42 protein-coding genes and 2 tRNA genes (1 of these 44 only partly in view) are annotated in these 49,565 nt (G+C 55.1%); 24 read left to right on the forward strand and 20 right to left on the reverse strand.

Features of this window, described 5'->3' with window-relative positions; translation table 11 throughout:
* A protein-coding gene (locus DPF_RS01920) for an LOG family protein (RefSeq protein WP_069857185.1) crosses the window boundary here: on the reverse strand, positions 1–815 show its 5' portion. 61 nt of this gene lie to the left of the window's left edge; 815 of the gene's 876 nt are visible here — the first part of the coding sequence; its start codon is at positions 813–815; the stop codon falls past the left edge of the window.
* 380 nt (positions 816–1,195) lie between these two features.
* Here DPF_RS01920 and DPF_RS01925 point away from each other — a divergent pair, with 380 nt between their 5' ends.
* The 12 genes from DPF_RS01925 to DPF_RS01975 all read left to right on the forward strand — a co-directional run bounded on the left by DPF_RS01925 (position 1,196) and on the right by DPF_RS01975 (position 13,612).
* Entirely contained in the window at positions 1,196–1,771 is a 576-nt protein-coding gene (locus DPF_RS01925) for a hypothetical protein (RefSeq protein ID WP_141721037.1), read from the forward strand.
* A gap of 26 nt (positions 1,772–1,797) precedes the next feature.
* Positions 1,798–2,484, forward strand: a complete 687-nt coding sequence (locus DPF_RS01930) for a YggS family pyridoxal phosphate-dependent enzyme (protein ID WP_069857187.1) — start codon at positions 1,798–1,800, stop codon at positions 2,482–2,484.
* Positions 2,485–2,640: 156 nt separating this feature from the next.
* Positions 2,641–3,699 carry a hemolysin family protein gene (locus tag DPF_RS01935; protein ID WP_069857188.1) on the forward strand — a complete coding sequence of 353 codons (1,059 nt, stop codon included), beginning with the start codon at positions 2,641–2,643 and terminating at the stop codon, positions 3,697–3,699.
* Between the two features lie 19 nt (positions 3,700–3,718).
* Complete coding sequence (locus DPF_RS01940) at positions 3,719–4,132, forward strand: cytochrome c maturation protein CcmE (RefSeq protein WP_069857189.1); 414 nt, start codon at positions 3,719–3,721, stop codon at positions 4,130–4,132.
* A 172-nt stretch (positions 4,133–4,304) separates the two neighbouring features.
* A complete protein-coding gene (locus DPF_RS01945) occupies positions 4,305–6,212 on the forward strand; it encodes a heme lyase CcmF/NrfE family subunit (RefSeq protein ID WP_069857190.1) in 1,908 nt (635 codons plus the stop codon).
* A gap of 154 nt (positions 6,213–6,366) precedes the next feature.
* Entirely contained in the window at positions 6,367–7,029 is a 663-nt protein-coding gene (locus tag DPF_RS01950; RefSeq protein WP_069857191.1) for an ABC transporter ATP-binding protein, read from the forward strand.
* A complete protein-coding gene (locus DPF_RS01955) occupies positions 7,016–7,693 on the forward strand; it encodes a heme exporter protein CcmB (RefSeq protein WP_369689576.1) in 678 nt (225 codons plus the stop codon). Before DPF_RS01950 ends, DPF_RS01955 begins: the two co-directional genes overlap by 14 nt.
* Before the next feature lie 40 nt (positions 7,694–7,733).
* A complete protein-coding gene (locus DPF_RS01960; protein ID WP_439951196.1) occupies positions 7,734–8,423 on the forward strand; it encodes a cytochrome c biogenesis protein in 690 nt (229 codons plus the stop codon).
* An 89-nt stretch (positions 8,424–8,512) separates the two neighbouring features.
* The gene (locus DPF_RS13650; protein WP_083254409.1) at positions 8,513–8,641 is read left to right on the forward strand and encodes a CcmD family protein; all 129 of its coding nucleotides are present in this window, start codon (positions 8,513–8,515) and stop codon (positions 8,639–8,641) included.
* A complete protein-coding gene (locus DPF_RS01965) occupies positions 8,631–9,227 on the forward strand; it encodes a tetratricopeptide repeat protein (RefSeq protein WP_069857192.1) in 597 nt (198 codons plus the stop codon). The genes DPF_RS13650 and DPF_RS01965 overlap by 11 nt, the downstream gene beginning before the upstream one ends.
* A 208-nt stretch (positions 9,228–9,435) precedes the next feature.
* Entirely contained in the window at positions 9,436–12,177 is a 2,742-nt protein-coding gene (locus tag DPF_RS01970; protein WP_069857193.1) for an HDOD domain-containing protein, read from the forward strand.
* Between the two features lie 13 nt (positions 12,178–12,190).
* A complete protein-coding gene (locus tag DPF_RS01975) occupies positions 12,191–13,612 on the forward strand; it encodes a MinD/ParA family protein (protein WP_069857194.1) in 1,422 nt (473 codons plus the stop codon).
* Positions 13,613–13,678: 66 nt separating this feature from the next.
* Here DPF_RS01975 and DPF_RS01980 read toward each other — a convergent pair whose 3' ends face one another.
* The 4 genes from DPF_RS01980 to DPF_RS01995 all read right to left on the reverse strand — a co-directional run bounded on the left by DPF_RS01980 (position 13,679) and on the right by DPF_RS01995 (position 18,683).
* Positions 13,679–15,217, reverse strand: a complete 1,539-nt coding sequence (locus DPF_RS01980; protein ID WP_069857226.1) for a sigma-54 interaction domain-containing protein — start codon at positions 15,215–15,217, stop codon at positions 13,679–13,681.
* A gap of 88 nt (positions 15,218–15,305) precedes the next feature.
* A complete protein-coding gene (locus DPF_RS01985) occupies positions 15,306–15,902 on the reverse strand; it encodes an indolepyruvate oxidoreductase subunit beta (RefSeq protein WP_069857195.1) in 597 nt (198 codons plus the stop codon).
* The gene (gene iorA, locus DPF_RS01990; RefSeq protein ID WP_069857196.1) at positions 15,902–17,755 is read right to left on the reverse strand and encodes an indolepyruvate ferredoxin oxidoreductase subunit alpha; all 1,854 of its coding nucleotides are present in this window, start codon (positions 17,753–17,755) and stop codon (positions 15,902–15,904) included. Before iorA ends, DPF_RS01985 begins: the two co-directional genes overlap by 1 nt.
* A gap of 259 nt (positions 17,756–18,014) precedes the next feature.
* The gene (locus DPF_RS01995; RefSeq protein WP_069857197.1) at positions 18,015–18,683 is read right to left on the reverse strand and encodes a tetratricopeptide repeat protein; all 669 of its coding nucleotides are present in this window, start codon (positions 18,681–18,683) and stop codon (positions 18,015–18,017) included.
* A gap of 277 nt (positions 18,684–18,960) precedes the next feature.
* Between DPF_RS01995 and DPF_RS02005 the strand changes: the two genes are divergently transcribed.
* The gene (locus DPF_RS02005; RefSeq protein ID WP_069857199.1) at positions 18,961–20,220 is read left to right on the forward strand and encodes a glutamate-5-semialdehyde dehydrogenase; all 1,260 of its coding nucleotides are present in this window, start codon (positions 18,961–18,963) and stop codon (positions 20,218–20,220) included.
* A 66-nt stretch (positions 20,221–20,286) separates the two neighbouring features.
* On the opposite strand, the gene DPF_RS02010 is transcribed toward DPF_RS02005, so the two are convergent.
* The 8 genes from DPF_RS02010 to DPF_RS02045 form a co-directional block, all read right to left on the reverse strand.
* Positions 20,287–20,877 carry a MarC family protein gene (locus DPF_RS02010; protein ID WP_069857200.1) on the reverse strand — a complete coding sequence of 197 codons (591 nt, stop codon included), beginning with the start codon at positions 20,875–20,877 and terminating at the stop codon, positions 20,287–20,289.
* A gap of 177 nt (positions 20,878–21,054) precedes the next feature.
* Positions 21,055–22,767: a long-chain-fatty-acid--CoA ligase gene (locus DPF_RS02015; RefSeq protein ID WP_069857201.1), complete on the reverse strand. Its 1,713-nt coding sequence runs from the start codon at positions 22,765–22,767 to the stop codon at positions 21,055–21,057.
* Between the two features lie 143 nt (positions 22,768–22,910).
* Entirely contained in the window at positions 22,911–24,077 is a 1,167-nt protein-coding gene (locus tag DPF_RS02020) for a class I SAM-dependent RNA methyltransferase (RefSeq protein ID WP_069857202.1), read from the reverse strand.
* Positions 24,078–24,086: 9 nt separating this feature from the next.
* Positions 24,087–25,214 (reverse strand): deoxyhypusine synthase family protein, encoded by a 1,128-nt coding sequence (locus DPF_RS02025; protein WP_069857227.1) that lies wholly within the window; start codon positions 25,212–25,214, stop codon positions 24,087–24,089.
* A gap of 87 nt (positions 25,215–25,301) precedes the next feature.
* Positions 25,302–26,207 carry an agmatinase gene (speB, locus tag DPF_RS02030; RefSeq protein WP_231702109.1) on the reverse strand — a complete coding sequence of 302 codons (906 nt, stop codon included), beginning with the start codon at positions 26,205–26,207 and terminating at the stop codon, positions 25,302–25,304.
* Positions 26,208–26,273: 66 nt separating this feature from the next.
* Positions 26,274–26,861, reverse strand: a complete 588-nt coding sequence (locus tag DPF_RS02035) for an SPOR domain-containing protein (RefSeq protein WP_069857204.1) — start codon at positions 26,859–26,861, stop codon at positions 26,274–26,276.
* A 50-nt stretch (positions 26,862–26,911) separates the two neighbouring features.
* Positions 26,912–28,567 (reverse strand): arginine--tRNA ligase, encoded by a 1,656-nt coding sequence (gene argS / locus DPF_RS02040; protein WP_069857205.1) that lies wholly within the window; start codon positions 28,565–28,567, stop codon positions 26,912–26,914.
* Between the two features lie 37 nt (positions 28,568–28,604).
* A complete protein-coding gene (locus tag DPF_RS02045) occupies positions 28,605–29,546 on the reverse strand; it encodes an ACP S-malonyltransferase (RefSeq protein WP_069857206.1) in 942 nt (313 codons plus the stop codon).
* Between the two features lie 257 nt (positions 29,547–29,803).
* Between DPF_RS02045 and DPF_RS02050 the strand changes: the two genes are divergently transcribed.
* Positions 29,804–30,439, forward strand: a complete 636-nt coding sequence (locus DPF_RS02050; RefSeq protein ID WP_069857207.1) for a 16S rRNA (guanine(527)-N(7))-methyltransferase RsmG — start codon at positions 29,804–29,806, stop codon at positions 30,437–30,439.
* A 10-nt stretch (positions 30,440–30,449) separates the two neighbouring features.
* Here DPF_RS02050 and DPF_RS02055 read toward each other — a convergent pair whose 3' ends face one another.
* The 5 genes from DPF_RS02055 to DPF_RS02075 form a co-directional block, all read right to left on the reverse strand.
* Positions 30,450–30,665: a hypothetical protein gene (locus tag DPF_RS02055; protein ID WP_069857228.1), complete on the reverse strand. Its 216-nt coding sequence runs from the start codon at positions 30,663–30,665 to the stop codon at positions 30,450–30,452.
* A 239-nt stretch (positions 30,666–30,904) separates the two neighbouring features.
* A tRNA-Met gene (locus DPF_RS02060) sits at positions 30,905–30,981 on the reverse strand.
* Between the two features lie 246 nt (positions 30,982–31,227).
* Positions 31,228–31,548: a hypothetical protein gene (locus tag DPF_RS02065; protein WP_069857208.1), complete on the reverse strand. Its 321-nt coding sequence runs from the start codon at positions 31,546–31,548 to the stop codon at positions 31,228–31,230.
* Positions 31,549–31,985: 437 nt separating this feature from the next.
* Positions 31,986–32,705, reverse strand: coding sequence for a M48 family metallopeptidase (locus tag DPF_RS02070; protein ID WP_069857209.1), 720 nt, complete (start codon positions 32,703–32,705; stop codon positions 31,986–31,988).
* Positions 32,706–32,794: 89 nt separating this feature from the next.
* A tRNA-Sec gene (locus tag DPF_RS02075) sits at positions 32,795–32,888 on the reverse strand.
* A 364-nt stretch (positions 32,889–33,252) separates the two neighbouring features.
* Between DPF_RS02075 and ftsH the strand changes: the two genes are divergently transcribed.
* From ftsH to DPF_RS02125, 10 genes are all read left to right on the forward strand, one after another.
* Positions 33,253–35,148, forward strand: coding sequence for an ATP-dependent zinc metalloprotease FtsH (gene ftsH / locus DPF_RS02080; protein ID WP_069857210.1), 1,896 nt, complete (start codon positions 33,253–33,255; stop codon positions 35,146–35,148).
* 2 nt (positions 35,149–35,150) lie between these two features.
* The gene (gene folP / locus DPF_RS02085; RefSeq protein WP_069857211.1) at positions 35,151–36,002 is read left to right on the forward strand and encodes a dihydropteroate synthase; all 852 of its coding nucleotides are present in this window, start codon (positions 35,151–35,153) and stop codon (positions 36,000–36,002) included.
* 36 nt (positions 36,003–36,038) lie between these two features.
* Entirely contained in the window at positions 36,039–36,797 is a 759-nt protein-coding gene (gene cdaA / locus DPF_RS02090) for a diadenylate cyclase CdaA (RefSeq protein ID WP_069857212.1), read from the forward strand.
* A gap of 25 nt (positions 36,798–36,822) precedes the next feature.
* Complete coding sequence (locus DPF_RS02095) at positions 36,823–37,719, forward strand: CdaR family protein (protein WP_141721038.1); 897 nt, start codon at positions 36,823–36,825, stop codon at positions 37,717–37,719.
* Positions 37,716–39,068 (forward strand): phosphoglucosamine mutase, encoded by a 1,353-nt coding sequence (gene glmM / locus DPF_RS02100; protein WP_069857214.1) that lies wholly within the window; start codon positions 37,716–37,718, stop codon positions 39,066–39,068. The genes DPF_RS02095 and glmM overlap by 4 nt, the downstream gene beginning before the upstream one ends.
* 76 nt (positions 39,069–39,144) lie before the next feature.
* On the forward strand, positions 39,145–40,014 hold the full coding sequence (gene galU, locus DPF_RS02105; protein ID WP_069857215.1) for a UTP--glucose-1-phosphate uridylyltransferase GalU: 870 nt from the start codon (positions 39,145–39,147) through the stop codon (positions 40,012–40,014).
* Between the two features lie 93 nt (positions 40,015–40,107).
* Positions 40,108–40,887, forward strand: coding sequence for a hypothetical protein (locus DPF_RS02110; RefSeq protein WP_069857216.1), 780 nt, complete (start codon positions 40,108–40,110; stop codon positions 40,885–40,887).
* 8 nt (positions 40,888–40,895) lie between these two features.
* Positions 40,896–43,229 carry a replication restart helicase PriA gene (gene priA / locus DPF_RS02115; RefSeq protein ID WP_069857229.1) on the forward strand — a complete coding sequence of 778 codons (2,334 nt, stop codon included), beginning with the start codon at positions 40,896–40,898 and terminating at the stop codon, positions 43,227–43,229.
* A gap of 267 nt (positions 43,230–43,496) precedes the next feature.
* Positions 43,497–44,882 carry an asparagine--tRNA ligase gene (gene asnS / locus DPF_RS02120; protein WP_069857217.1) on the forward strand — a complete coding sequence of 462 codons (1,386 nt, stop codon included), beginning with the start codon at positions 43,497–43,499 and terminating at the stop codon, positions 44,880–44,882.
* A 145-nt stretch (positions 44,883–45,027) separates the two neighbouring features.
* On the forward strand, positions 45,028–45,942 hold the full coding sequence (locus DPF_RS02125) for a hypothetical protein (protein WP_069857218.1): 915 nt from the start codon (positions 45,028–45,030) through the stop codon (positions 45,940–45,942).
* A gap of 262 nt (positions 45,943–46,204) precedes the next feature.
* Here DPF_RS02125 and DPF_RS02130 read toward each other — a convergent pair whose 3' ends face one another.
* Complete coding sequence (locus DPF_RS02130; protein ID WP_069857219.1) at positions 46,205–47,617, reverse strand: GTPase/DUF3482 domain-containing protein; 1,413 nt, start codon at positions 47,615–47,617, stop codon at positions 46,205–46,207.
* Positions 47,607–49,190, reverse strand: coding sequence for a DUF2868 domain-containing protein (locus DPF_RS02135; protein WP_069857220.1), 1,584 nt, complete (start codon positions 49,188–49,190; stop codon positions 47,607–47,609). Before DPF_RS02135 ends, DPF_RS02130 begins: the two co-directional genes overlap by 11 nt.
* Positions 49,191–49,565 lie beyond the last annotated feature (375 nt).

Raw genomic sequence — 49,565 nt, forward strand, 5'->3', positions numbered from 1 at the left:
AAGATGTCCAGATCCTTTTCGGAAATGGTTCCCGCTTCAACCAATGCCTCGAAATTGATGACCGAGTCCCAGAATTCCCGACCAAACAAAAGGACCGGAAAGGGCTTGATCTTGCCGGTCTGGATGAGGGTCAGACTTTCAAAGAGCTCGTCCATGGTGCCGAATCCGCCGGGAAAGGCGACCATGCCCCGGGCCCGAATGAGAAAGTGCATCTTCCTGATGGCAAAGTAGTGGAACTGGAAGGAAAGTTCCGGGGTGATGTACTCGTTGGGCCGCTGTTCAAAGGGGAGGACAATGTTCAGGCCGATGTTCTTGGCCCCCACGTCATGGGCTCCCCGGTTGGCCGCACCCATGATCCCGTTACCGCCTCCGGTGATGACCACCAGGCTGTTGTCCTCGGTGTTTTGGGAGATGAGCCGGCCCAGCTTTCTTGATTCATCATAGTACTTCGAATATTTGAGTCCGTTTCGGGCCCGTCTGAGACGCACGGCATACTCGTCTTGGTCGGGATATGATGCACAGAGTTGTTCCAGGCGTTCGACGTCCTTTTTTGCCTCTTCGGGCTCCTTGAGCCGGGCGCTTCCAAAGATGACAATGGTCGATTGGATGTTGTGTTCCTGGAGCAGGAGTTCGGTTTTCATCAGTTCCAGCTGCAACCGAACCGGCCTGAGTTCATCGCGGAGGATGAAGTCGTTGTCCTGAAAGGCCAGTCTGTAGGAGGGTGACGTGCATTGAGGGGTGCCCTTGTGAAGAACAGCAGATTGGGCGTCTTCGTGGGCCGAGGGAAAATGGCTTTTGCGTGAAGGAGTTTTCATGTGATTTTCTGCCTGTTGATGGTTGAAAAGCGCTCTGGGTGTGCACGACAGACATCCCCGTACCCGGGGAGTGGGCGATGCCGCGAACACCTTGCAAGGGCATGGAGGTCGTAACACCTTGCAGCAAGATAAAGGAGCCTGCCCCAAGACGCAAGATCTCCGGCAGGATATGCCGACAACAAAGGCGTTTCAGACTGGTTGCGATGTTCCCCGTGTTCAGGGGCAATCACGCGGCCAGTCGTATTTGCCGCCAAATTCCCATTGGACCGGTGAAGGGAAATGAGGTATTCCGCAACAACCTTGAGGTAACTCCGAACGGATTTTGCGGGCCGGGCACATGTTTCTGGTCCTGCAGCATGGTATATTGTAAGGATATCAAGATGAACATTGCTCGCTACTACATTCTTGGCTCCAGATCCGCACTGCGCATGGTCGGCAATGGTTTCAAACAGAAAAAACGCACCTTTGTGCGCAAGAACAACGTGACCAACAGCGTTCTGTATGACGACGTGGTCGCCTGGCAGAAAAAACAGATCGCTTCCATGTCCTTTGAAGACAGCGTTCCGAGCAAATCCGGAGGCGTGATTGACATCGGCAAGATGCGGACTATCCACAGAAGGACCCTGCTTGAGGTGGAACACCGCGAGGACGGGATGTGGAAAGTTTCCACGGATACCCTGCAAAAGGGCAAGGGGATCAGCCTGGATCAGGCCATTGTTCTCATGCACAGACTCCGGGACGCCGGGTTTCCCGATGATGCCCTGGGGGTTGTTTCCGTGCAGCTCGAACAGCAACGGCACTCCTTTGCCATCATCCAATACGCTGAAGACGATTTCTGGATGCTGGACAATGGATATTTTTCCGTGTTCCCGGTCCGGGCGAGCCGGTTTCTGGCCAAGCGGGATGATATTGTCTATCTGATTGGATTCAATTTTTTTGATGTTTGGACATATTGAACAAGCACACTCGTGGGCATGAGCAGATGAGCATCACCGAGAATTATCAACGAATCAGGCAGGAAATACCGGACCATGTCAGGATTGTTCTGGCAGCCAAGACCAGAACCCGGGAAGAGGTCAGGGAAGCCATCATGGCCGGAGCCACGGATATGGGGGAAAACTATGTCCAGGAAGGTGAGGCCATGCATCAGGAGCTGGGTGAATGGGCCTCAAAGGTGACCTGGCATATGATCGGAGATCTCCAGACCAACAAGATCAACAAGGCCCTGCCGGTCTTTGACATGATTCAGACCGTGGATTCCCTCAAAAAGGCCCAGGCCGTGAACCTGCGTGCCCAACGCCTTGACAAGGTCATGCCGGTCCTGGTGGAAATCAACATAGGCAGTGAACGGACCAAGTCCGGTCTGCCACCGGAATTGCCCCTGGTGGAGGAGCTCATTGAACAGGCCGCCTCCCTGTCCCATATCTCCATTCAGGGACTCATGACCATGGGGCCACGGTTCGGCGATCCCGAGGTTTCCCGCCCCTATTTCAGGGCCGCCAGAAAGATTTTTGATACCCTGGGGAAACGGAATTATGCCCATGCCCCCATGAAAGAATTGTCCATGGGCATGTCCAACACCTACAAGGTTGCCATTGAAGAGGGAGCAACCATGGTCCGGCTGGGCACTTGTGTTTTTGGTCCACGTGAGGCCTGCCGGCGCACCTAGGAGAGGCGGCAGTAAAGGTCCTGTCGGATCCTCTGAATATCCGGGCCGGGCAGCAGGCGGGTTGTCGGGCGTCTTTGCCTTGTTTCCTGGCGTTTTCATGCACCTTGTGTTGTCCACCCTTTATCCCACATCATTCACCACGGAGATTCTCCCGCTATGCTTGAACTGGCCATCGTTGTAGCCCTGGCCACCTTGATTTCGGCATTCTGTTCCGTTGCCGAAGCGGTTTTGTACTCGGTTCCATGGAGTTTTATCGAGCGGTTGCGCAAGGCCGGCAAGACCTCGGGAATCCTCCTTTCGGAGCTGCGCAAAAAGATCAAGGAACCCATTTCCGCCATCCTGACATTGAACACCGTGGCCCATACCGCGGGCGCGGCCATTGCAGGGGCCATTGCCGTGCGGCTGTTTGGGGAGGAGCACCTCGTCTATTTCTCCCTGATTTTCACGGTGATCATTCTTATTTTTTCCGAGATTCTGCCCAAAACCATCGGCGTGGTCTACGCCAAGAATCTTGCCGTGCCCCTGGCCAAGCCCTTGGTTGCCTTGGTCTGGCTGTTCAAGCCGGCCATCTGGCTGACCAACTGGCTGGTTCATTTTGTGGAGCACAAGAAGCCCGGACCGACCAGTTCCGAAGAGGATCTTCTGGCGGCCATCAGCCTGACGCGTCGGGCCGGGGCCATCAAACCCTATGAAGAACGGTCCATGCATAACATCCTCACCCTGGACAAGAAGATTGTTCGGGATGTGATGACTCCCCGCACGGTCATTTTTTCCCTGCCCAGCCATCTGACGGTTTCCCAGGCCCGTGAACTGAACACCTCCTGGCCCAACAGCAGGATTCCCGTGTATGAGGATGATGATCCCGAGGATATCATCGGGCTGGTTTACCGCCGGGATGTCATGGAGGCCCTGGCTGACGACCGTGACGATCTGCCCCTTAACAAGCTGATGAAACAGGTGCTTTTCGTGGTCGAAACCATGACTCTGGACAAACTGCTGGTCAGATTTCTCGAATCCAGGGTGCATCTTTTCGTGGTTCTGGATGAATACGGGGGGCTGGCCGGGGTGGTTACCCTGGAGGATGTGCTTGAGGAAATTCTGGGCAATGAAATCGTGGATGAGACCGATCAGGTCGTTGACATGCGGGAATTTGCAAGGCAACAGCGCGCAGAGCTGATTAACGGGCATACGGCGCGCAACAAGAAGAAGTCCTGACCCTAACCTCCCTTGAACCATGACCAAACAAGCCAATCAGAAATGGATCTACTTGACGGCCTTTGCCTGCCTTTTTGCAGGCATCGGGTATCTTTTGTTCTCGGGCCTTTCCAAGGACTCGGTGTATTTTTTGAATGTTTCCGAGGCCCTGGCCATGGACAGTTCCCAGCTTTCCCAGGCGAGGCTGTTTGGCAACGTGGCCACCCAGGGCCTTGAGCGATCTTCCGATGCCATGGAGCTTTCCTTTGTCCTGGTGGACAAGAAGGATGCAACCCAAACACTGCCCGTTCATTACCGGGGCGTTGTTCCCGACACCTTCAAGCCCGGGGTGGAAGTCATCGTGGAGGGGGGACTGGATCCGGGAACACGGGTCTTCAAGGCCAAGACCTTGATGACCAAATGCCCTTCCAAGTACAAGAAAAAAACGTCCTGATACCGGCCGGAATACTCGCTGCCTTGGGGTGCCGGGTCGTTCCAACAGGCTGCAATCCTGGCCCGCTACCTTGTGACCCAGTCCGGAAAACAGGCCCGTGATATGGGACCTGGTTGCGCCCCCGGATATGTCCAATCGTTAACAACCCTTTTCACCAAAGGACCAGTTCCTTATGCAATCCATTGCTTTTGCGTCCCTTTTCGTGGCCCTTGTGGCCATTTTGCTTCTTGCCCTCAAAGGGTGTCTTGACCTGGCCAACAAGCGCAACTCGGTGCTGGTCTGGATGGAACGGGGGCAATTGGCCACCACCGGCCTTTTGTGCCTGAGCTCGTGGATCCTCACCCTGGCCCTGGTCAATCGGGATTTTTCCTTTTTGTATGTTCAGGAATATACAGATACGTTTTTGCCCACCTTTTATGCGGTCACCGCCTTTTGGGCGGGTCAGGACGGATCCTTTCTCTTCTGGGCCCTCATGCTTGCGATTCTGGGGACCATCATGATTTTCACTCCCGGATACCGGCTCATGGAACAGCGAACCAGGATATGGTTCTGGCTGTTTTTTTTCCTGGTCCAGGGCTTTTTCCTGATGCTTTTGACCAGTGTGAGCAACCCCTTTGTTCAGCTGGTCAATCCCCCGGCCCAGGGCAACGGCATGAATCCCCTGCTGCAGAATCCCGGCATGATTTTTCATCCACCGCTTTTGTTCATCGGATACGCCGCATTCACCATCCCCTGTTGTCTGGCCTTTGCCCATTGTCTCACGGGTGCTCCCTTTGCCTGGCTTGATCGCTGCCGCAACTGGCTGCTGATCGCCTGGATCTTCCTCACAGCCGGAATCATTCTGGGGGCCTGGTGGTCGTACATGGAACTGGGGTGGGGCGGTTACTGGGCCTGGGACCCGGTGGAAAACGCCTCCCTCATTCCCTGGTTTGCCGCCACGGCTCTGCTGCACACGGCGCTCATCGGCCGGACCCGCAAGGGACTTCTGAAAACAAACATTTTTCTGGCCAGTCTGACCCTGCTTTTGTGTTTTTACGGAACCTTCATTGTTCGCAGCGGGTTTATCCAGTCCCTGCATGCCTTTGGGGCCGGCGGGGTGGGAGTGCCCCTGCTGGTTTTCATGCTCCTGGCCCTTGGGGTCACGCTGACCCTTATCCACGGATGTCGCCACTACCCGAGTCGGGCACTTGATGGCATGCTCAGCAAACCCGGTATTCTGCTTGTGGTGGTCTGGTTGCTTCTGGCTCTGGGGGGCATGGTTTTTCTCGGGGTCAACTGGCCCGTGATCAGCGGACTCTGGAGCGAGAACACCGTGGGTCTTGGGCCTGACTTTTACAACAGGGTGTGTTTGCCTCCCCTGTCCCTGGTGGTGCTTTTGCTGGGATTTTGCCCCTGGCTGGCCTGGAAATCCGGTTTCAAGAGCCGTCTGGGGCTTGTCCTGACTCTGGGAGCTCTGATTCTCGGTGGCGGCGGGTTGTTTTTGGCCGGAATGGTCAAACCCCTGGCCCTTTTTGCCGCCAGTTCTGCCGTGGCCGTGCTGGTATCCATTGCGGCCCTGTTCCTGATCAATCGTTCCCTGCTCAAGCAGATGTGGGCCTGGGGAGCCTACGGAGTCCATGTGGGCGTTGCCCTTGTTGCCCTGGGCATTGCCTTTTCCGGTCCGTATCAGGTGGATGAAGAGGCCATTTTGCACAAGGGCGAAGTGCTCAAGGTCGGGGACTACGAATTTCTGTACAAGGGGTTTGCCATCAAGCCCAGTCCGTCCATGACCGCGTACGAGGCCCAGCTCATGGTGGCCCAAAACGGCAAACCTCTGGGTATTCTCACGCCCCAAAAACGCATGTACGCCAACTTTGATCAATCCTTTGCCGAGGTATCCATAATTCCCTCCCTGGGGGATGAATTGTACGCCACCCTGCTTGGTTTTGACGAAGACGAGAATATCAGTATCAAGATCAGCATCCATCCTCTGGTCAACTGGTTGTGGATCGGCGGGACCCTCATGTGTCTCATGGCCTTTTTTTGTCTGCGACGGCAGCGGGAGTCGATACCCTCTTCTCGTGAGGCTTCGGTGAGTTGAGACCCATGCACAATTCTGGCGGAGCATTCGCGCATGTTTACGGATTGCGAACACTACCCATGCAACAGACTTGTTCGGGCGCACCCGGGGATGCACGGGACAACAAGTCCTTGGGCCTCAATCAGGCCCTGAGTGTGGGGATCCGGGAGGGGCGATGAGTCGTGTCCTTGTAACGGTTCAGGATCTGTACCATTTTTATGGATCCCGACTGGTTTTCAAGCATGTTGCCTTTTCCCTTGAACAGGGGATGGCCGTGCTCGTGACCGGGGAGAACGGTGCAGGCAAGTCCACTCTGCTCAAGTGCGTTGCCGGGCTGGTTCGTCCTTCCGGAGGGCAGGTTGCCCGTCATGTGGGTGATCATGAAATCGCCTATATGGGGCATGCGACATTTGTGTATCCGTCCATGACCGCTGTGCAGAATCTCGACTTCTGGAACCGGATGTACGGTCTGGGTCGCTGTGAAAAGGACCTTCTCGCATTGCTGGAGCGGGTCAGCCTGAAGGTCCATGCCTTTGAACGAGCCCGGGGATTTTCACGGGGCATGGCGCAGCGGTTGGCCCTGGCCCGGATTCTTTTGCTCGCTCCCCGGGTCATTCTTCTGGATGAGCCATCCACAGGTCTGGACACGGGTTCCTGCGAGCTCCTGTTCCACGAAATTGAAACGGCCCGGCACAACGGGGCCGGGATCATGTGGGTCAGCCACGATATTTCCCGGGATCTCGCGCAAACCGATCATGTTCTTCGTCTTGCCGGGAGGGCCATGGATTTCTGGGGAACCACCCGGGCGTTCACGGAGGGTGGCCATGATGTTCACTAGAGGGCTGACGCTTGCGGCCAAGGACCTGCGCCAGGTACTTTCCGGCGGAAACGGATTGTTCCAGGCCGTGTTGCTGGGGCTTCTTCTGGTGTTCATTTTCAGCCTGTCGAGTGAACCCGGTGAACGGATCGCTCCCCAGTCAGCCGCAGCCATCTTCTGGATAGCCTCCTGTTTTTCCCTGGTTCTCATCTTTACCATGCTCTATCGGTTGGAAGAGGAAAATGAGACCCGCATGGCCCTGATCATGACGCCCATGCCCATTCAGACCGTGTGGCTGGGGAAACTTCTGGGCGGCCTGGCCCTGCTTGTCATGGCCCAGGTATGTTTCATCCCGGCCATTATCGTGTTTCTTGCCCAGGAAACCCTGACGTCTGCTGTCGGACTGTTCGCATTGATTGGTGGTGTTGACGCCGGCCTGGTCATCCTGGGATCCCTCCTGGGGGCCGTATCCCAGGGCAACGATACCCGGGATTCCTTGCTGAGCATCATTCTTTTTCCCCTGCTGCTTCCGCTGCTCCTGGGCGGGGTCAAGGTGGGCGGGGTGTTGCTTCAGGGGGCCTCCCTTGCCGGGGTCACGGACTGGTTCGGCATCATCGGGGCTTTTGACGTCATTTTTGCCGGCGCGGCCATGCTTTTGTTTCCCCATGTCTACGGGCCGGAATGAACCGGCGCCAAAACCGCACCATTACCACGACCAAACGTCTATGAACAAGACATCATTCTCAGTCATGTGCCGGGCGATTCTTCCCCTGGCCACCACAGCGGCCATGCTTGTTGCCCAGTATTTCATCTGGGTGTACGCCCCTGAAGAAATGACCATGGGGCTGGTCCAGAAAATTTTCTATATTCATCTTCCCCTTGCCTGGTGGGCTCTGGTCTGCTTTGCCGGGGTATTTGCCGGGTCGATCATGGTCCTTGTGCGCAACAACCATCCTGCCTGGGACGCCTTTGCCGCAGCCTGTGCCGAGGTGGGAGTTCTGCTGTGCGGTCTGGCGCTGGTTACCGGATCCCTTTGGGCCAGATCGGCCTGGAACACCTGGTGGACATGGGATCCCCGATTGAGCACGGCCCTGGTCATGTGGTTCGTGTATGCCGGCTACCTCATCCTGAGAGGCAGTGGGCTTGGGGGCGCTTCGTCCACCAGAATATGCGCGGTTCTCGGCATTATCGCCTTTCTGGATGTACCCCTGGTCTTTTTTTCCGCCCGCATGTGGCGCAGTATTCACCCGGCAGTGTTTGCCAGCCAATCCGGGGGACTGGAACCAGAGATGCTTGTTACGGTGTTTGTTTCCCTGGCCGCCTGGGGGCTGCTCACCCTGACCCTGGTTCTGGCCCGTTGGCGCATTGTGCGCTACCAGGCCCTCATGGATGAAATAACCCTGCTTGGACATTAATCCTGGTCAGGGAAAGCTTTGAATCCGGATCGGTTTGTTCTCCTGGCGCCTCGGGCGTCATTTGTCTTCATTGTTACCGGAGTACCTTCATGAACTATCTTTTTATCGCCAACATCTGCGTCTGGGCTGGTATCGGCGCTTACCTGTGTTTTCTTCATGCGTCCCAGACGCGTTTGGCCAAACGTATTGATCACCTGGAGATCATTCATGAGCAATAATCCCTCTGTTTCTCCCGGGATTGGCCAAAAACCGGTCCTTGTCCTTGTGGGTTGCTGTCTGCTTGCCCTGATTGCCTCGGTGCTTGTTCACAGGCTGACACATCCTTTTCTGGATATTCGCGAAGGCAGCGTTCATCAGAAAATGGATCAGGGGCCCATGGCTGATATTTCCCGGCTCATGCAACAGGTTGAGGAACATCCCGAAGACCTTGAGGCACTGCGCGGCCTGGGCAATGCCTTCATGCACATGAACGCCTGGGACAGAGCCCTCGTGTTCTGGAATCGGGTTCTGACCATCGAACCTCATGATGCCATGGCCTTGAACCAGAAGGGGGTCTGCCTGTTTCGCAAGCAGGATTATCCCGCTTCGGCTGCAACGTTCTCCCAGCTTCTGGAACTCGAGCAGGACAATGTCTATGCGTTATTCAATCTTGGGGTTTTGCACCGCCATTTTTTGGGGAATCCAGCAAAAGGGGAGGCCTTTTTGAAAAGGATTCTTGAGATGGACGCTGTTTCCCAGGATATTCTTGACGCCGTGAAGCAGGAACTGAACGAAACCCCTGAAAAGACCACCCCGGCCTCTTGAAATATGCCTGCACGTGGTGCAGGTCCTGTAAGGCGGATGTCTTGATCCCGGGGTATGACATTATTTTCTTGTCATACCCTTGCAAAAAAGGCATGGTCGTTCTAATTATGTCAAAAGCAATGTGCTCTTGCGTCACAACAGAACGTGTTACATGCGCGGTATTTGCAAGCCGAACGAAGATCTTGTCCAGCGACAAGGAGATCAAAGGATGTCCATGCCTCCCTCATCTGCTGCGATTCAATCCCAATCCTCTCCCCACGCAGACCATGCCCCCATCACTCCCATGAGTATGCAGATCGACAGTGTGCTGCACTTTGTCGACCAGATGCCTTCCCTGCCCGCAGTGGCAGCCAAGATATTGCGTATCGTGCTGGAGGAGGAATTTTCGCTTGGGGAATTGGCCACACTGGTGGAGTCTGATCCCGCTTTGACTCTGAAGGTGCTTAAATCCGTCAATAGTGCTGATCGCGGAGGACATCCGATCAGTTCTGTTGCGCATGCCTTTCCGCTCATCGGGATGCGTCCCTTGCGCATCCTGTTGCTGTCGGTCATTGTCAGAGATGGTCTCGTGGGCAGTGACGCCGATGAAGACGGTCTGTATAAGGATTTGTGGGTGCATTCCCTGGCCTCTGCCCTGTTTGCCGGGCTTTTGGCCAAGCGAACCTATCCCCAGTTGTGTAATGAGGCCTTTGCTGCGGCCATGCTCCACGATATTGGCAAGATCTTTTTCCTAGTCTATTTTCCGGAAAAATTCGCCCAATGCCGGGAGCGTATCAGGATGCACCGCGAGCCGAGTTCCGTTGCCGAGGAAAAGCTCTTCAAGACCAATCACGCAGCTATTGGCCGGGCCCTGGCCAAAAAGTGGCATCTGCCTGACATGATAGAGAATGCCATTTGGCAGCACCATCTTGATCCTGAGGTTGTCAGTGATCATAACGGGCTCAGAGAATTGCTTTTTCTGGTCAAATCGGCCGACTATCTGGCTCACGAGGCGTTGGTGGATGCTCCCTGCCCGTCCATGACGCGCGAAGAGGAAAACGGTCGCATTCTGGATGACCTTGGTATTGGTCCGGACGATCTCGCCTCCATCAAGACGGAGTTTACCCGGGAATTCGAGGAGCATGTCTCCCTGTTTGATCTGGATGGGGATGGCGCGACCCTCTTTTATCAGGCTTTGCAACGGGCCAACGAGCGTCTGGCCAGCATTGCTTTGGAACTTGATCGCAAAAATGTTTCCCTGAGCATTTCCAATCGTTTTGCAACGACCATTGTCAAGGCTGGCATAGCATTCAACAGCCTTGACGCCATTTCCGATTTTTTCCCTGTGGTCCCGCAGTTCCTTGACGCCGATTTGGGCATTGAGAGGGGAGTCCTTTACTGGGTCAACGAGTCCAGAACCTTTCTTGAGGGCATTGTCTGGAAAAGCGGCGGGTTCAAGCGTCTTTTTTCCTGTTCTCTGGGAAAGGACATGGAACCGATTCAGGAGCCTGGTGGTTGCTCCATAAGTGCCGGGCTGGTCAGGCTCATCAAAACGTCCAGGGAGCGGGAGCAAAATTATGGGCACACCCGGGAAACAAGCGTTTCACCGCCTTTTTCCGTCAGTCAGGGACTGACTATCTTTCCTTTGTTTGGAAAGGTTTTTTTTGGCGAACTGTGTCTTGGCATGGCCCACAAGGAGCACCATCTGACGGCTCAGGACTTTCTGGGGTTTTCTCAGTTTGTTGCCCTGATCGTAACCACCCTTGACCGGTTGCGGGTCTACAGAGACCTTTGCCGGCGGGCCGATGAATTGTCAGCCGCCCTGTGGAAGAACCATCAGGTCAATTTGCAGCTCATGCAGACGGAACGTCTTGCTGCCGTTGGGCAGCTTGCCGCCGGGGCAGCCCATGAAATCAACAATCCTCTGGCCATCATTTCTGCCCGAACCCAGATGATCGAGGCCAAGGAAAAGGACGATAAGAAGAAACAGGAACTTCGACAGATTCACGAACAGATCGATCGCATCAGTTCCATTCTGACCAGCCTTATGGGCTTTGCCCGACCAGCTCCACCAAGCAAAAGTCAGGTGGACGTGAACGCACTTTTGGACAAGGTGCTTGATCTTGTTTCTCCGCCCATGCTCAAGCTCAATATCCGCATTGAGCGCAATTATGCCGATAACCTCCCCAGTATCCATGCGGATGCCGGCCAGCTGGAACAGGTTTTTCTCAATTTTTGCATCAATGCCCAGCATGCCATGGAGGAACATGGCGGTACGCTCACGGTAACAACTTCCCCGGGATCTTTGCCCAATTGGGTGGATATAGTTGTGCAGGATACGGGTATAGGGATTGCCAAGGAGTGTTTGGCCAAGGTTTTTGATCCCTTTTTTACCACCAAGGAGCAGGGCAAGGGCACGGGCCTGGGGCTTTCCACGGCCTATGGCATTGTGACCAATCATTATGGCAATGTGGGGATCAAGAGCGAGCCGGGACAGGGAACACGGGTCTGTGTTTCTCTGCCTGTCATGTCCCCCCGGGAGGATCGGCAAAAATCCCGTTTACACTCTCGAGAAACAACGGATGAAGGTTCCAGGTCGAGTTTGAAACGCCCTCGGATTCTTGTTGTGGATGATGAAGAACATATTCGGGATATCCTCACGGAAACCCTTACGGCCCATGGGTGCACGGTGGATGTGGCGGAAAATGGCAGGCATGGCTTTGAAAAACTGACCAGGCATGCCTATGACCTCATGCTCATGGATATCAGAATGCCGTCCTATTCGGGCCTGGATCTTCTGGCCAGGATCAGGAACCAGATTCATAAGATGCCCGTTTTCGTGATCACCGGGCTGGCCTCGTCCGAAGAGATGGACAAGGCCCTTGAGCTCGGTGCCGCCAAGTGTATCCGCAAACCCTTCCACATCAAATCTCTTATCCAGGATATCCGGTCCGTGGTGTCCCTGTCCTGAACGGCACACATCCATGTCCACACACACGAGGATCATTGCCTTTGCCAGCGGCAAGGGAGGGGCGGGCAAGACAACCATGGCCGTGAACATCGGTCTCGCCCTGGCCTCCATGGGGCAAAAGGTCTGCCTGCTTGACGCCGACCTTGGTCTTTCCAATGTCGATCTTGTCATGGGCCTGGATTCTCCCTCCAAAACCCTGGAAGATGTCCTGTTTCACGACCTTCCCCTGGAAGAGGTCATTGTTCCGGTTGCTGCGAACATGAACCTCATTCCCGGCAGTTCGGGCATTTCCAGAATGGCTGAATTGCCTCGGGAACAGCGGGCCGTGCTGGTTGACGAATTCAAAAAACTCGATGGCTACGATTTTCTTCTGATCGACAATTCTCCGGGCCTGTCCCGGCAGGTGGTTTCGCTCTGCCTGAGTGCCCGCGAATTGATCGTTGTGGTCAATCCGGAAGTGACTTCCCTGGTTGATGCCTATGCCCTGATCAAGGTGCTTCGGGAAAACGGCCTGTGGTCGCGCCCGCGGATCATTGTCAACAGGGCCGAAAGTATGGGGGATGCCAAGAGGATTTTTGCAACCCTGCATGCCACCCTTGAAAAATATCTGAACCTGAAGTGCTCCCTTCTGGGGGTCATCCCCCTGGACGCACAGGCCAAGACCGCTTTCAGCAAGCAGCCTTTTTTCCTTTCCCATCCCCATTCCCCGGCGGCTCGATGTACGCAATTTATTGCAAAACGCATTCTCGTGCAGGAATCCAGGCACTGGAAAAAGGGACGTCCCGAAGAGTTCTGGGAGTCGACCCTGACCAGGATCAAGCAACGGCCCCGTTTTGATTTGGAACTTTCCTCGCAACAGCTGGACACGGATCTTGCTGCGTATGCCAAAGTGGCCCCCGAGGAACTCGGAAACGTTCTTGCACAGCGGGCACGGGAAATGGACGGCCTGGCCAGCCAGCTGACCCGCATGGCCGTTGATGGCACGCTCGCCGGCCAAGCCAGGACTATAGCCGGGCTTCTTGATACCTTGTCCAGCCAGCTCAAGGAAGTTGTTCTGCCCGGGGAAAAGGATCAGGACACGCCTTTGCCGAAAATGGTTGTGGTGAGCAACCAGCAGGAAATGCGGCAGATTCTTGCGGACATGCTTGCCATGCTGGGCTATGAGCCTGTGGCGCAGCTACCGAGCGGGGTACAGGAAGGGGGAAGTGTTGACGGTCCCTGTCTGGGGATTGTCAACGTGGATCGTCCCGAAGCAAGGATTGGGGACGCCTTGCTTGCCTGGCCGGGACTTCCTCTGGTTGTTCTGGGCGGGTATGGCGGCACGGATGTGCTGCGCGCCTTTGCCGATCGGATTGTGGCCGTGATTCCGCCGCCGGTCACCTTGGGCGGACTCAGATCGACTCTGGAGAATCTGGTGGGGGTCAAACACTTCTAAACCAAAGGTGCAGACTAGGGCAGACAGCAGCGCCGTGACCGAACAATGATCCGGTCACGGCGCTGTTTATTTGTGTGGGGTGAATTTTTTGGGATTGATGCCGTATTTCTTGATCTTGTAATTGACCACGCGGTAGCTGGATCGCAGCTCCCTGGCCGCCTCGAGCATGTTGCCCTGGGTTTTTTTCAACGCTTCCACAAGCAGTTCCTGCTCGAATCGGGCCACGGCCTCGCCAAAGGACAGCTCGGTGTCCGTGGCCGAACTCTCGGCCGTTTGCAGGGTCGGGGGCAGATGGTAGGTCCGAATGGCCTCATCCATGCATAACAAGGTGGCCCGTTCCACGCAGTTGCGCAGTTCACGAACATTGCCCGGCCAATGATACTGGGTCAGCAGATCAATGGCTGGCGTGGAAATCCTCTTGATGTTCTTGCCGTATTCTTCGGAAAAAATGGACAGGAAATGTTCGGCCAGGGGAAGAACATCCTGTCTGCGCTCCCGAAGGGAAGGAATGAAAATGGGGAAGACATTGATCCGATAGTACAGGTCTTCCCGAAACCGGTTTTCTTCAATCAGGGCTTCCAGGGGCTGGTGGGTGGCACAGACAATGCGCACGTCAATGGTGGTGGATTTTTCACTGCCAAGGCGTTGTATTTCCCCTTCCTGGATGGCCCGGAGCAGTTTGGCCTGGGCCTCGGCACTGAGCTCTCCGATTTCGTCCAGAAACAGGGTGCCCTGGTGGGCCAGTTCAAAACGCCCCTTTTTGCTGCTGACGGCCCCGGTAAAGGCGCCCCGTTCATAGCCGAAAAGTTCACTTTCGATGAGTTCCGAGGGCAGGGCCGCGCAATTGAGTTTGACAAACGGAGCATCCCGTCGCGAACTCATGTTGTGGATGGCTTCGGCCAGAAGCTCCTTGCCTGTTCCTGATTCGCCGCGCAGGAGCACGGTTGCCCGGCTGTCAGCCACCTGCATGATCTGTCCCATGACCTGGGACATAGCCTTGGACGAGGCCACAATACGGTTTTTGGCCAGGTTTTCCGCCTGACTGGTTTCCCGGGCCGGGTTGGGAAGATGCGTTTCGTTCTGGAGCATGCATTCCTGAAGATACGCGGTCTGTCTGGCTATGATCCGGCCCAGGGCCTGCAGAAAATCTCTGTGCAGGTCCAGATTGTCTCGATGGGATATGGGCAGATCCGCACTCAGGACGCCGATGATCTCACCCTGTTCTCCCGAAGTGATCACCGGTACGCTGATAAAGGACAGGGAGGCCATCTCTTCCTGGCTCCGGCCTCCGGCCCGGTTGAGAAACATGGGCTCTTCCGCCATAACCCTGACAACAATGGGCTCACCCGTTGTCAGGACATGCCCGGTAACCCCTTCACCGGGAGCATAGGTTGAAGAAGGCGTCCTGGTATGCCCATGGGAGATGCTGAACCGGAGCGTGTCGGTCTTGGGATCGAAAATGGCCAGGGTGATCCTTTTGTACTCTGCCAATTCGGCCGTTTTGATGAGGACCCGTTCCAGGGTGGGCTGCAAGGGCTGGAACGGGTCAAGATCGGCTATGACCTGATTGAGCGTTTCAAACAGTGAGCGGGTTGTGGTGGGCATGATTTCAATTGGCTGATTGTGATCAGAAAAAGCCCGGTTGCCCGGTTGCATCTGCGTGTCCATCGAACACGCAGGCCGTCAGGAACCTTTAATCGTGCCTGGTCACGGCTGCGGCACCAAGTTCCACGGCACGCAGATTGATATCCACGATCTTGGGTTTGAGATGATCCCGTATGCCGGTCTGTAGCTGTTCAAGGCTTATGGGAATCAGCTCCAGGGCGCACAAGGCTCCCAAAAGGACAATGTTGGCCGCCTGGGGGGTTCCGGCCTGCTTGGCAAGGGAGAGGCAGGGCAGGAAAAAGGACCTGTCGGCCTGTTGGTCCGTGGCCTTGCGAATGGTTTCCATGTCCGGATAGGCTTCGCGTCCCAGGGCCACCCCTATGGGCAGGATGGGTTCACTGTTGCTGACCGCCACTCCAGTGGGAGCGAGAAAACAAAGAGCCCTGTAGGTTTCAAGGGGCTCGAAACCGAGGAGGATGTCGGCTTCCCCGGGACTGATTTTGGGACTTTGGTACCCGCCGAAAAGGATGGTCGATGCGACCACGCCGCCGCGTTGAGCCATGCCGTGGATTTCTCCAGCCGTGACATCAAGGCCGTTGTCCAGGCCGATCTGGGCCAGCAGGTTGGTTGCGGTCAGGGTACCCTGACCGCCGACACCAGTAAGGTAGATACGGGTCTTTGGCATTATGCAAGACTCCTTTTTCGAGCTTTGATGTGGTCGCAGAGTTGCACACAGAGCATGCACCCTGAACACTGGAAGGGATCAATGCCCATCTTGCCCTTGTCCAGGAAAAAGGCCGGGCAGCCGAGCTCGTTGAGGCAGGCGAGGACGTCTTCACTGCTTTCGAATCCTTCTTCCACATAGGCAACCTGGCCGGAGGCGGACCTGAGCACCTTGCGCTTGAAGATTTCACAGGGATCCCGGGAAATGATCACCCTGACCCCGGGCAGGGACTTGTATTCCTCAAGGGTCTTGACCAGTGCCTTCTGGTTCAGGGCCTTGACCGTGGTCACATGTTCCACACCGCATCCCCTGACAATGGCTTCGATGTCGATTTTGTGGGCATTGTCGCCCATTTGCGTCCTGTCCACGCCGGGGTTGGGCTGATGACCGGTCATGGCCGTGGTTCTGTTGTCCAGGATGACAATGAGGATGTTGTGGTCGTTGTAGACGGCATTGACCAACCCGGTCATGCCGGAATGGAAAAAGGTGGAATCGCCAATAAAAGCGACTACGGGTTGATCAGACACTCTGGCAGCACCACATCCTGCAGAGATGGATGAACCCATGCACAGGAGAAAATCCGCTGTTTTCAAAGGGGGCAGGATGCCCAGAGTATAACAGCCGATATCCGAGGAATACAGGGCATTATCTCCAAAAACCTTGCGAACCGCAAAATAGGTGGACCTATGGGAGCATCCCGCGCACAGGTTGGGCGGACGCATGGGAAGCTGTTCCGGAACCTGGCAGGGAGCATGTTCGGGCAATGGTTTGTTCAGGGTCCTCAGAATGATGTTTCTGACCATGAGGGTGGAGTACTCGCCTTCAAGGGGAAGGTGCTGCCCCTTGCCCAGAACCTCAACTGCAAGATGGTGTTTCTGGATGAGGGCGCGGACATGCTGCTCCACAAGGGGTTCCAGCTCCTCAAGGATGATGACCGTGTCCAGCTTCTTGAGAAAATTGAGGATGAGCTCGTTGGGCAGGGGATAGGTCATGCCCAGTTCCAAAACCCGCAGGGCATCGTCCAGATTGTGTTCCGCAATAACGTCGTTGGCATAGGCCCGGCTGATGCCCGATGCAATGACACCGATTCGGCCCTTGCCGCGCTGCGTATTCCACGGGCTGGTTTCGGCCTCTGCGGCCAATTCGCCCAGTTTTTCCAGAAGGACCTTGTGCCGGACCCGGGAAACCGCGGGGACAGGAACAAAGCGCATGGGATTCTTGGTCATATGTCCCCTAGTCCTGGCTGCGGGCAACTTGCCGAAGGTCACTGGCCCGCGCAGATGATTGACCCTGGTGGTGGTCCGGATCATGATGGGCTGTTCGTACTTGGCGGACAGGGTCAGGGCCTCGCGGGTCATGTCCTTGCATTCCTGGGCCGTGGCCGGTTCCAGACAGGGAATGCCGGCAAGACGGGCATAGTAACGGTTGTCCTGCTCGTTTTGGCTGGAGTGACATCCCGGATCATCGGCACTCAAAATGACCATGCCTCCGGGCGTTCCGACATAGGCCAGGGTCATCATGGGGTCGGCGGCCACATTGACCCCGACGTGTTTCATGGTCACCAGCGAAGGTACACCGGCAAGGGCCGCGCCCCCGGCCACTTCCATGGCGACCTTTTCATTGGCCGAATATTCGAAGATGAATGCACCTTCAGGGGAAATGCGAAAAAACGTATCGGGAACTTCCGAGGAAGGCGTGCCCGGATAGCAGGACACGAAACCGACGCCCGCTTCCAGTGCGCCCCGGACAATGGCTTCATTCCCGAGAAGAAGCATCCTGGTGTCGGGGGACGTGCTCAAGAGGGGATGACTCATGGTGGTTTGCCTTTGGAGGTTTGAGGTTCAAGAAAGCTGAATGCCCGGACTCCGTACCCCGTGGCCAAGCAGTGTCCCTGATGGCATGGGGGCGGGGCGAACATCGAGAATCAGTGAGCAGGGATCTGAAGCAATGCCAGGAAATGGACTTCCAAGGTCACGACTGCGGATGACAGACCATGAAGACCCCCTGGTACGTGCGATCACGGCCGTTGCTGGCGTGACACATCCAGACGAAGGCGTCGGTTTGTTGGCGACCTTAACTCATTTTGGCCTTGATGTCGGCGATCTTCATGTCCAGGAAGGCCGTATTGGTCACGGCACCGGCTGCCTTGAGCTCCTGATAGGCAGCCAGGGCTTTTTCCCAGTCCCCGTTCTGCTCGGCAACAAAGGCGATCTGGCGGGCCAGAGGTGTGGCAAAATCCTTGGCAGAAACGGTATCGATGGCCTCGAGGATCGTCAATGCTTCCTTGTACTTCCCATCAAGACTCAAGGCCCTGGCCTGTCCCATGCTCGCCAGAATGTGGATGTCACCTTCGGTTTTGTCGGCCACTCTGGCCCAGGCCGAAGCGGCTGTCGTGTAATCCTTGCTGGTCATGGCCGTGTTGGCCAGTTCCAGAAGAGGACCCACGGACAGGGCCGATGGATGTTCCTGGAGAAACTGGTTCAGGGAAGTGATCCGTTTGGCTGGGTCTTGTTCCAGCAGAATGGTACCCAGGGCATTGGTCAGTTTGTTGGCCTGAATGCCGGTGTAGGTCGTATAGCCGGAATAAGCACCAACAAGGAGAATGAGCGCTCCGAGACCAAGGCCGATGGGTTTGAGATTGTCGAGAATCTTCTTGAGCAGAGGATGGAGATCCTGATCTGCTTCATGTTCAATTTCATCAATGATATTGAGATGTTGATCCTGATTAGGCTTGTCAGTCATGATGGTGATTCCTCCTGTGGCGTCATAAGCTGATCAAAGAAATGCCTTGTATGCACTATTTGCAAAAAGGTCAAAATTTTCCTTGGGTCCTGTGGAGGGTAGCCGCTCTTGAGAAGAGAAGGGGTTTGGGCTAGAGGGACGAAGACAAATTTGTCAATACTCATGTGGAACGTGTGCAGCATCTGGTTCTTGAGAGCCGAAAGGGCAGGAATGCTCCTGGTTGGGAGTCTGGTTTCTGTCACCTGACGCACGCCACGAATGATGCGAGGTATACCTTATGAATATGGATGAACAGATGCGGGAAATGGCGGCTTCGGCTAGGCAGGCCAGTCAGGAATTGCTCAAGGTTGCAAGCAGGGACAAGGAAAGGGCCCTTGTGCATCTTGCCCGGCTCATCACGGCCAATCGGGAAGCGATTTTTGCCGCCAATGCCCGGGATATTGAAGCGGCCACGGCCCGGGGCATGGATGCTGCCCGTATCGACAGATTGCGCTTGACCGATGCCACCATCGAATCCATGGCCGAGGCCTGCCGGTTTGTTGCCAAACTTTCGGATCCTGTGGGTGAAATCGAGTCCCTGCGCAAGCGTCCTAACGGGCTGCTGGTGGGTCGAATGCGCATTCCCCTCGGGGTCATTGCCATTATTTACGAATCGCGTCCCAATGTGACCATTGACGCGGCCATCCTTTGCCTGCGTGCCGGCAATGCGGTCATTCTCCGCGGTGGTTCCGAGGCGTTTCATTCCAATCAGGCCCTGGGAGGTCTGTTGGCCCAGGCCATGGAAGAGGCCGGTCTCCCGGCCAAGGCGGTCCAGCTCGTGCCGACCACGGATCGGGCTGCAGTCAAGTCCATGCTCAATCTGGACGAGTACATCGACGTGGTCATCCCTCGTGGCGGAGAAGGGTTGATCCGGGCCGTGGTCAAGGATGCCACCATGCCTGTGCTCAAGCATTACAAGGGTGTGTGCCACATTTATGTTGACGCCTGTGCCGACCAGGACAAGGGACTGCGTATCGTCCACAACGCCAAGGTGCAGCGTCCCGGGGTCTGCAATGCCCTGGAATGTCTGCTGGTGCACAAGGACGTGGCAGCCGGTTTCCTGCCCCGGGTAGGAGAACGTCTGGGCCGGGACAACGTGGTGTTCAAGGCCTGCCCCAGATCCCTTCCTCTGCTGGGGGACAAGGCGCTTCCGGCACGGGATGATGATTTTGGCAAGGAGTTTCACAGTCTGGAACTGGCCGTCAAAGTGGTGGATTCCCAGACCGAGGCTCAGGAGCATATTGCCACCTACGGTTCCCATCATTCCGAAGCCATCATTACCATGGATCATGACCGGGCCATGCGCTTTCTCCGCGAGGTGGACGCTTCGGCCGTGCTCATCAATGCCTCCACCCGGTTCAACGACGGAGGTGAGCTCGGCCTTGGCGCTGAAATCGGTATCAGCACATCCAAGCTTCATTCCTATGGACCCATGGGGGTCAGGGAACTTACAAGCACCAAGTTTGTTGTGTTGGGAGAAGGACAGATCCGGGAATAGACCTGCTCGGGGAGAAGTATCCCACCCCAGGCAGGGCGGGGATCACCAAGTGAAAGAATATCCCGGCTAAAGGAGAAAATTCCTGATGCCCGTGAACACGATCTGGGCGGCCAGGGCCGAAAGGATCAGCCCGGTGAGCTTGCTCAGGATGATGATGCCGGTTTTTCCGATGATCCGTTCGATGTGCGTGGCCATGGACAGTAAAATGCCCACACAGACCACTGCCGCGGCCAGGGAGAGCGATCCGATCAGGGTTTCCGAGAGCTGGTGATGTCCTGCTCCCATGACCAGCAGACCACCCACCGTGGCCGGTCCCACAGTAATGGGGATGGCCAGGGGGACCACGCTCATGTCGCCGTCTGATTCTTCATGTTCGGGCTTTTTCCCTGCCTTGCCCCGGACCAGTTCCACGGCAGAAAGAAACAGCAGGGAGCCTGCACCGATTCGAAAGGCGTCCAGGGTGATGCCGAAGATGTCGAAAATGGCATTGCCCAGGAAATAGATCACAAAGGTGGTACAGAAAACAGCGCATGTGACCCGAACGGCCATGCGCTGTTTTTCGTGGTGATCCATGTCTCGGGTAAGGGACAAAAACATGGTCAGCACGAAAAAGGGGGTCAGCAAAAAAAAGAGCTTGATGAACAGACTGATGAACATGGCCTTTCAGGAACTCCTCAAACAGCCGATGTCATGCATGGCCGGGAAGAAACCCCGTAAAAGGGGCCTCCTTCCCATCCTCCGGTCAGGACAGGCTGTTGGGCGTGCGCATCATCACGATGCGCAATGAATGATTGGAGCAGGGTGGACAGCCTTGGTGCGCGATTGAAGCCCCGCTTACTTGCGGGCTTTTTTCTTTGAGGCCGCCTCAAGCCTGGCGATTTCCTCGTCGCGCAAAGCCCTTCGGAGCACCTTGCCCACCAGGGTCTTGGGGAGTTCCTTGCGGAATTCGATTTTCTTGGGGATTTTATAGTTGGCCAGTTTTTGACGGCAAAAGGAAATGACTTCCGCCCGGGTAAGGGTTTCTCCCGGTTGGACAACCACATAGGCCTTGATGATTTCCCCGCGGGTGTGATGGGGAATGCCCACGGCAACGGCCTCGCGGATTTTGGGGTGTTCGTGCAGAACTTCGTCGATTTCCCGAGGATATATGTTGTATCCCCCTGAAATGATCAGGTCTTTTTTGCGGTCAACAATGAAGAAATACCCGTCCTCGTCCATGTAGGCAATGTCACCCGTATACAGCCAGTTGTTGCGCAGGGTGGATGCGGTTTCATCGGGGCGGTTCCAGTAGCCTTTCATCACCTGGGGCCCCCGGATGACCAGTTCGCCGATCTGGCCGGGCTGAAGAGTCAAAGAACCCACTTCCATGTCCACGATGCAGGCATCGGTATCCGAGATGGGCAGTCCGATGGAGCCAAGCTTGTGCGTCCCATTGAGGGGGTTGAGATGGGTAACAGGCGAGGCTTCGGTCAATCCATACCCTTCGATGATTTCGGCTCCGGCGAGTTTCTTGAATTGCTTGATGATCTCGGCTGGAATGGGGGCTGAACCGGAAATGCAGAATCGGATGGAAGACAGGTCGAATTTGTCAATGTCCTTTTGTTGCAAAAGGGCCATGAATACCGAAGGGGCGCAGGGAAAGATGGTCGGATGGATCTTTTTGATCGACTTGAGGATATCCCTGGGTACGAATCGGGGAAAGGGAACCATGGTCGCGCCCAGGGCAACGGCAAAATTAACGCACACGTTCAGGCCGAAAATGTGAAAATACGGAAGAATCCCCAGCAACACCTCATGGTCCTTGCCCAGTTTGTGCAAAATGGCCAGGTATTGTTGTACATTGGCGGCCAGGTTTTGATGGGTTATCATCACCCCCTTGGAAACGCCTGTTGTGCCTCCGGTGTACTGGAGCAAGGCCAGATCCTTTTCCGGTCGGAAGGAACGAGGACTGAATGTGGCTCCTTTTTTCAGCAGACGTTTCCACGGAAAGATGGTCTGCATGTCATAGGGGATGGTTGGTGCATTGTCTTTTTTTGCCTTGAAGTTGTACAGGAGGTTCAAAGGGAAGCGGAGACAATCGGATATGCGGGTGACAAATATTTTGGACAGATTGAGTTTCTTTTCCAGGGATTGCAGCTTGGGCCATGAGAGATCCAGGGTGATGAGTACCTTGGCTCCGGAATCGGAAAAATGGTGGACCAGTTCCTTTTCCATATACAGGGGATTGGTCATCACGGCGATGCATCCCGCCTTGAGAACCCCGTAAAAGCTCATGATGGCCTGGGGCGTGTTGGGAAGCATGATGGCCACCCGGTCTCCGGCCCTGACGCCATGCTCGCGCAGGTTGGCAGCGATTTGTTCGCTGGCCTTGCGAAGACCGGCGTAGGTTATGCTCCAATTATTGAAAACGATGGCCTTGCGCTTGGGAAATTTCTTGGCACTTCTGTCGAGATATTCGTGAATGGGAATATTTTCATAGGAGAGCCGTGGGGAAACTTCGCGATCGTAACTCTTGAGCCAGTATCGTTGCAAGCCGTCTTCAATCATTATCGTACCTTGTGCGTGAAGCGTTTAAATAATGTATGACAAAATGCGTACAGCAAAGCATAGGCAAGGGGGGAATGCTCGATTCCTCCGGATTTGTCCAGTCCGGGGCGTGGGGTTCAGAAACGGTTTTCACCCTGCCCAGGTCATGATGGCCTGTGCAGGGTGAAAACCGTTTCCATGTGCCATGTCTGGGGAAACATATCCACCAGAAGGATGTCCGTAATGGTCCAACCGGCCTCGAGCATCACTGCAAGGTCGCGACAGGTATTGACCACGTCGCAGGAAACCCAGGCCATGGTTCGCAGCGAGGAAAGGGTTTTAAGCCTTGTTCCGATATGCTTGGCCCCGGTTCGGGGCGGATCAATGACCAGGGCCGTTGGCCCAAATGTTCTGATGGCTTTCCAGGTGTGTTCTCTGGCCAGGTTCCCGGTTTTGAAGGTGATGGTATCAAGCCCGAGGCGTCTGGCATTGCGGGTTCCGGTCCTAACAGCCGAGGCTACGGATTCCACGGCCAGGATTCTGGCTCCTGCCTGGGCCAGGGGCAGGGAAAAGTTGCCGGATCCGGCAAAGAGATCAGCCACCCGTTCATGACCCTGGACCGCTTGGCTTACCTCATGAATGAGGGATTGGTTGAGTTCCCAGTTGGCCTGGAAAAAATTGTTGCCAGGCAGGACAAGATCAAAGCCATGATCCGGAAAGGGCAGGTTGATGGTTGTCCCGTCCTTCTGGGTGCACACCGTGTGGTCCTTTGGACTTGCGGCTACCGTGAATCTGCCGTCAGGCAGACCGGCGCAGAGCTGGTCAAGGAATCGGGCCAGGGGACGGGCCAGCAGGAGACAGTCATCTAGGCGAACCAGATCCTGGCCCTGCATCTGGCAAAAATGAGGAAGATGGTTGCGAACATGGACCTGTCCCCGATACCGGTATCGCCATCCCCGGGGAGAAGCCAGCGTCCGGATGGGAGGGAGCTGGTCCGTATCCATATGACGATGCAGGCTTCTGGACAGGGTGTCGCAAAGGATGTTTTTTTTGAGCTCAAGGGCTTCTGACATGGGCAAAATGCCCATCTTGCATCCCCCGCACAAGGAGGCATGCGGGCAGGGGTGGGGCCGACGCAGGGCAGATGGGTGGACGATTTCCACGGGTCGTGCTCCCACGTAATCCTTTTTCTCCCGACATACCTCGACGTTCACGATCTCACCCGGCAGGACTGCCGGTTCCACAATGACCGCCTTGCCCGATTTCAGCCTTGCCAGGCCCCGGCCTCGCCAGAGGATTTTTTCAATGGTCAGGTTTTGGATGATGGACATGGTGTTGGCTCAGCCCTGCTGCGTCTTGGGGTGAGAGCTGTGTTTCCGGCCCCTGGCAAGCCTGTCCTGAAGTCCCTTGATCAGGATGGGCCAGGCAATGGTGGCGTCGCACATGACTTCGGCAAACTGGCCGCCTTCGGCCGGGGGGACAAACTTGCCCCAGGAGATGCCTTCGGAATAGGTGCATCCGCTCAGGCCGCCCCAGTGCACGGGTTCGGGACAGATGCGAATGCCGTAGGAAAACCTGCGGATGGGCAGGTTGAGCTCGGGCAGCCGTTGGCCCGCGATTTCAACGAATGGTCCCACCTGTTGGGCCCAGTTGCGTGGCACGCCGCCGCCAATGGTGAAGATACCGATCTTTTTGGCCGAACATATCTTTCTGGTATAGCTGAACAGGTCCAGAAAGGGGTTGAACTGAAAGGGAAAGGTGGCCGGGTCGCAGTCCCCGTTCATGAGACCGGGCATGTGGCGCATGAGATGGGTAGCCACATCCAGGGCAAGTTCGGAATCGGTGAAGGCCGGGATGTAAACAGGCACCTTTTTCTGGTAGGCGCTTTTGAGGATGCCCGGCCCTTTGACATGGGCGGTGAGGTATTCTCCGATCCTTGAGCAAAAGGCCTCGGAAGAGAGAAAGGTCTCGCCCTCAATGGATTTCATGACCTCGTGGATGACGTCCTCGGCCTGCATGAAATTGATTTCCGGTTCCAGGGTGTCGTAGACCCGGTTGAACCCTTTGGCAAAAAGGGCTTTGTCATCCATTTGTCCGAATTTGTACTTGTAATGGCGAAGTCCCATAGATTCGATGAATCCATGGGCCATGAGGGCTCCCGTGGATACCACCACGTCGAGCCACCCCTTGTCGATCATGGTGCAGATGAGCTTGCCCATCTTGGCCACGGTCATGGCTCCGGAAAAGGTGCCCACGACCAGACAGTCAGGATCGGTGACCATGTTGTGCAGCACGTTTAAGGCCTCGCCGAGATTGCGGCCCCCAAAGGCTGTTTGGGACATGGCCTCCATGAGTTCGTCAAAGGAGTTAATCTGATCGGGATCAAGGGTGGTCAGAGGTTCCAGCCCGTAATCGGCAGGATCTTCAAGATGATCAATGGTTCGGATGTCGTTGTTTTTGTTGGTCATGGTAAACTCGGGATGCGAAAGGAGAGAAAAGGGGCGCATCAGGGGGTGCGCAAAACATGCCTGAGCCGGTTTGGTAGCCGCTGGTTGTTACGTGGTCTCTGACTGGGAATTGAGAAAACAGGTGAGAATCCTGACAATGGCTTTGACGGCCACGGATTCGGAAACCACCGATCCGGGGATGGGGGCCACTTCGCACATGTCCATGCCCACCAGGGGAGAACCGGGCCACAAGTGGGCAAAGAACTCCCGCATCCAGGCATAGTCAATCCCTCCCGGTTCAGGGGTTCCGGTCCCGGGAACAAGTGACGGATCAAGGCCGTCAATATCAAAACTCAAATACACGGGGCGACCGGCAAGAAAGGTATTGACGGCCCGGGCCGTTTTTTCAGGCGTATCCAGATCCCAGGCAAAGACCGTCATCAGTTCGTGGTCGGGCTGGGCGGTGATGTATTCGTACTCCTCCCTGCACAGACTCCTGATGCCCACCTGGATGGCGGGCAGGCCCAGATCACGGGCTCTGGCCATGATGCAGGCGTGTGACAGGGGGGTGTGCTCGTAGGTGGTTCGCAGATCACTGTGGGCATCTATCTGCAGAATGACCAGATCGGGGTGGGCTTTTTGGTAGAATTCGAACAGGGGCAGGGCAATGGAATGTTCGCCGCCCAGGGTAACGAAAAAATCCTTTCCGGGATCATGGTTGGCAAGGACCGTGCGCATGGCCGCGTGCAGCTCATGGGGACCGCTTGCCGGACAGTGCACTGGTGGCAGGGTTGCAAAGTGGGCCATGTCCGCCAGATCCACGCCCAGCTGAGGATCAAAGGTTTCAATCTGATAACTCGCCTTGAGGATGGCTTCCGGTCCGGATTTGGTGCCGCCCATGAAACTCACTGTCCCCTGGTACGGTACAGGCCAGACAAAGATGTGCCTGCCGTGGTGGGTATCAAGATCCAGAAAATGGCTGTACATGGCGTCTGCTCGGGTTGCGGTGGTCAAGTGATCGCCCTGGCAATACGGCTGGCAGAAAACCTGGTGGTTGAACGCGGTCTGGAACGTGCTCCCCTAGACCGGTTTCTTGCTTTTGAGGAGGGGCTTGGCCACACCCAGATCCTTTAATTGTGCCTTCAGGCGGGTGGTTTCTGAAGGCGTGCCCTTGAACCGCACGTTGACCCGGTGCCAACCGGAAGGGGCATGGTCAATGAATGCCGGGATACCGCGCCGGATGATCTGCTGCTGGAACCGGATGGCATCGGCCTGGGACTGAAAAGCCGCTGCCTGGTAGATGTAGGCGAAGCGCTGCTCGGCCTTGGCCGGGGTCTCCTTCCGCCTGGGTTGTTTGGGTGAAGCAGGTTGGGGGGGGTGTACTTTGGGTACCGGCTGGGGTTTGCTCTTTTTGAGCCGGTCATAATAACCAAGCTCTTCGGCCTTGAGCACCTTGGGTTGTTCCGGTTGCACCTGCTGATCTTCCGGCATGATCCTGGCGATTTCCGGAATGGCGTTTTCCGGCCTGTATCCTTTACCCACAAGGATGCCAAGGATGAAGGCCCAGGCCATGGCAACCAATATGAGCAGGGATTTGTTGATCATTCGGGCCAGACCCGGTTTGAACTGTCTGGAAGATGTTTTCTTTTTGCTGTTCTTGGTTGCCATGGCTGCGTGGATGGTTCACGAGGTGCAGGGAAAAAGACGTGCCCTGGTACTTACATTTTTTCCGGGGCGTCCACGCCGAGAAGGGCCAGACCGTTTCGCAGTACCTGGGCCACGGCCTTGAAAAGGTGCAGCCGTGCCTGGAGCAGCTGCGGGTTGGGAGCGTTGAGAATGTGATGCACGTTGTAATAGCGGTGAAGATCTCCTGCCAGTTCCTGCAGGTAGTAGCTGACATGATGGGGACTCAACGTTCGTGCGGCCAGGGAGAGGATGTCCGGAAAACGGTCCATTCGCTTGGCCAGAGCCAGATCTTCGGGCGTGTCCAGCAGGGCGAGGAGCTCCATGTCCGGATGGGTGCCCTGAATGCCGCGTTCTTTGGCCTTGGCCATGAGGGAGCAGATCCTGGCATGGGCATACTGGACGTAATAGACCGGATTGTCCATGGACTGTTTTTTGACCACATCCAGGTCGAAATCCAGATGGCTGTCGCTCTTGCGCGACAGAAAGATGAACCGGGCCGCATCCACTCCGACTTCTTCGCACACATCGGCCAGGGTCTCGAACTTGCCCGCCCGGGTGGACATGGCGATCTGTTCGCCCCCGCGCAGGAGATTGACCAGCTGAACCAGGATGACCTGCAGGGATTCGCGGTCATTGCCGACTGCCTCAATGCCCGCCTTCATTCTCGGAACATAGCCGTGGTGATCGGCTCCCCAGATATCAACCATGAGATCAAAGCCGCGTTCGATCTTGTTGGCGTGGTAGGCGATGTCTGAAGCGAAATAGGTCAGATAGCCGTTTGACTTGCGAAGCACCCGGTCCTTGTCATCGCCAAAGCGGGTTGACTCGAACCACAGGGCGCCGTCCTTGTCATAGGCCAGCCCCTTTGCCTTGAGGGTCTCAAGGGTTTTGGTCACAACACCCTTGTCCACCAGACTTTTTTCCGAAAACCAGTTTTGATGCTCCACCCTGAAATGGGCCAGGTCCTTTTTGATGCCGTCAAGAATGACCTCAACGGCCACGTTTTTGCAATATTCAATGGCCTGGTCCTCGGGGGTGTCCAAAAAGGCCTTGCCCTTGGCCGCTAGGATATCGGCGGCAATGGTTTTGATGTAGTCGCCCTTGTAGGATTCTTCGGGAAATTCGATATCTTCTCCGGCAAGCTGCCTGAGCCGAACCCAGACGGAATTGCCCAGCAAGAGCATCTGACGGCCGGCGTCATTCAGGTAATACTCGGTATGCACTTCATGGCCGGTGGCCCGGAGGATACGGGTCAGGGAGTCGCCAATGGCCGCGCCCCGCCCGTGACCAATGTGCAGGGGACCTGTGGGGTTGGCGGAAACGTACTCGATCTGGACCTTGGTTGTTTTTCCTTGCCTGGACGTCCCATAGGATTCCTTTTGGGAGGCGATCTCGGGGATGGTTGCCAGCCAGAAGGCGCGGTTGAAGAAAAAGTTCAAAAAGCCTGGCCCGGCAATTTCAATGGTTTCGACTTCCGGGCACTGGGCCAGCAGGGTTTCGCGAATTTCCTCGGCAATCTTTCGGGGGGCTGTTTTGGCTTGTCTGGTGAGCATCATGGCCAGATTGGAGGCCAGATCACCAAATTTTTCGTCCTTGGGAGGTTCGAGAGTTGCCTTTTCAGGCCACTGCCAGCCCTTGGCCTGAACAAAGGATTTGAGTTTGTCGTTGAGATAGATTTCACCGCGCATGGTACGTCCTTAGGTCAAAAAATGAGTATGAAGAGTTTTACAATGTCTGGGCCTGTTGCAGGGTTTCGATGTTTTCCGAAAGGATGTCGTCCTTGTGATCCATGAGAATCTGCCCTGTCATGCGGGACAGGACGCCCTTGGGGCCCAATTCGATGAATCGCCTGATACCAGCTTCCCACTGGGCAGTGACAAGCTGGGTCCAGTAGACCGAAGACGTCATCTGGCGGGTCATGACGCGCTGGATGACGCGCGGATCATCAGCTTGTTGTGCAGAGGCATTCAAATAAACCGGAAAGACGGGTGCTTTCCAGTCCACCTTGGCCATGGCCTTGGCCAGCTCGGCCGCAGGTTCGGCCATCATGGGGCTGTGAAAGGCGCCGCTTACGGGAAGAAGCACGGCCCGTCCCTTGGCTTGTTTGGCCAGGGAGGCCACTTGGCTGACCGCGCTCTGGGTTCCGCTTATGACAAACTGGACGGGTGTGTTGTAATTGGCAATGAGGATTTCTTGATCAAGGGATTTTCTGACATCCTCCACCAGGGTTTCCACAGTTTCACGGGAAAGTTTGAGGATGGCGGCCATCTTGCCTTCGGAGTTCTTGCTCGCTTCGGCCATGAGGCGACCCCGCAGGCAGACCAGGTCAAGGGTGTCGTTGATGGACAGGACCCCGGATGCGAACAGGGCCGAGAACTCGCCAAGACTGTGCCCTGCAGCGCAGGCAGGGGAAAGTCTGCTTTTCACAAAGCCCCAGAGTGCCGCGTTGACAACGGTCAGGGCCGGTTGCAAATAGGCGGTCTGCGCCATGGCCTGGACATCGTTGTCCCAGTAAATTTCGCGCAGGGCAAAGCCGGATATCTTTTCCGCCCGGACCCAGAGCTCCATGGCATCCGACCAGTATTCGGCCAGATCCCGTCCCATGCCGGGGCATTGCGATCCCTGTCCGGGAAAAAGAATGGCGGTCAGGGGATTGGTTGTGGTCATGATGGTTCTCCTCCCGTGTGGTGAGCCTTCGGCCTTTTACCCGGACCTTTCCGGGACGTAAAGGAAGAAAAAAAGCGGCGCATGGGCTCAATCGTCCTTGTGATCCTTGTGGTTGCCTTGGTTCGGCCAGCATGGGCCCGGATCGTCGGCAAGGGGGTCTGAAGGTGAGACAGCCCTTGTTGCAAGTCATTGTCAATGTCCCTGGTCCTTTTTCCTGGAGCAGGATGTATACATCAGCCCATTAACAAGGATATGTCATGTCTTTATCCCTGTCACAAGACGCCGTCATGGATCTGGCCCTGGATTGCGGCCGAAACCTTTCCGTTCAACAAGCCGGTCTCGTGACCACGTATCTGCAACTGCTGGAAAAATGGAATCGCAAGATGAACCTGGTTGGACCGAGAGACTGGCAGACCATGCTGACAACTCTTGTGATCGACAGCTGGAATCTGGGCGATTTTCTGGGTGACCTGGATCTCGGGGATGACGATCGGATTTTGGATCTTGGTGCGGGCGCCGGTCTGCCGGGCATTCCCCTGCGGATTTTCTGGGGCAAAGGGGACTATGTCCTGGTGGAACCGCGCCACAAGCGGGCCATGTTCATGCAGACGGCCATCAGGACCATGGCACTGGCCCGTACCCGGGTCGCTTCGTGTCGGGTCGAGAATCTGCCGCCAAACGATCTGCCCGCCCGGCTGGTTCTCAGCCGGGCCTTTTGCCCCTGGCGAAGGTTTCTGGACATTGCCGGGCCCCTTCTTCAGGAAGACGGGGTGTGCCTGGTCATGGCGAACACGCCTGAACCGACCCAGATCCCCACGGGCTGGGAACTCAAAAGGGCGACATCCTACCCGGTAGGGACCGATCAGCGATCATTCTGGATGTTTGCCCGGTGATCGGCCCGGGTTATCGGGGGCCTGTTCCGAACATTTCCCCGAGCTGCGAATTCTTGAAAATGAGTTTGGTGGCTGTTTCATCGGCAATTTCGGCCACGTCCATGAACTGTTCGAGCAGATCAAGCATTTCCATTCTGCGTTCCTCGCCCGCATACTCGAAATCTTCGGCCATCCTTCCCGACTGCATGTATTCCTGAAATTCCCTGAGCGTCTTTTCCGTGATCATGGTATATCCCCGGTGCTTGGCGTTGTACGAAGACTTCACCCTTGACGTGTCTTCGCCTGGCAGGAACGACTCCTTGCCATAGAGCGCACGCAGGGTCAAAAGAGAAATACCGGTCTTCCGGCCCGACCGGCCAGGCTGTGGACATGGCGCGGCACAAGGCGCTCAAGGCAGGAGCAAATCGTGAAAACCTGCTGTCAGGGATAAAAAAAACCCCTTGCGAACAAGGGGTTTGATTTTTTTGGTAGCGAGGAGAGGACTTGAACCTCCGACACTGCGGATATGAGCCGCATGCTCTAACCACCTGAGCTACCTCGCCAAAAGTGAAAACGGTGTCTATATGCGATGAAATGAAAATGCAAGCTTTTTTTTGGGAAAAAATGAAAATCGTGACTGCTTGAAGCAATAGGCTGATATTTTTGAAAAAATAATGGATATGTATCCAGCTGGTTTTAATAGCCGCCTGTGCTGTCAAGCAAGGCCGTTGCTGTGTTGCTGGCGCGGTTGCATGGTGGGCGCCCGGACGTATCGGGTCCACGGGCGGTGCTTCCCCATGGCCTGGAATTTACGTCATTTTTTGAAAATGATCGGCAAACAGACGAACCGGTTGAGGACAGTCGGTCGCGGTGTTCCAGGTCATGTCGAAAAGCTCGGCCGTCCATTTTTGATGGGTCACGTCGAACCAGGTTCCGCCAATGTATTTGCCGTTGGCCCAGACAACGGCCTCAAGCATGGTTTTGCGGCATTTTTCCATCTGGCCGATGAGCCCTACCGGGTCATCAAGACAGATTCCGGATTGATCGTAGGTATAACTGCGGGAAAAAAAAGTTTCCGTGCAAGGGCTCATGGCCTCGAGAAGGAAAGCAAAGGTGGTTTCTGTCTGCATGGTTGGTTCGGTCTTTATGGGTTTACCCTCTGGGAGAGTGTCGGGTGGACCCGTATGCGATGTGTGTGAGGTCCGTTACGTCTTGCTGGAGACCCTTGCACGGTCATCTCTTCTCTATAATGCCGTGTCCTCGATATGTCAGCCCTTGTTGTCAAGATACAGGTCAACATGTGACGGGGAGTGGTTTCTTGCGACGGATGCGGCGCGCGTTGCCCCGAAGCAATACGCGGTATGCTTTCGGGATCAGGGTGCTGTCTTTCGACATTCTGCTCTTTGTTGCGTGCCTGGCTGATCCGGGTTTCCCAGGCCGGACTCATTAAGCGTCATGATACCTATGGTCAAGCATTGCTCATGCCAGATTTGCAGGAGATCGGCGTCTCGGGCAGGTCATGCCGCGTTGATGCATGCCCCGGGTACCTGGCCTGCAAGGGAGACGGTTACATCCCCGCCCAGGCGGGAACATGGATCCATGCCTGTTTGAGCTGGGATTCGTGTGTGCGAAAATCCGTCATGTGGTGGTTCACCGTGTTCCAGAAGGAGGGGGAATGATCGAGGTGGACCAGATGGCAGAGCTCGTGGATCAGAATGTACTCAACCAGTTCGGGGGCGATGAAGAGAAGCTTGGCATTAAGACTTATGGTTCCCTTTGCCGAACAGCTTCCCCATCGGGTTTTTTGATTTCTGACCTGAACGCGGGAAAACCGGGGCAATCCGTGTTTCTGGCGCATCTGTTCCAGCCACGGGGGAAGGTGGATTTTGCCCTGCAGGATGAGCCATCTTTCCAAAAGGGCTAACATGGCCGGCACATGTCTGTCCGGTCCGCTCAGGCTGAGTTCCCGTTTGCCTGTTTCGCTGATGGTGCAGGACAGATCCCTGGCCGGGACATGGCGAACCGTCCAATGTTGGCCAATGGCCCTGAAAAGGATGTCGTCCGGAAGGATATCCGTGGGAATTTTTCCTTGCCAGGGATGGGATCGTTCAAGGTGCTTGGCAATCCAGTCTTTCTTGGCGCGAAGAATAGCCGGAATACGATGCTGGTCAAATCCCCTGGGCACGATGACTTCAAGCCCCTTGCTGGAGGTTATGCTCAATCGCACATGCCTGGCTCGGGAACTGACACGTACGGTGTAGGAGACTGAAGGGGCATTGCAAGACATGACCTGCCTCCGGCCGGTGAAACATGCGGGATGAACCGCTTGAACAAGGGGACAAAAAAAGCCCGGATGACCGGGCTTTGAGCTCGTTATGGCGGAAGCGTATAGGAGTCGAACCTACCGACGACCTCTCGACCGTCCACTGGATTTGAAGTCCAGGCGCCACACCGGTGACGAAACGCTTCCCCGTTCATGAAGGAGAGTTCACTAGCAGGATGTTATACGTTTTTCAAGGAGAGAATTGGGCCTTGACCGGTTTTTCCGGTCCGGAAATTTTGCTTGCCTTTTCAATTTGGAACCTTAATAAATACGCCCTGTGCCCCGTTCATAAAATTCATGGTGCCTTGAGGGCTGGTCCCTGTCCTGAATTTATGATATGTACATCATTGTTTTCGATGGATGCCGATGTCCCTCCCGGCCATATGGGGCGAGCATGCTTGTCAGGTCCGAGGCCGTCATTGAACGACATGTTTTCATGAGAACGTCAGGCTTTGCCGCAGGAAATGGCAGAATGGCTTGTCATCTCACAGGTTCCAAGAAGGAGTGAAGCTTGAACAGTTTTTCCAAGAATCTTTTGCTCTGGGCCGCAATATCGCTGGTTATGGTTGTCCTGTTCAATCTTTTCAACCAGCCGCAGGCGCCCAAATTCAAACTGACCTACACGGAATTTCTTGCCAAGGTCAAAAGCGGCGAGGTCATGAGCGTCAAGATCCAGGGTCCCAAGATCGCTGGACGATTGATCAGTGATCAGATGTTTTCCACGTATGCGCCGGACGACCCCCAGCTTGTGGATACCCTGGTCAAGAACAATGTCCAGGTGGAGGCCCAGCCTCAGGAAGAAGCTCCCTGGTACATGACTATTTTTGTTTCCTGGTTTCCCATGCTGTTGCTTATTGGCGTGTGGATTTTTTTCATGCGGCAGATGCAGGGCGGCGGGGGCAAAGCCATGTCCTTTGGTCGATCCCGGGCCAAGATGGTAACCCAGGAAGAGACCAAGGTCACTTTCGAGGATGTGGCCGGAGTGGACGAAGCCAAGGAAGAGCTGAGCGAAGTTGTTGACTTCTTGAGTAATCCCAAAAAGTTTACCCGACTGGGTGGACGAATCCCCAAGGGTGTTCTTCTGGTAGGCCCTCCGGGCACGGGCAAGACCCTGCTGGCCAGAGCGGTTGCCGGAGAGGCCGGCGTTCCCTTTTTTTCCATTTCCGGTTCGGATTTTGTGGAAATGTTTGTCGGTGTTGGTGCGGCCCGGGTGCGTGATCTGTTCATCCAGGGGAAGAAGAACGCCCCCTGCCTTATTTTCATTGACGAGATTGATGCCGTGGGCCGACAGCGTGGAGCTGGTCTTGGCGGCGGTCACGATGAGCGGGAACAGACCCTGAACGCCCTGCTCGTGGAAATGGACGGATTCGAGTCCAATGAGGGCGTCATCCTCATTGCGGCTACCAACCGCCCTGATGTTCTTGATCCCGCGCTTCTCCGGCCGGGTCGTTTTGATCGACAGGTGGTTGTTCCCAGCCCGGACCTCAAGGGGCGCAAGCGTATTCTCGAGGTACACAGCCGCAACGTGCCGCTTTCCGACGAGGTTGATCTTGAAGTCCTGGCCCGGGGAACACCCGGGTTTTCCGGAGCGGATCTGGAGAATCTTGTCAACGAGGCCGCCCTTGGCGCTGCCAAGTTTGATCAGGACCAGGTGTATATGCGCGATTTTGAAGAGGCCAAGGACAAGGTCCTCATGGGCAAGGAGCGCCGCAGCCTCATTCTGAGCGACGAAGAAAAGAAGACCACTGCCTATCACGAGGGCGGGCATACCTTGGTGGCCAGGCTGCTGCCTGGTACGGATCCGGTTCACAAGGTGTCCATCATTCCCCGCGGCCGGGCCCTGGGCGTGACCATGCAGCTTCCCGAGGATGATCGTCACGGTTATTCCAAGACCTATCTGCAAAACAATATGGCAGTCCTTCTGGCCGGTCGTGTGGCCGAGGAAATCGTTCTTGGCCAGGTCACCACTGGCGCGGGCAATGATATTGAACGGGCCACCAAAACCGCGAGAAAGATGGTGTGCGAATGGGGCATGAGCGAAAAACTCGGTCCCATCTCCATGACCGAAGGTGAAGGCGAGGTCTTTCTTGGCCGAGACATGATGTCCCACAAGAATTACAGTGAACAGACCGCGCAGATCATTGACTCCGAGATCAAGCGGATTGTCACCCAGGGACATGCCAAGGCCAAGGAACTTCTTGAGGAGCATCTCGACACCCTGCACCGTTTGGCCGAAGCCCTGCTGGAGCGGGAGACGCTGACCGGCAAGGAAGTTGATTTGATCATGGAAGGAAAGACTCTGGCCTCTCCCGAGGTTATTGCCAGGGCAACCCGCGGTGATGCGCAGGACGATACCCGCGAATCCAAGGGAAATGATGATTTTGCTCTGGAAGAGGATGACAGCTGATCATGACGCATTCGGGTATGCAAACCGTATGGACTGTGAAAGGGGGCAGGGTCGTTGGCCCTGCCCCCTTTATCGTGGCCGGTATTCTCAATGTTACCCCGGATTCCTTTTTCGACGGCGGTAAACACGACTCGACGCGATCGGCCGTGGAAGCCGGTCTGAGCATGCACGGCCAGGGAGCCGATATTATTGATGTGGGGGGGGAAAGCACGCGGCCGGGTGCGCAGTACGTGCCTGCCGGGCGCGAAAAGGATCGGGTCCTTCCGGTTGTTCGGGAGCTTCTTGAAGCAAGGCCCGAGCTGGTGATATCCATAGATACCTACAAGGCAGAAGTGGCTCGGGAAGCGTTGGACGCAGGCGTGGCCGTTGTCAACGACATTTCGGGATATTCTTTTGATAATGCGCTCAGGGATGTTGTGGTTCAGTACAAACCCGGCTATGTTCTCATGCATACCCCGGCACCACCGGGGACCATGCAGGAAAGCCCTGCCTATTCCGATGTGGTGGGCGAGCTTCTGGACTATTTTGAGAAGAAAATGAACCAGCTGGTGCGCTCAGGACTTCCCGAGGACCGGATTGTCATTGACCCGGGGATCGGTTTTGGCAAGAACCTTGAGCACAATCTTGCCATTCTTCGTCATATTGAACGGTTTGTTGTTCTGGGGCGTCCTGTCTATATGGGGCTGTCCAACAAGTCCCTCTGGGGCGATCTGCTCGGTTTGGCCAAGAACGAGCGAAGCAGGGCAACCCAGGTGGCAACGGCTCTTCTGGCTGCCAGGGGGGTTGGCATCCATCGCGTGCATGAGGTTCAGGCCACACGACAGACCCTTGCCATTGTGCAGGCCATGAGCTGATGCCTGTACTTTTTCCACATCCTCACGGGTCCTTACATGTTTAATTTCTTGCATTCTCTCAATCTGCAATTCTCCTGGCAGGATCTTGTTGATATCGTGCTGGTCGCCTTTATTTTTTACAGGCTGATCCTGCTCATCCGGGGGACCCGTGCGGTTTCGGTGATTTACGGGCTTTTTCTGCTCCTGATTGTCTATTACAGCTCCGGCGTGTTCGGGCTTTACACGCTGCACTGGCTCTTGGGTCAGTTCCTTGGATCCATTTTTCTGGTGGTCATCATTCTTTTTCAAAAGGACATTCGCAAAGCCCTTTCGGCCATGGGTGCGGGGCGGTTCTGGATGCGCGATCATGTCGGCAAGGAAGTTATCGACGAGCTGGTTCTCGCCCTGCTGGAAATGGGCCGATCCAAGACCGGAGCGCTTGTTGTCATTGAAAGGAGCACCCCTCTGGGGGACATTGTCGAACGGGGTGTGGAAATCGGTGCCCTTGTCACCAAGGATCTTCTGCTTACCATTTTTTATCCGGATACCCCCTTGCATGATGGTGCCGTGATCATTCGCAATGGTCGGATTGCAGCGGCCGGGTGCATTCTTCCCCTGGCGGTAGGCCTCAAGCACAGGGCTTCGCTGGGCACGCGCCACCGCGCAGCCATGGGCATCACCGAGGACAGCGATGCCCTGGCGGTTGTGGTTTCCGAAGAGCGTGGCACCATTTCCGTTGCCATTGGTGGTAAAATAACCACGAGCCTTGAAGAGGTTCGTCTCAAGAGGGTTCTCGTCAGTGCATTGGCTAAATAAACTGCAGAAACATTGGCAATACCGTGTGTTGTCTTTGTTTTTGGCCTTTTTTTGCTGGTATCTGGTTTCCGGAAGCGAAAAGGTGGATACCTGGATCGAGATCCCTCTTGAATTCGTGGATCTTCCCGATGACTATGTCATTCGCAGTGGCCTGCGCAATCGTATTCAGATTCGGGTGCGCGGTGCCAGCGGGATCATTCGGGGGCTGGATACCCAGCATCTGGCCTACAAGGCCAATTTGAATTCCCTGCGTCTGGGCACGAACACCATTTTGCTCAACCAGAAAAACATTCCTCTGAATACCTCGCTGGAGGTCATGGAAATATCCCCTCCCCGTCTTGAGCTGGAAGTGGATCGAATCGTTTCCAGGACCATCCCCGTTGAGATCGCCTGGGAGGGGGAACTGCCGGTTGATTTTGAAATGGCAAGGACGTTTGCCCAACCCGAAACCGTTACCCTGACAGGGGCGAGTACGGTCATATCGGATATGGAAAAGGTCCTGACCAAGAAGGTGGACCTGCCGGCTGATATGTCCAAAACCTGGCAGACGACCATTGGTCTGGACATACCAGAGGAATTGGAAACCGATGTGGCCGATGTCACGGCTTTTTTTACATTGCGTCCCAAAACGAGGAGCATGTGGGTCAAACGTCCCGTTATCATTGACGCGCCCAAGGGCGTTGATGTGTCCATTTCTCCTACCCATGTCCGGCTTAAACTCGACATCCCCCTGTATCTGATGCGCCAGGACAATTGGCGGGAAACCATCAAACCGCAAATCGCCCTTGTTCCGCCTTTTACTCCTGGAACGCATGAGCATACATACAAGATAGTTCTTCCGGAGGATACGGTTTTGCTCGAGGCAAAACCAGTCAAACTGACGGTTACGATGAAAACGAAGCAGGTTAAGGAGCTCGAATGACCAAACGTCTTTTTGGAACGGACGGCCTGAGAGGACAGGCCAATATTTTTCCCATGCAGCCCGAGCTGGTTTTGCGGCTCGGTTTGGCAGCGGGTCAGTATTTTCGCAAGGGGCACCGCAGGCATCGGGTGCTCATCGGCAAGGATACCCGGCTTTCAGGGTATGTTTTTGAATCAGCTCTCACTTCGGGGTTTTGCGCCGCAGGCATGGATGTGTTCATGGTCGGTCCCATGCCCACTCCTGCCATCTCCTTTTTGACCAAGAACATGCGCGCCAATCTGGGAGTGGTCATATCCGCGTCGCACAACCCCTTCATGGATAACGGAATCAAGTTTTTCGACAAAAACGGATTCAAGCTGCCGGATCATGTGGAAGATGAAATTACCGCAATGGTCATGAATCCGGACATGAAATGGGATATTCCCTTGCCCGAAGCGGTTGGCAGGGCCGCCAAGCTCGAAGACAGTCCGGGTCGTTATATTGTTTATCTGAAAAACAGCTTTCCCTCCCAATTGACATTGGATGGTATACGGATTGTTCTGGATTGTGCCAATGGTGCCACCTACAAGGTCGCTCCGCTCATTTTCGAGGAACTTGGGGCCAAGGTTTTCAAATTGGGCAATGAACCCGATGGGTTGAACATCAACCGTAAATGTGGTTCCCTGTATCCCGGCGTAGCAGCGGCCAAGGTCCTTGAAACCGGAGCCGATATCGGTCTGGCCCTGGATGGCGACGGCGACAGGCTCATCGTGGTGGATGAAAACGGGAAAATCCTGGATGGCGATCAGATTATGGCCATTTGTGCCATGGACCTGATGGAACGCGGTGTTCTTCCGGGCAATACCCTTGCGGCCACGGTCATGAGCAACATGGCCCTTGAGGTGTTCATGCAGGAAAAGGGAGGCCGTCTCGTCCGAACGCCTGTGGGTGACCGGTATGTAGTGGAGACCATGCGGCAACAGGGTTTGACCCTTGGAGGGGAACAATCCGGGCATATCATCTTTCTGAATCACAGCACCACCGGGGATGGCATCCTGGCCGCCCTGCAGCTTTTGCGCATCATGCGGGAACGCGACAAGCCTCTTTCGGAATTGGCTGAGCTTTTGCATCCCTTTCCCCAGAAACTGGTCAATGTCCATGTGGAACGAAAAGTCCCCTTTGACCAGGTCCCTGCCATCCAGCAAGCGGTCAAGGATGCCGAGGCCAAACTCAAGGGCCGTGGCCGGGTTCTTCTCCGATATTCCGGGACCGAGCCCGTGGCCCGGGTCATGGTCGAGGGAGAGGATCAAGACCTGGTGGAGGCCTTGACGCAAACCCTGGCCCACGAAGTGGAACGTGGCCTTGAATGATCGAATTCTCATTGGCACGTGGCCCTCATGCTTTGGGGTGATCACCTGCTCTCGTACATGAAAGGAGAAATACCAAATGAAAATCCGTAAAGTCGTTGTTCCTGTTGCCGGATGGGGCACCCGGTCATTGCCGGCCACCAAGAACGTTCCCAAGGAAATGCTCCCGGTATACAAAAAGCCGACGGTTCAATACGTGGTGGAGGAGGCCATGCAGGCCGGTCTCACGGATGTGGTTTTCGTCAACAACCAGAACAAACGGATTATCGAAGACCATTTCGACTACAACCTGGCCCTGGAAGCCCTGCTCAAGCGTATTGGCAACGAGAGCATGCTCGCCGAGGTCCGCAAGGTGGCCGAGATGGTCAACATCATTTCCGTTCGTCAAAAGAAACAGCTCGGTCTGGGCCATGCGGTCCTTTGCGCCCGGGAAGTCATCAAGGACGAGCCCTTTGCTGTTATGGTCGGCGATGATCTGCTCTTTGACCGTGATCCCGGTATCAAGCAGCTCATGGAGGTGGCCCGTTCCGAAAACATGCCCGTGGTCGGGGTGGTTGAAGTGCCCAGGGAAAAGGTCGACAGATACGGGATTCTCCAGGCCGAGGAATTTGCTCCCGGCATGTTCCGGGTGCGCGGTATGATGGAAAAACCTCATCCTGACGAGGCCCCTTCAAGACTGGCCATGATCGGACGCTATGTGCTCACTCCTGAGATTTTTGATCACCTTGAGAATCTGGCCCCTGGCAAAGGGGGAGAGATTCAGCTTACCGACGCCATGCAGCTGCTGGCCAAGGAAAACAGGCTGCTGGCAGTCAAACTCAAGGGCAAGCGCTTTGATACGGGAGATTGGGTGGATTATCTTTCGGCCAACATCTATTTTGCCCTTCAGGACAAGGGGCTGCGTGGTGAACTGATCGAAAATCTGCGTTCCATGCTACCCAAGTCCTGATCGCGCGGCAGTATGCGTATGGCACGATGGTTTCCGGGCGTATCGTCCGGAAACCATCGTCTTTTTTTCGTTTCCATGCACAGGGAGTCTTGCATGAAAGTCGTGGGCCATTTGACAATAGCATTGCTGGTGCTTGGTTGTATGACCATGGCCTCCAGCTGTTTTGCCTTTTTTCCGGAACCCGGCGAGCTGGCTGCCAGCCTTGAAAAGGAAACGCACCCCTTGTCTTCTTTTCAGGCCATTCTTTCGTTCCCTAAGTATCCTGATGTATCCTGCAATCTTTGGGTGAAAGGCAACCTGTGGCGCCAGGAGTTCGTGGAAACCGTTCAGGGACGTCCCCGGCTTGTGGGGGCGGCTCTGGGCACAAGGGATTCCGTTACCAGAGTGTTTCCTCCCAACGGGCGGATACCTCTGCCCGGTCTTGTGGTTTGGCAGTTTTCTTTTCGAAGATGGCTGGACATGGGCATTGATCCCGCCATCATGTCCTACCAGTTTCTCATTGATCGTCCCTGTCTTGTTGTGGGCGCGGAGGACGGACAGATGCACGCTTCCCAGCTTTGGATGGACAAGGAACGTCATGTCCCCGTGCGGGCCATGTGGCACAAAGAGGGTGTGCGTTATGATCTCATCTGGGATGCATGGTCGAGACTCGGCAATTTCTGGCTTCCCCACACCATGTGGCGTGCTGTTGACGGTCAACACCCCCTGGAAATGCATATTCGCTGGAACGGGGTGAATATAAACCTCAATGATGGCCTGTTTTCCGCGTCTGCCATGGATCGCCAATTTCGGGGCACAGCCCTGTATCCGACATCTTCTCCCTTGTTTTCCCTTTGGCAGGGGACTTTTCCCGGTCATCAGGCTGCTGATTGATTGCTCCCATGAAATCTGCCTGCTGGGATGTGGCCATCATCAGTGCACCGTTTGCAACGCTGACCTATGAGCTGCCCGACTGTTTTCCGACCTCGTTCTGGCATGCCGGCCTCGTGGTGGTTGTGCCCATGGGCAAAGGGTATCGGATCGGAGTTCTGCTCGGTCCTTCCAGGGTCGAACCATCTGGGTTCCGCGTGCGTACGGTCCTTTGGCCTGCCTGTTCCCGGGATTGTCTGGACGAAAAATACATGGCCCTCCTTCAGGATCTGGCCTTAAGACAATCCCAACTCCCCGGGCGTGTTCTGGCCAATGTCCTTCCCCGCTTTCTCAAGGATGCCAAGCCCGTATTCCTGGACAGGCATGCCGGCACGCAGCTTACCATTTCTGCCCTTGCCCATCTGGATGCATCAGCCCGCAAGGGGCTTGCCGACAAGTGGCTCGCCGGGACCATGATCCGAAAGTATGCTGCGCCCAGAGCGGAAAAATACTGCTACGTGGTTCAGGATCCGCCCTGGCCGATCCGGCCCAATGCCATGCGCCAATGGGATATTCTCCATTATCTCTGGGAAAATCGCGGTGCCTCCTGGTCACAGGTCCGCAAACATGTTCCGGGTGTCAGTACCAAGATACTTGAATCCCTGGCCGCCAAGGGATTGGTTGGCGTGCGGTCGGCTCCGTACGAGCCTGAACCGCCACCTCCTCGGGCATGTACGGACGCATTCCCTCTTTCGTCCGAGCAGCAGCAAGGTCTTGAAACCCTGACAAGGCTGTTGCACAAACCTGCTCCGGCCACCTGTCTGGTCCACGGGGTCACAGGGAGTGGCAAGACCCGGGTGTATCTGGAGTTGGCCCGCGTTTGTCTGGAACGTGGCCAACGGGTTTTGCTTCTGGCGCCGGAAGTGGCCATTGCCCTGCAACTTTTTGCCGAGGCCAAGGGATTTTTCCCGGATGGAGAGGTCTTGTTGTATCATGGGTATCAGGCTGCCCAGACCCGCGAAGCCACCTTTGCCCGGATGGCCGAAGACGCTGCTCCCCTCCTTGTGGTGGGAACCCGTTCGGCCCTGTTTCTTCCCGGGCCCGATCCGGGGCTGATCATCCTTGACGAGGAACATGACGGCTCCTTCAAGCAGGATGAGCGGTTGGTCTATCATGCCAAGGAGGTGGGGTATTATCGGGTCCAACGATCCAACGGCCTGCTTGTTCTTGGCTCGGCAACGCCGGACATGAAGACCTTTTATGCGGCCAGGGAAGAGGATATCGGCGTTGTTTCCATGACCAGCCGGATCGGTCGGACAACCTTGCCGGAAATCCGACTGGTCGATCTCAAGGCGTTTCCGGCCCATGCCGGTCCCTTTGCCGCGCCCTGTCTTGAGGAACTGAACAAGGCTCTGGCTGCCGGGGACCAGATCATCATCATGCACAACCGCAGGGGGTATGCACCGGTCCTGTATTGCGAAGACTGCGGAGAGCCTGCCCAATGTTCCCATTGCAAGATCAGCCTGACTTATCACAAGGATGTGAACCGCATGGTCTGCCATTATTGCGGGTTCACCAGACCCTTTCCCATGATTTGCGATCATTGTGGCGGATCGATTTTTCAACCTGTGGGCGCGGGCACGGAAAAGCTGGAAGAATTTCTGATCAAATCCCTCCCCCAGGGCACCGGGATCGCCCGTCTTGACCGGGATTCTTCAAGACGTCAGGGACAGATGGAGCAGATTCTCGAAGCATTTGCCAAGGGGCAGCAACAGGTCCTTGTGGGCACCCAGATGCTCAGCAAGGGGCATCATTTTCCCGGGGTGACCCTGGTTGTGGTTGTTGACGGGGATCTGGGACTCAATCTCCCGGATTACCGGGCCACGGAGCGGACCTTTCAGCTTCTGGTTCAGGTGGCAGGCCGGGCCGGGCGGGGGGAAAAGCCGGGCAAGGTGCTCATACAGACCCGCAATCCGGAACACCATTGCTGGGGATTCATCAAAAACAACGACTACACCGGGTTTTTTGATCAGGAGATCCAGCTGCGCAAGCGGTTCGGTTATCCGCCCTTTGTCAAACTGGGCTTGCTGCGGGTCAGTTATCCTCTGGAGTGGAAGGAGGGGAGTGATCGTTTACAGGAGGTCAGCGAGGTCATCAGAAACCAGGCATCCCGCCTCGGATTGCGTGTTCTCGGACCTGCACCTGCTCCCCTGCAGGTTCTGCGAGGCCGTCTCAGGTTCCAATGTCTGATCAAGGCCGCCAATTGGCCGGCCATCAGACAGCTTTTTGCGGCCGTGGATCACCACTTCGGCCGGGACCGTCATTTGCGTTTTACCTATGATCTTGACCCGTTGAACATGCTTTGATCCTGCAAGGGATCTGGATGGATGCAAGGGATCCTCCCAGTGCGTTCCTGGCCGTTTGGGTCGTTGGCTGGTGCCCGTTTTTTGCCCTGACAACCATGTTTGTTCTTGAATTTGACAGGACCCAAGGCTAGGGAAACGCGTGGCATTCGGTGCAGGGCAAAGCTTCATGTCCGTCTGCCCAATTGGGGCTGATCGTGGAAAAAAGTCTGAAATGCGCAGCATTTCGGGATGTGGATACAAGAGAACCCTATCGTAAGGAGTAGGATCATGAACAGAACACGGGTGCGCCAGGCCCTTGAGGCCGAGAGCGGCATGGACCATATGACCCTGTGTGGATGGGTGCGGACCAAAAGGGATGCCAAGGGTTTTTCCTTTTTGGAGCTCAATGACGGCTCGTGCCTGAAAAATATTCAGGTGATCATTGACGAAGGTATCCCCGGGTTTGAAACCCTGCCGGATATCAACACCGGGGCATCGGTCAAGGTTGAGGGCTCACTGGTGGAGTCTCCGGGCAAGGGACAGAAGTGGGAGGTACGGGCCCAGTCCATTGAACTGATCGGTTTTGCCGATCCCGAGACATTTCCGTTGCAGAAAAAACGTCATTCGGATGAATTTTTGCGCACCATTGCGCATTTGCGTCCCCGGACCAACAAATACGGGGCCATCACCCGCATCCGCTCGGAACTTTCCTATGCCATTCACACCTATTTCAGGGACAAGGACTTTTTTTACATCCATTCACCCGTGATCACCGGATCGGATTGTGAGGGAGCCGGGGAGATGTTCACTGTGAGCGGGTTTGATTTCGACAATATCCCCATGCAGGAAGGCAAGGTCGATTTCAGCCAGGATTTTTTCGGAAAACGGGCATCACTGACGGTTTCCGGCCAGCTGTCTGCCGAGAACATGGCCACGGCCCTGGGTGATGTGTATACCTTTGGCCCGACTTTTCGGGCGGAAAATTCCAACACCCCCCGGCATGCGGCCGAGTTCTGGATGCTGGAACCGGAAATGGCTTTTGCCGATTTGAACGATGATATGGATCTCGGGGAGGAGTGCACCAAATATCTCATCAATCACGTGCGGGAACATTGCCGGGATGATCTGGAAATTTTCGGCCGGTTCGTGGACAAGAGTCTGTTTGCCACTCTGGATAATATTGTTGATAACGATTTTGTGCGTCTTCCCTATGGTGAAGCCATTGAGATTTTGAAAAAGGCCAAAGCCAAGTTCGAATATCCCGTTGAGTTCGGTCTGGATCTGCAAACCGAGCATGAACGGTACCTTACGGAAAAGCATTTCAAAAAACCCGTGGCCGTGTATGATTACCCCAAGGAAATCAAGGCATTTTACATGCGCCTTAACGATGACAACCGTACGGTCGCGGCCGTGGATATCCTGGTGCCCCGCATCGGCGAGCTCATTGGGGGTTCCCAGCGTGAAGAACGTTTGGACGTGCTTGACATGCGCATCAAGGAACTGGGCCTGAACATGGACGAATACTGGTGGTACCGGGATCTGCGTCATTTCGGAACCGTTCCCCACGCGGGATTTGGCATGGGATTCGAGCGCTTACTCATGCTCATCACCGGGGTGAGCAATATCCGTGATGTGATTTCCTTTCCCCGCACCGTGAATCATCTTGAATTTTAGGGGGATTTATCTCGAGAATACGAATCAGAGCATGAACCCGTGTTATCTGCTCTGATTCGTATTGTCCGCATTGTTGATTTGTTAATAACGAGTGTTCACTGCGACTAAATTCTTTTCACACTCTTTGAAGGTACCGGGTATATGGATGGATAAAAAAGTTGATGTAGTCATTAACGTTTTTGGAAAACCATATCAGACAGCTTTAAGTATCCTTTCTCTATTTAAGTATTCTTGGAAGCATATTAGAAAAGTATATATAATACTGGAAAAAGAAAATAAAAAAAATCAGATTTGTCTATTAAAAGAGCTTCTTTTTTATGTAAGGAAGAGAATCGTATTTTATTCTCCAAAAAATTGGTTTTGGGTTTATGCTGTAGATCCAAATGAATTCGCTAAAGAAGAAGTCCGCCTTGGATTGCGCTATCAATATGGCATTGAGAACTCTGATGCAGGATATATCTATATTATGCATAATGATGTTGTTCATTATGTAGATGTCATCGGAAAGTATTTAGCTTATATTGGAAGCCATATAGCGATTGGAAAAATTGGCATGTGTCACAATTGTCCTGCCTTTTGGGCTGATATATGTGACGGCAACCGGTATCTAAACTATCGTCCAAGCATAGAAGAGTTACGAGCCCTGTACCATGAAGCCATTCCACCCCATGGCTGGAAAGGTTTTATGTATCATCTCAAAGATTTTTGTGACGAATATAGATCTCAGCCTTGGCCATTGCCCTGCTGTCGAGTGAATGAGTTTTCATGCCTTATTGATCTGAAACAATATAAAGATGTTACAATGCCTTATGGAACTGCATACCCTTTTGGTGCCTATGGTTCCTGCGGGGATTATCTGTTGGATATTGCTTGTCGATGGTTCCATGATGTTAATCTGTTAGGTTATACATGCAAGAATTTTATGCTTAAAAAGCACGAATTATTTCACATCGGCGGTCACGCGGCGATGTTTAACAAAGAATTATACGTTGATAATGAAATGTTTGCCCATGATGAGTTGAGAAGAATGTCTTTGCTGGGCAGAAATGTGCATTTTTGATAAGATTGCAATCCTTGTTCGGATGTTAAATGCTTTTTTGAGACCATGTCCTTGTTTCTACTTGGTTCCACCGTTTGTTCTGAAGGTATGGTGAGTTTCCCCAACAGGGATCTGTAAACATGGTTGAGACGAGTTCAATACAAGAGGCCAGGCATTTAGTGCCTGGCCTCTTGTATTGTGTAGGTACGGCAGATCCATTTCATCCGGGATAAGCTTCACCTTTTGTAAAGTTCGGTACTGTTTTGGGGTGATCTGCTGCCTGTCATGCGTCATGTTCCGATTCCGAAATCCGGGCCAGTTCGTTTTCCAGCATCTTGCGAAATGCAAGTTCTGGCTCCTGTCTCTCCCTGCCCTGTCTGATGGCTGCAAAATAGGCATTGCAAATCCCGCGCTTTTCGTTGTCCCATGTGCTGGAAAATCCCACCCTGGTTCCTGATGCGATTTTTTGCACGCCGGGACTGTCTCGCAAGGCATGGGCCCAGTTGATCACATGGGTGTAGTAGAGCAGGGCGCGGTCCAGCATGATATACAGGAGCTGCACGTTATCCACCGGGCCCATGTGGACCTGGTAGCCTCCAAGGCCAATGCCCTTGACCTTGGTTTTGGCAAATCGTTCTCCGTCCCAAAGCACATATCCGGCTGCAAGGGCACTGCCAAGGGCCGTGAAAATGCCAAAGGTCAGCCCGGCTGCTGCAAGATCCACGGCAGCACCAATGCTGCCTCCGGTGACGGCTGCAGCCGTTGCCAGTTGTTTGGGTTTCAGTCCCAGAACATGCCATGTGCTCTGGTCAAAAAGATCTTCATGAAGGATGGATTGATCGGGCAGGGTGTAGTTGAAGATATTGTGCTTGAAAAGGCGCTTGATCCGTTGATGACATCGTGTTTCAGCCGTTGTCAGGTGATGTTGCAATCGGGAGAGGAGTTGTTCCTTGATTTCGGGGATTCTGGCTTTTGAACGGCACGTTGTATGGGTCGTGTAGGTGGCGCACTCTTTGATCAGTTCACAGATGGTTGCTGCTGTGAGGGCATTGCGCTGTGCCCAGTCTTTTTTGAAACTTGTGACCACCAGACTCAATGCCTGTTCCCAGTCCTGGTCAATGGATTTCAGGTTTTCAAGCAAGGCAATGCGCTCGCTGTAGGTGGCCTTGTGGGCATTAAAGATCCTGGTCAGGTTGAAATGACGATTGAATTGGCTTTTCCAGTCATCCAGATAGCGAAAATCATCATCCTTGCAATTGATTATGGCCATGCGGGGCCTTCCCGTGAGTCTGAGAATGTCCATTTCCATCTTGTCTACCCGACGCATGGGACGGGAACCATCCACCACATAAATGATTCCGCCTTTATCCAGGATGGGCAAAAAAAGCTCACATTCATCCCTGAATTCGGCAAGGGACACGTGGGCCTGGTAAAAGGCATGCAGGATGGCATGGGGCGGGCCCGTGTAGGCGCGCAGCCAGTCCAGGGTTTTTTTGGGGTTCTGGAATCCGGGAGTGTCAATGAACCGGATGACTTCCCTGCCGTCGATGCTCACGGGGTATACCCGGCTTGTGGTGGTTTCTCCGGGAATCCGGCTCACGGGAACCGTATCGTCTTCGGCCAGGGTGGAAACTACCGAAGATTTTCCCTCGTTGGGGTGACCGATAATGGCGAATTCAGGGATATCAAGAGGCATGGGCTGTCCTCAGTTTGATGACCTCAATGGTCGGATTGGCGAGGCGGGCGACCAGATCCTGCCACACCTTTGCGTTCACGTCGTCCGGCGGGGTCAAGATTGTCTCGGAGGCGGGTTTGCCGATGAGGGCGATGGTGATCATGGCTGGATGATCGAACAACGCGCTCAACGTGGTCACAAAATCAAGGAGTTCGCGTATGGGCGGTTGCCATGCCTCCTGCAGGATGACCACTCTGGCCCGATTTTCGTGCCAGGTCATGTTGCGGAGCCGGGTAAGAAGCGTATCCTGCTCATAGGGATCAAGCAGTACGTGGCTGGAAGGACTGATGCCCGTGCCCTGGAGGATGGCCTGGTACAGCTGCTCGAACGGGCACTGGTCTGCGAGCTCTTCGGGCACAAGAACCGTAAGGACCTCCTGCTTGGAATCCCGGGGTAAAGGGACCACCGGCGCAGGCTGCAAAGAGGGGGCTGCAATCTGCTGGGTGGTCGTTTGTTTGAAATCTCGAGGAGTTGTTTCCACCAAAGGAGTTGTCATCCTGAAGAGAAGCCGATCAATGTCCGGAGAGGAAAAGGGATGCTCACGAACCACCCTGTTTCCGGCATACCTGGACAGACCCAGGAGGAGAACCCGGGGAAGAAGACCATAACAGATCAGGGCAAGGCACAGAAACGGCCACCAGGAAACCAGGTCCGGCGTGGCCAGGTGGTACATTCCCTCCTTGAGGATCATCTTGCTCCCGGCGATCTGTTCCAGACTGGGGTATGCTATGCCCTGAGGCACAAACCAGGACCAGGGCAGGGCAATGGCAGCCACGAAGTCATGCACGGCCTGTCCACTGATCCTGAGGGTTGATTGCCAGCCAAAAGCCAGATCTGATCCCATGACCCTGATCAGGGTCGCTCCCAATGCTCCCAGGTTGAACATGACGCCAACGACCTGGGCCAGGGAGAACAGCGGCCAGAAAAAAAGACGGCCATAGGTCTGTTTCCAGGAACCAGCTGATCCCAGGGTGGCAAGAAAGGCAGTGCGGTCAGCGGATGACAGGGTTGTGAGAACGCGTGAGGCAAAACGTCTGGCCAGACCACTGGTTGCTCTGCCCAGCAGTCCGAGCATGGGAGAGGGGCTGGCGGGAAAGCGGGTTACCTGGCGTAAGCCAAAAACCACGACAAGGACCAGTAGCAGCAGGATCTGGGGAAGGATCAGCACGAGCAGATAATTGAAGATATTGATGGGCGCCTTGCCCGTGTAGGTCAGCAGGGCAAGAGCCATGGACGCGCCAGCACAGAGACCAAAGAAGGCAAGGCACAGGGCAACGGTGCCCAATGTACCTGTAATCAGTTGTCCGGGAAAAAGGATTTGAGATTTTTCCCGGGCCTGGTCCTTTCGATGGCCAAGCCAGGTGAACAGGGCTTGTTGCTTGTCCTCGGGCGTGTGGAGGTGCAAAGCCTCCTGGTCCTTGTACGCTGTCAGGAAAATCGTTCGGTCGCGTTTGCTTAACCGGGTTGCGTCCTGGTCGGCGTCCATGCGCAGAAAGTATTCGAGGTCGAGAATGTCGGCGAGGTTCCAGTGCATATGCTATTGGCTGGATTGTCAGGTTGAAGGGGGAAACCGGGGTCGGGAAAACCGAACCGGCTGATTTTGACGTAGGAAAAAGCCACTTTAGGTGGAGAATGCAGGGTTTGGCAATACAAGAGGTAGTCCGGATACGGAGCACAACACCAAGTCGGATCAGCTTGGAAAAGAACCATCATAATATCGGCTACTTATGCATCATCAGCTTTGTTTTGACAAAAGCTTTGACAGTCGCAACCTTCAGGCATAAAAGACCCATCTCTTGACGCGCTGGCGGGGTAAAGCCCCGGGTCATGTGCGATCAAGGATTTGAAATAACGGGATATAATGTATCGATTCCCGATCGTGATGGTTCATGTCATGCTTGCTGTTTGC

It is taken from the genome of Desulfoplanes formicivorans, assembly GCF_001748225.1.
Lineage (GTDB): Bacteria > Desulfobacterota > Desulfovibrionia > Desulfovibrionales > Desulfomicrobiaceae > Desulfoplanes > Desulfoplanes formicivorans.

Coding starts and splice junctions, on each gene's coding strand:
- DPF_RS02025 (WP_069857227.1), bottom strand. CDS start 25,214: ATGACCAACAAAAACAACGACATCCGAACCATTGATCATCTTGAAGAT.
- DPF_RS01945 (WP_069857190.1), top strand. CDS start 4,305: ATGCAATCCATTGCTTTTGCGTCCCTTTTCGTGGCCCTTGTGGCCATT.
- priA (WP_069857229.1), top strand. CDS start 40,896: ATGAAATCTGCCTGCTGGGATGTGGCCATCATCAGTGCACCGTTTGCA.
- galU (WP_069857215.1), top strand. CDS start 39,145: ATGAAAATCCGTAAAGTCGTTGTTCCTGTTGCCGGATGGGGCACCCGG.
- DPF_RS02045 (WP_069857206.1), bottom strand. CDS start 29,546: ATGACCACAACCAATCCCCTGACCGCCATTCTTTTTCCCGGACAGGGA.
- DPF_RS01950 (WP_069857191.1), top strand. CDS start 6,367: ATGAGTCGTGTCCTTGTAACGGTTCAGGATCTGTACCATTTTTATGGA.
- DPF_RS01995 (WP_069857197.1), bottom strand. CDS start 18,683: ATGACTGACAAGCCTAATCAGGATCAACATCTCAATATCATTGATGAA.
- DPF_RS02070 (WP_069857209.1), bottom strand. CDS start 32,705: ATGTCTTGCAATGCCCCTTCAGTCTCCTACACCGTACGTGTCAGTTCC.
- glmM (WP_069857214.1), top strand. CDS start 37,716: ATGACCAAACGTCTTTTTGGAACGGACGGCCTGAGAGGACAGGCCAAT.
- DPF_RS02020 (WP_069857202.1), bottom strand. CDS start 24,077: ATGTCCATCATCCAAAACCTGACCATTGAAAAAATCCTCTGGCGAGGC.
- DPF_RS02125 (WP_069857218.1), top strand. CDS start 45,028: ATGGATAAAAAAGTTGATGTAGTCATTAACGTTTTTGGAAAACCATAT.
- DPF_RS13650 (WP_083254409.1), top strand. CDS start 8,513: ATGAACTATCTTTTTATCGCCAACATCTGCGTCTGGGCTGGTATCGGC.
- DPF_RS02050 (WP_069857207.1), top strand. CDS start 29,804: ATGTCTTTATCCCTGTCACAAGACGCCGTCATGGATCTGGCCCTGGAT.
- DPF_RS02035 (WP_069857204.1), bottom strand. CDS start 26,861: ATGGCAACCAAGAACAGCAAAAAGAAAACATCTTCCAGACAGTTCAAA.
- folP (WP_069857211.1), top strand. CDS start 35,151: ATGACGCATTCGGGTATGCAAACCGTATGGACTGTGAAAGGGGGCAGG.
- argS (WP_069857205.1), bottom strand. CDS start 28,567: ATGCGCGGTGAAATCTATCTCAACGACAAACTCAAATCCTTTGTTCAG.
- DPF_RS01935 (WP_069857188.1), top strand. CDS start 2,641: ATGCTTGAACTGGCCATCGTTGTAGCCCTGGCCACCTTGATTTCGGCA.
- DPF_RS01960 (WP_439951196.1), top strand. CDS start 7,734: ATGAACAAGACATCATTCTCAGTCATGTGCCGGGCGATTCTTCCCCTG.
- DPF_RS01940 (WP_069857189.1), top strand. CDS start 3,719: ATGACCAAACAAGCCAATCAGAAATGGATCTACTTGACGGCCTTTGCC.
- DPF_RS02005 (WP_069857199.1), top strand. CDS start 18,961: ATGAATATGGATGAACAGATGCGGGAAATGGCGGCTTCGGCTAGGCAG.
- DPF_RS02110 (WP_069857216.1), top strand. CDS start 40,108: ATGAAAGTCGTGGGCCATTTGACAATAGCATTGCTGGTGCTTGGTTGT.
- iorA (WP_069857196.1), bottom strand. CDS start 17,755: ATGAGTCATCCCCTCTTGAGCACGTCCCCCGACACCAGGATGCTTCTT.
- DPF_RS01965 (WP_069857192.1), top strand. CDS start 8,631: ATGAGCAATAATCCCTCTGTTTCTCCCGGGATTGGCCAAAAACCGGTC.
- DPF_RS02130 (WP_069857219.1), bottom strand. CDS start 47,617: ATGCCTCTTGATATCCCTGAATTCGCCATTATCGGTCACCCCAACGAG.
- DPF_RS02065 (WP_069857208.1), bottom strand. CDS start 31,548: ATGCAGACAGAAACCACCTTTGCTTTCCTTCTCGAGGCCATGAGCCCT.
- DPF_RS02010 (WP_069857200.1), bottom strand. CDS start 20,877: ATGTTCATCAGTCTGTTCATCAAGCTCTTTTTTTTGCTGACCCCCTTT.
- DPF_RS02055 (WP_069857228.1), bottom strand. CDS start 30,665: ATGATCACGGAAAAGACGCTCAGGGAATTTCAGGAATACATGCAGTCG.
- DPF_RS01985 (WP_069857195.1), bottom strand. CDS start 15,902: ATGCCAAAGACCCGTATCTACCTTACTGGTGTCGGCGGTCAGGGTACC.
- DPF_RS01925 (WP_141721037.1), top strand. CDS start 1,196: ATGAACATTGCTCGCTACTACATTCTTGGCTCCAGATCCGCACTGCGC.
- DPF_RS01955 (WP_369689576.1), top strand. CDS start 7,016: ATGATGTTCACTAGAGGGCTGACGCTTGCGGCCAAGGACCTGCGCCAG.
- cdaA (WP_069857212.1), top strand. CDS start 36,039: ATGTTTAATTTCTTGCATTCTCTCAATCTGCAATTCTCCTGGCAGGAT.
- DPF_RS02015 (WP_069857201.1), bottom strand. CDS start 22,767: ATGATTGAAGACGGCTTGCAACGATACTGGCTCAAGAGTTACGATCGC.
- asnS (WP_069857217.1), top strand. CDS start 43,497: ATGAACAGAACACGGGTGCGCCAGGCCCTTGAGGCCGAGAGCGGCATG.
- DPF_RS01930 (WP_069857187.1), top strand. CDS start 1,798: ATGAGCATCACCGAGAATTATCAACGAATCAGGCAGGAAATACCGGAC.
- DPF_RS01980 (WP_069857226.1), bottom strand. CDS start 15,217: ATGCCCACCACAACCCGCTCACTGTTTGAAACGCTCAATCAGGTCATA.
- DPF_RS02135 (WP_069857220.1), bottom strand. CDS start 49,190: ATGCACTGGAACCTCGCCGACATTCTCGACCTCGAATACTTTCTGCGC.
- DPF_RS01970 (WP_069857193.1), top strand. CDS start 9,436: ATGTCCATGCCTCCCTCATCTGCTGCGATTCAATCCCAATCCTCTCCC.
- DPF_RS01975 (WP_069857194.1), top strand. CDS start 12,191: ATGTCCACACACACGAGGATCATTGCCTTTGCCAGCGGCAAGGGAGGG.